Here is a 57,671-nt window from a genome sequence, read left to right on the forward strand (position 1 = left end):
TCCATCAGCTTTATTAATAAGTTCTAAATGTTTTTCAAAAATCTCATGCCCTACAGAAAAACTAAACTCTGCTGGGATTATATACTCATCTTTAAACTCTAAGTTGTGCTTTTTAAGGGCATTTTTATATCCTAGGGTTCTATTAGCAAACTCTTCATAGTCTATCGGGTAGGGTAAAATTGTTAATATCGTTTTACACCCTTGGTGTATAAGATGCTCTGTAGCTATATAACCACCCTTAGTATTATCAGCAAAAAAGTAATCAACACTCTCCCTCTCTACATATCTTGGAAGGAGATGAAGTTGAACAAAGGGTATCCCAGAGTCCTTAATATTCTCATAAACTTCTTTCTCTATATGATCGTGAACAATAATAAAGGCATCAACTTTTTGCTGCCTTAGTAGACGATCAATGTTACTATCTCCAGTTTTAGGATTTATTGCCTCTAATACAATTGCATCAAACTCTACTTCTTCTAATACTGCCCGTAATTCTACAAAGAGTTGGTTAATATATAAGGATGGACCAAGCTCATCAATATGTGTCTCATATACGACTGCAATATTCCCTGTTTTATTACTACTTAAGCTTCTAGCTGCAGCATTAAATTCAAATTTCAGCTCTTTTGCTATCTCTTTTATTTTAGCTTTCGTTTCTACTTTAATTAGTGGGCTATCATTAAGTGCTCTAGACACGGTTGATAGACTAACATTTGCAATATCAGCTATATCTTTAAGTGTTGTCTTCATTTTTTCTCTCTATAAATTTAAATATATCACATTAAGATATTTTAAAAAAGATTATTATTTATTGAGCTTCTCCCTTAAGAGATATCTCTTTATCACCCTCTAGCTCAATAATTTTAACATTCACAAACTTATTATACATTGAACTATCCCCATGGAAAATAACAGGCACATAATTTTCACCAAATCCAGAACATATACCATCTTTAACTTTTTCTACTAAAACTCTTTGGGTTAAACCAATTAAAGACTCTCTATATTGTTTTTTTAACTCTAAGGCAACATCCCTAACAATCTCAGATCTTTTAGTTTTAATCTTCTCTTCCACTTGATTTTTTATTTCAGCAGCCTTGGTTCCTTCTCTTTTAGAATATTTAAAAGTATGTATATGTCCAAAACCTATCTCTTTACATGCCAATAGGCTCTTTTCAAATAACTCCTCGCTCTCAGTAGGAAAACCTACAATTAGATCTGTAGTTACATTAAAATTAGGAATTACCCTACGTATTTTTTCAATAATGCTTTTATATTGACTAAAGGTATAGGTTCTTTTCATATCCTTTAAGATTTTCTCAGATCCACTTTGAAGGCAAAGATGTAGGTGGGGAGTCATTCTTGGATGTTTAAATAGTTCTACTATCTCATCCCCCATCATATCCGGTTCAAGGGATGAAATTCTTAATCTCCAGTCACCTTCAATATCTAATATACTCTTAATTAGTTGTATAAAATTAACCCCATTATAATCATAACAGGACATATTTATGCCTGTTAAAACAATCTCCTTAAAACCCTCATCTAAGTGATTTTTGATACTTGAGATTATATCATCATTTGGTCTGCTGATTCCTCCGCCCCTTACATAAGGTATAATACAGTAGCTACAAAAACTATCACAGCCATCCTGAATCTTTATAGTTGCCCTAGTTCTAAGTCCCCTATCAGTTGTATGAAAATCAAAAACATCATCCTTTCTATTATCATGGGTCAATTCACCATTAAAATATGCATCAACCATTTGAAAAATCTGATTTTTTCTCTTATTTTCTATTAAAAATGTTATCCCTGTATTTGCTTCTAAATCCTGCTTTGTAGAGTCAACATAACAGCCTGTAACAACAACAACTGCGTCATCCTGTTTTCTAGCCTTATTGATACTATTTCGGCTTTTTCGATCACTCTTATTTGTAACCGTGCAAGTATTTATTATGTAAACATCAGCCTTTTCATCAAAGGGTACAACAGTATACCCTGCTTTAATAAAATCCGAAGCAAGACTATCTGACTCGTATTGATTCATTTTACAGCCAAGGGTATTTAATGCGACTCTTTTACTCAACAGGAACCCCTTCAATAGACATATTACTAATATCCGTAACTCTAATATTTACAAACTTACCAACAAGGTCTTTATCCTCTATTTTAACCCTGGTGACAACACGTCCCTGGGTAAAACCTTGGAAATACTCATCCTTTCTATCCCGTCCAGTTAAAAGTACCCTTACCTCTTTATTTAATAGTGTTTTATTATACTCTAAGGAGGTCTCCATCATTACATCTGATAGGATATGAAGCCTATTTTTTTTCTCTTCAAGGGGGATGTCATCCTCCCATCTATGACTTTTAGCACCAGGTCTAGGGGAGTAACACGCTATATAGGCCATGTTATACTTAAACATCTCCATTGCTAATTTTGTTTTATTAAATGCCTCTTCACTCTCTCCAGAAAAGCCAACAATTATATCTGTAAATAGAGTTGCCTCTGGTAGTATAGTTCTGATTTGTTCTACTGTTTTACCATAGGACTCTAGGGTATATCCCCTATTCATACGGTTAAGAATTTCATCATCTCCACTTTGAATTGGAAAATGAACCCATTTAGCTAGACACTTATATCTCTTCATAATAAACAGTAACTCTATGGAAAAATCCTTTGGATGTGGTGCTGTGAAATAGACTAAAAACTCATTTTCACTATCCTCTCCATATTTCCCAATCTCCTCTAATAACATTGGGAATGTTATCTCATCGCCATTTTTATCAGAACCATAGGAGTTTACATTTTGACCTAGTAGTGTAATCTGCTTAAATCCCCTATCTGCAAGCTCCTTAACCTCCCTGATTATCTCTTTAGAGGGTCTAGAGAGCTCTCTACCCCTAGTATAAGGGACGGCACAATAGGTACAGTAGTTATTACAACCATTCTGTATTGGAACGTAGGCATCAAAATTATTATCCTGGTGGGGATCTATCTGCCAAAAATCAGTTAAATTGTTTTTTTTAAGGTTACCAGGTGTTGTAATTCCATAATTGTTTATCATCTCTGGTAATTTATCTAGATCACCCATTTTAAAAACGAAATCGAAGGTTTTAAGGAATTTTTTCTCATCACTCTCTAAAACACATCCTGAAAGAAAAGTTAAAATATTTCTCTTCTGCTTTCTTTTCATCTTATTCCATCTATGAATCCTAGAATATACTCGATCTATTGCCTTTTGTCTTACTGAACAAGCAATAACACCAAGTACATCAGCCTCTTCTTCATTTTCTGTATGTTTATACCCAAGATTGTCAAAAACTGTTTTAACACGTTGTGAATCTGATATATTCATCTGACAACCAAGGACTACTATATGATATTTCATTATATAACCAGCCTTATTTATTTAAGCAAAATTATCATTTTTTTTATTAAATTCTATAGTATAACTACTTTATGGAACTAACTTTTTTAGGAACAGGTACATCCCATGGGATTCCTGTTATTACATGTAACTGTAGAGTGTGTAGATCTTTATCATTTAAAAATAGACGATTAAGATCATCTATATATATAAAAAGCGGGAATAGTTCAATTTTAATTGATACCTCTCCAGAGTTTAGAATTCAAGCTAATAGATGTAAAATTAATAGTTTAGATGCTGTCTTTTATACCCACACCCATGCTGATCACCTCCACGGAATAGATGACCTACGCCCTTTAAGTATGGATAAAACAATTCCTCTATATGGGAAATGGGATGATATTGATGATATTGAAAAAAGATTTCCCTATATTTTTAATAGTGTAAAACAGTTAGGTGGAGGTAAGCCGAACCTAGAGACAAGGGTATTAAATGACAGTGTAATTATTGGTGATTTAAAAGTTACACCTATTCCGATTAAACATGGAGTATTGGATATTTACGGTTATAGGATAAATAACACAGCTTATTTAACAGATTGTAGCACTATTCCAAAAAATAGCTACAAACTACTTAAAGGGGTAGATACTTTAATAATAGGGGCACTAAGATATAGATCCCACTCAACCCATTTTAATATAGATGAGGCTGTAGAGGAGATAAGATTGATAAAACCTGAATATGCTTATTTGACCCATATATGTCACGATGTTGAACACTATAAACTGACTAAGGAGCTAAAGAAAATAAGTAAAAATATAGACTTTATAAAAAAAATAAAGCCCGCACATGACGGACTTTGTTTAAAATCTGTTTAACTCTAAGTTAATAATAACTTATTATTAAAGAGCTTCTACTTTTCCTGCTTTTAAGCATCTTGTACAAACTTTTACAGATTTTGTTGAACCAGCAACAGTTGCTTGAACCTTTACAATGTTAGGTTTGAAAGTTCTTTTTGATTTAACACCTATGTGTTGTCCAGCTCCACCCTTTTTTTTAGGTAAACCTTTTCTTGGTACGCTATTTCCAGCAATAGTACCTTTACCACATAATTCACATTTTCTAGCCATATATATCCTACCTTAAGAAAAATTACTCACTAAGTGGGTCTTAAAATAACAAATAAATAAAAATATGTAAAGCCTTAGTTCTCTCTTTGTATAATTAAATTTCAAAATATCACGAATACTAGGAAATTTCTTTCTATAAGAGATACTGACTTGTTATGCCTATTTATGCTAAAATAATTAAAATATAAAAATAATGAGGATCTCCTATGAATAAGAAAGTTAAGCTATCACCAAGCCTAGAAGATTATTTAGAGACAATTCTACAACTTGAAAGGAAAAATAGAGTTGCAAGGGTAAAGGATATAGCGTCTTGGCTAGGGGTTCAGATGCCATCTGTTTCTGGTGCCCTTAAAAACTTAAAGGCCAAGGGAATGATAAATTATGAAAAGAACTCATATATTAGTTTAACAGAAGAGGGAATGAGTATTGCTGTTAAAGTTTATGAAAAGCATAAACTCCTTGTTTCATTTTTTAAGGATGTTCTATTATTAGATGAAAAGAAGGCAACAGAAATTGGCTGTAGAGTTGAACATGTTATAGATATAGATTGTGTTTTAAAGTTATCAAATATTCAAAACTATTTAAAACCTAAGTTAGAAGATAGAGAGACTTGGGAAAATATAATATCAAATAAATAAGGATTTTTATGATTCAGGAAAAGTGTAGAGTAATTAGTAACAACTTAATTGCCAAGGATTATTTTGAACTCGTTTTTACATGGACAAACAGTTTTAAACCTAATGCAGGGCAATTTCTAACCATTAAGCCAGAGGGAAAATCTCTACTAAGAAGACCCTTTGCCTTCTCCTCCTACTCTAACGGGACAGGTGGTATTATATATAAGAAGATAGGTGCAGCTACAACCAACTTCTCAGAGCTAAAACAAGACGATATTATTGATATCCTTGGCCCATTAGGTAAAAGTTTTGAAAAACCTAAAAATAGAGCTCTTCTAATAGCTGGAGGCATAGGTCTTGGTCCAATGATATTTACAGCTAATGAGCTTGCAAAAGAGGGATTAAAACCTATACTAATTATTGGGGCTCGGGATAAGGGTTTTATACCTGAAATCGATGTAGACCCATGTGTTAAAGTACTCTACTGTACAGATGATGGTTCCCTTGGATTTAAGGGTAATGTAACCCAATACTTAGAAAGTGAGGGCAAGAAATATCTTGAGAATAGCGAGATACTAGCTTGTGGACCCCATGTTATGTTAAAAGCATGCCATAATTTATCATTAAAATATAACCTGCAGTGCCAGGTATCCCTAGAGGAGATGATGGCCTGTGGAATAGGTGCTTGTTACGGCTGTGTTGTGGAGACAACATTTGAAGAGAAGTATAAAAGGGTTTGTAAAGATGGCCCTGTATTTAATAGCAGGGAGATAATATGGACTTAAAAGTAAAAATTGGTAATCAGATTTTACCTAACCCAGTTGGAGTAGCATCAGGGACATTTGGTTATGGAGAAGAGTACGGAGAGTTAATAGATCTATCTAAATTAGGAGCTATATATACAAAGGCTGTTACAGTACTTCCTAGGGAAGGAAACAGACTGCCTAGATTAACAGAGACACCTAATGGAATGATTAACTCCATTGGTCTAGCAAATAGTGGTGTAGAGGGTTTTCTTAAAAATAAGGTCCCATTTCTAAATACTATTAAGAGTTGTAAAAACATAGTTAACGTTGCAGGATCAACTGAAGATGAGTATGTAAAAGTAGTAGAGATGATCGACCATGTAGAGTCTGTATGGGGTTATGAGATTAACATATCCTGCCCTAATGTAAAATGTGGAGGCCTAGCCTTTGGTACAGATCCAATTCAAGTAGAAAGGTTAACTAGGGTTATAAAGAGTAAAACTAAAAAGCCTGTTATTATGAAGTTAACTCCTAATGTTACCGATATAACAACTGTTGCTACAGCCTGTGAAATAGGTGGAGCAGATGCTGTTTCCTGTATAAATACTGTAATGGGAATGAAAATTGATATCCATAAAAAACAACCGGCTATTTATCAAAAAACAGGGGGATTATCAGGTCCTGCAATAAAACCTGTAGGAGTAGCAGCTGTATATAGGGTATCTAAAAAAATTACAATTCCAGTTGTTGGGTTAGGAGGAATTATGAATGCAGAGGATGCTATAGAGTATTTTCTTGCAGGGGCTAGTGCTATCCAAGTTGGAACTGCAAACTTTATTAACCCCAATGCACCTTTAGATATTTTAGATGGAATAAAGGATTATATGAAAGAAAATAACCTTAATAAAATCTCAGACTTCCATGGTTTTATAGATTAGTTTAAAAAGCTCCCTTTAATTAGGGAGCCAATAGTATTACTGAATAATAAAGGTAAAGAGCTCTTTCTCCCCAGAATAGAGAGAAAGTGTATCACCTTCAATTCGAAAAGTGTCTATACTCTCTAGTAGAGGAAAGACTAACTCTCCCATATCATTTTCAACATACATTTTAGTAGAAGCAGATAGACCAAAACTTATAGAACTACCTTCAGTTGAAAACTCTCCAAAGAAAGTATTTCCACCTCCATTTCCACTATAACGATTCTCATCGAATGTTAATTCGACTCCTGGTTCAACTTCTACACCATCAATTTTTTGTAAAAACCATTGGTTCTCTATACTTACCTCTTCCCTGGACTCAACCCTATTACTTACACAACTAAAAAGAAATATAGGCAGTAAAAATATTAATAATAACTTCTTCATTTAATCTCCTATAAAAAGTCAATATATACCCTTCCGTAAAAAAGCATATATCGTGCTGTTCTACACAGCAAGTGCGGCACCTAATGCTGTCGCCTGCATTTCTCTATATTTACTATTGTGAGCCATTTTCTGAGGATCAAATGGTTCTCTAGTTTTTAGTATTGTATAAACTATGGTACTCATTTTTCTGGCTGTAGCTATAATACTTTTCCCAGAACCTTTATGTTTTTTCATATCTGTATACCTACTCATTAATCTGTATCCCATAGTATGTTTTTTACTTCTAATCATTCCCATTACAGTTTGTACAAATGCAGTTCTAAGCTCTACTGGTCCTCTTTTCGTTATATGACCATGATGTATTGTCATATTTGAGTTTTGAACCCATGGAACAAGTCCTGCATGTGCTGCATATTTTTTTGCACTACTGTATCTTTCAATATCATCAGTAAATGCTCTTATTGTTGATGCTGTTATTATTCCAACACCAGGTATTGTTTGAAGAAGTGCAACATCTTCATCTTCTTCAACCATTTTAGCTAAGACTTTTTCTAAAATCTTGACTTCTGATGATACCTGATCTATCGTATTAAGTAGCGGTCTTACCGCATTGGCGGCGTTTCCGTTAAACCTATGGTCTTCGAGACCCACAAGGATTCGCTGCCTCTCTTTTTTACTTTGCAACTGTCCTCTTTTGGATTCAATACCATATCCAAGTAATAGACCATGAACTTGATTTTTTAAAGAAACAACAGTTTTTACTAAAATAGATCGTGACTTTAATATTCTTCTGATATCTTCACTTTCCTGAGAACATAAAATCGACTCTGGAAGCATATCTTTTTCCAAAAACTCTGCTAATGTTCTTGCATCATGCTTATCTGTTTTCTTCACAGACTCATTTATAACTTTGAACTTCAGTGTATTCACAACTTTTACTTCAATTCCTGCACTAATCATTTTGTTTCTAAAAAATCTTGCATTTCCAGTTGATTCAACAGCAATAGATATTTCGTATCCTTGCTCTATCCATTCTTTAACCTGTTTTAAGAATTCTCCATACCCCGTTTTATTTGTTGGATACATTCCTGATTCTTCAATTTTACGATCTTCACTAAGTGAAAGTGTTGTAAATTGTGTTTTGTGTAGGTCTGAACCTATACTAAGTTTCATATATTGCCCCCTATATTAGACAGCTCCTGTACGGTTGATTAACTCCAATCTCCTATTCGGTCTCGCAGACCATTGAATGTTACGGCTACAGCTCTTCAATCTCCTTTGCGGTCTCGCAGACCAATAAATATGACGAACAGTAGCTTTGCTGTCTTACTAATTATAAAACAGTCTATCAACCAAAGGGGTTATATTTACTTTTTATCATTCCTCCTTTAAAATAGTTTATTGGGGTAGGCACCACTCTCCACAAGGGCTCTTACACTTTTAACAACCATATCCTTATCCTCTGGATAGGTAACACCAAACCAAGAGTCCTTAGATGTTAAAACTTCAGCACTAGCTCTACCCTCTTTTATTAAATCTGCAACAACAGATGGGATATAAAACTCAGACTTTAACTCATTACCTCTATCCTTTAAGAAAGCTGTAAACATTCTCTCTAAATGGTCAAAAAGTGTTGGAGTAAAGCCCCAAAAGTTCATAGAAACAACCTCATCCCCTGTTAAAGAGAGTTTGCTCCCATCCTCTAATGTAGCCTCGGCACCACTAGCTGTTTTTACTATATTAGTTCGTTCAACAACTGTATCTAAAATATTGTTATCCCCTAATTCACATACACCCCTGGATACAAAACCATTTTCAGATAGGGTATTACTTAGAACAAAACCTACCATAGAGTATTGATCAATAGTACTAGTACTTACTTCTTTTAACTTCTGTCCAAGTAGGGTATATGCACTCTTCCCATAAAAGTCATCTGCATTTATTACTGCAAATGGCTCTTTTACAATATTCCTAGCAGCATAAATTGCATGGCCTGTTCCCCATGGCTTCTCTCTACCCTCTGGAACTTGAAACCCATTAGGTAGATCGTTAAGTTGTTGGTAGGCGTACTCAACAGGAATTATATCCTGGAATCTACGACCTATATGCTCTTTGAACATATCTTCAATATCTTTTCTTATAACAAATACAACTTTTCCAAAACCTGCTTTTACTGCATCATATATTGAGTAATCAATTATTATCTCGCCATTTGGTCCAATTGGATCTATCTGCTTTAAGCCTCCATATCGACTTCCCATTCCTGCAGCTAATACTAAAAGTGTTGGTTTCATTACCTATCCGTCCTTATAATTATCTATGTTTAATTTAATCTATAGCTTATAACTTATTCTTTTATTAATCACTACAGAGTTATTTATATATTCCTCATAACCTTGAAAGCTTTTATGTATATCTTCCTTTGATTTAAAGTAGAAACCATCCCCCTCAAGCTCCCGATTATTATATTTGATTCTTAGGATATTACAAGCTCTAGCATCAGTTCTGTTTATATAAAAACTTCCACCTGTTACTACACAGGGTATAGCCATACTTTTTGATACTTTTATAATTTCTGGTATAATTAAACGGTTTAACTCTAAGCCGTTGTTTTGTAGTTCGAAATATATGTCATTATTAAAAATATCCTTTAAATCCCTTATATTTTCTATAGCAGCGTTACAATTCCCTGCTATATATGGCTTATCAAAAACACCACCTAAACCACCTGTTAAACAGATTATACCGTTGTTATACTGCCGAACTAAAGAGATATCAATCCTTGGTTTATTACCAATTATATTACTATTAGATAATTGAACTAGTTTTTCTATATTTTTTATTCCATCTATGTTTTTAGCTATTAAAACCAGGTGTTGAGTCTCCTTTAAAGAGAACCCAAATGGTGCAAAATAGAAGCCACAGCCATATATAGGTTTAATATCAAACTCTTTACAACACTGCCCAAACTCTCTAAATCCATCTATATTTCCACTGTCAGTAATAGCTAAAGAGTTCATTTTATACTCCTTAGCCTTTTTTATAAGTTCAGGGATCCTACTTAATCCGTTTCCTTTGGTATACTCTGTATGTACATGAAGATCTATATATTCCATGGTTAATTATGATATAAACATCCTACTATCAATGCAAGCTTCTTCAGTTTGATGGCTACTCTTTTAAACCTATTTTTTGTATAATAAGGAATGAATAAGTTATTATTTATATTTCTAGATGGTGTAGGCCTAGGTCTTAATTCAGAAATTAACCCAATAAAGAACCTCTTTAAGAACTTAACAGGTGTGGATTTTGTTTTAAATAATTACCCTATAATAAATGACGATTTTTTATTAAAGCCTATTGATGCCGTTCTTGGAATTAATGGTATCCCCCAGTCTGCCACTGGTCAAACCTCTATTATGACAGGGGTTAATAGTCAACGAAGGCTTGGATTTCACCATACAGCCTTTCCAAATAGAGAGCTTATTAACATAATAAAAGAGAAGAATATCCTTCTTGAACTTAAAAATAGGGGTCTTAGTGTTACTTGTGCAAATATGTATTCCAAGGAGTATTTTGAAAAAAGAGAGTCTAGAAGTAAAAATATGCTTCCTGTTTCAGCCCTATCTGTTAAAACCTCTAATCTACCATTTAGATTTATGGATGATTATAATAAAAATGAGGCAGTATTTGCGGATATAACAAATGAAATTATTAGAAGTCGAGGATATAATATCGATATAATCACTCCCCAGATAGCCGGAAGTAACATGTTAAATATTTGCAATAAAAATGACTTTACCTTTTTTGAATACTTTATTACCGATACATATGGTCATAAAAAAGAGGAATTAAAGTTAATATCTGAAACCCAAAAACTCAATAGTTTTATAGAGTATATTTGGAATAGTGGGCAAAATGGGGTAGATATTATATTAACTAGCGACCATGGGAATTGTGAAGATATAAGTACAGGAAATCATACAAAAAATCCTGTACCTTTTTTATATCTTTCTAAGGATAGCTCCTTAAAGGGCAAATTCTTTAGGGAAGTAGAAAATATTACCCACTTTAAAGGGGCAATATTAAATCGCTTTGGATTCTAGGCTACCAACCACCAGAGGCTCCACCACCTCCAAAGCCACCACCTCCACCGGAGAAACCTCCACCGGAGAAACCTCCACCAGAGAATCCGCCCCCGGAACTACCAAATCCCCTAGAAGATCTTGATGATCCACCAAGTAGTGAGTTAAGAATTAAAATTGATGCTAAATTCCCACCCCTTCTATGTCTACCTGATCTACCCAATATTGAGAATAGAACAAACATTATAAAGAATAGCAGTGAGAATATGGATGACCCATCTCCAGATCCACTAGATGATGACTTTCTAGATTCACTTAAGTCAGACCTAGTTATCTGATACTCTCCAGAAATAACTCCACTAATACCTGTAACACCCTGGCTTAACCCCTTATAGATATCACCACTTCTAAAATTAGGAGAGATAATCGTTCTTATAATATAATCTGATTTAGCATCGGTTAATACACCTTCAAGACCGTAGCCAACCTCTAACCTTATACTCTTCTCAGCTAAAGATATTAAAAGTAGAACACCATTATCATTTTCAGCTGTCCCTAATTTCCATTTATCTACGACTCTAATAGAGAAGTCCTCTAAGTTATCTCCCTCTAGGGATTTAATTGTTAGTATGGCTATTTGAGAGGAGGATGTGGCCTCTAACTCTCTTATTTCACTCTCTAACCTACTTGATTCACTACTACTTAAAATACCTGCATAATCATTAACTCTACCAGATAACCTAGGAACTTCCAGTGCATTTAGAGTCAAAAAAGAGTGTAATATAATAGCTACTATTAGACTGATTTTTTTCATATACTACTCCTTTAGAACCTGTATATCATCACTTAATTCATTTATGTCATCCGACTTAATTGGAAACTCTTTAGATAAAATATCACCAATATCTTTAACAGCACCTGTAATTGAGGATGTATAACTTTTTACTTTGATCCCAGATATCAGAGAGTCTACAATTCCTGACCACCTACTCTGATCAATTTTTTCATTTATTCCCTTATCCGCAAGAAGTATAACCCTTCTCTCCATTATAGAAATAAAAATTAGAACTCCTGTTCTATCCTTTGTATAACAGGTTTCAGACTCTATAAAGTGTCTAAGAGCCCTATTATAAACGGATTTAGTTATAACAGACTTAGGAATTATTAACCTATCAACAGCTGGGATATTAGATATGATATAGGTTATACCAATTACAAAAAATATGGAGAACCCTGTAAAAATTGTAAAATATATGTTTTTATAGTCCCAAAAAAATCTACTAAACCAGGCTTCAACTCTACTTGAAAAGAGTAGAAACATAACAAAATAAATAGCCCCTACAACTATGGAAAATGCTAACTCATAAAATGCGTAGTCAGAACTCTCCTCTATTATTGCAGTTGAGATCTCCCCACTTGTACCCTTTTCAGCCTGGGTAACAGAGTTTTTTATAGACTTAAGATCATCTTCACTTAATTTCATACTAATTACCAAAATCCACAGTAGGTGCAACATCTGCCCCTTCTACTGCTGTAAAATATGGTCTCTCTTTAAAACCAAACATATTAGCAAAGATATTATTAGGAAATGCTCTTATATAGAAGTTGTACTCCTTAGCTGTCTCGTTAAACCTTTTTCGCTCTACTGTTATTCTATTCTCAGTCCCTTCTAATTGACTTTGAAGGGATAAGAAGGAATCATTGGCCTTAAGTTCAGGATAACTCTCTGTAACCATCATCAATCTTTGTAAGGCACCACTTAGGGAGGACTGAGCTTCTTGAAACCTCTTAAATAGGGCGGGATCATTTAATACCTCTTCAGAGATAGATATAGTACCTCCTGCCTTACTTCTAGCCTCGGCTAACTTTGTAAATGTATCCTCTTCATGGGATGCATACCCTTTTACTGTTGCAACTAAATTAGGTATTAAGTCAGACCTTCTTTGATATACATTTTCAACCTGACTCCACTTCTCTTTAACGCCCTCATCTAAATATACCATATTGTTATATCTAGACTTAAAAGCTCCATAAAGTGATCCAGCCCCTAAAAGCAAAACTCCCACAACAACTAATAAAATGATAATTCCTTTTTTCACAACTATTTCCTTTTTAATATTTTATTATAATCTACTTATATTTAATTAAAAAAACAAGTTAGGTTAATTTCTTAATAATACTATTAACTAAACTCTTTATCTCTAATAATTTGTCACCACCTAAGTGGATATTTGAGAAAAAGCCTATATTAAAATAGTTTCTAAGGGTTTCTAACTCTGTTTTATCCAGACTATCTACTTGGCTTAATCTATAAAAAGCCTCATTTATTGTGCTCTTTTCTCTTTTAAAACTACTCCATTGACCACTTTTTTTTAATAACTTTAAATAGTATTTAAGAAGTTTGTTAATTTCTAACCGTTTTTTCTCATCAATATTCTGACTCTGTTTAACTCTTTTCCTAACATCCCTAGTGATATATTTATCCATTTTTTGATTCTTGATAAAAAGGGATTTAAAAAAATCTAATATACTTTTAATTAGGTTTAAATAGTACAGCCTAAGGTTAATTTTCTTTTTATTTTTTTTAAACAGTGGAGAGAATATGGGGTATAAAAATATATATATTAAAACTACACCACAAACTATGTAGATAGCTCTAACTAGATATTTAAAAATGACCCTTAATAAAAGAGGGAGTTCTATTTTACTGCCGCTATCCCCTGCTAGTCCATTTAGAATACTATAAAGATCCCCTTGCTGCCCTTCTTCTTCTACTACTGGAATAAGGTCTAAGTTTGTAGTGGATATTGAGAAGGATTTTAAAAAATTAATAATGTCATAATAGGGTATTATTGCACTATTAGAAGCAAAAATAGAGGAGATGATAAGGGATATAGAAAATATAACTATTACGTATCTTCTATAGTTCACCCTACTATGAACTTTTGCCATTCCACCTACTAAAAGCCTTTGATCGTACAGTTTTCTCCTTCCATATGTCAAAACAGCAAAATCAAAAACAAACCCCAATAACCATAACAAAGTATAGATTCTACTATAATTAAAAATAGATAGAGTAACTAAAGTTATTAATTTTAGAATAATAAATATCCTTGAAAAATTAAGAGTATAGGTTATATGGCTATCTAAAACCTTATCAACTACATCACTAAACTTATCCCCTAATATATCGTATACACAGGACATATAAAATATTAATATTATTAAAAATATAGGAATAGACAGAAGTAAAAAAAATGGATTAAACCCTAATATCCCTAGGGATATAATTAGACTTAAAATTATAAAAAAAGATGATAATAGGGTTGGGATAGTACCCTCTCTATCTTCAAAATTATATATATTACTTTTAATGTAGGACCTAAAAACAGGTGTAAGAAGAATTAGAGTTATAGGTATTAAGAGACTTCTGAAATTTATACTAAATATAAAAACTACTGGTAAGAGGGTTAATAAAGAGTATATAAAACCTAAAAATGTACTCATCATAGGAAGAGTTCCTTTCCATAGGATGTTAGAGTTAAAAACTCATAGGAGGAGCTTTTCATTGTAGAAGATACTCCCCCTGTATTTACAACTTTAATATTATATCTTTGTCGATTAAAGTAGAACAAAGAATCAACAACTAAGCTGTCTATCTTAGGAAGAAGAATGTAGATAAAAGATCCCTGGGGGATATTAATTTTTTTACTAAAAAAAGTATTTATTATACTTATTGATTCACTCTTTTGATTTAGAAAGTTAATCTTTGCTAAGTTATCTAGAATAGCAACAGTATGATCCCACCCTTTAGCCATAGGGATGTAATTAACTCCCTTAGAATCCCTTGTTAAGAGACCACATCTGTTGGAGTTTTTACTATAACTGGTAACAAGGGATGCAGCTACCTCAATTGTTCTCTCTAAATAGTTATAACGCTGTTTAATAGGGTATTTTAACGGATCAATATCCATTAAAATAAATAGTGGTGAGTTTAGAGTATTTGAAAACTCCATAGTTTGTAGACTTCCAACCTTAGCAGAAGCCTTCCAATTTATTCTTTTTAATGAGTCTCCCGCTCTATACTCTCTTATAGACTTAAGATCTGCCTGGTCTTCATACATTTTATTCTTAACCCTATGGTGGCCACCTTTCTCCCCAATGTTAAAAATAAGATTTATATCCTGATATTTTGGATATATAACAACCTCACTAGATATATCTATCTCCTTTTTCCATGGGAAGAAGTTAAGAGGATCACTCCCATTTAAAAATACTGGTCCTATTTTATGGGCACCTCTAACATTTGTTATAATATGGCTATCGAGACTACAGATACCCCTAGGTGGTAGAGATGTTAAAAAAGTTCCATCGATATTAGTAAAACACCCATTACCCCTTATATGAATAAGTGCACCATCTATTGGAAGATAACCTCGGTTTCTAAAAGTAATAGTAACAACTTCATCCTCTCTATTATTACAGTAATAAATTGGTTTAGAAAAACTTATATCTAAATTAAAATATAGATATTTAGAATATAAAAAGGATAAGAGATGAATTATTATTATAAATAGTGAGAGCATTTGTATTAAAAAAAATGGGAAAATCAATAGTGTTATAATTGAAAAAACTAATAAGCTAAGTTTTGTCCTATCCACTTAGTTACTCTTTGGGGAATAGGAATAGAGTATAAGATATCTTCTAAAGCATCAGAGACTGTTACTCCCTTAATTAGGAATTCCGGTTTTAATATAACCCTTTGTAGCATAATAGAGTTAAATATTTCTTTGATATCATCAGGTATTACAAAATTTCGACCCTTTAGGGCCGCATATGCCTGAGACCCCTTATATAGGGCTAAAGATCCTCTAGGGGAGACTCCAAGGGAGAAGAATTTACTCCTCCTTGTGGCCTCTATTAGGTCTAAGATATATAACTTAATAGTATCATCTACAAAAATATTGACAACTTCTTTTTTAAACTCTATTAACTCCTCCAGGTTTGATACAGGTTTTAAATCTGTAATAGGATGGGTTATTCTCCTATGGCTTTCTAGGAGTTTAGCCTCAGCTTCCCTTGAGGGATAACCAATATTAATTGTCATAAAAAATCGGTCTTTTTGCGCCTCAGGAAGGGGGAACGTCCCCTCAAACTCTGTGGGATTTTCAGTTGCAATTAGAAAGAATGGATTAGGCAGAGGGCGAACGACTCCATCTATTGATATTTGGGATTCAGCCATTGCTTCTAAAAATGCGGACTGAGTTCTAGGTGTCGCCCTATTTATCTCATCTACCAATACAATGTTACTATTTATAGGACCAGGGGTAAATTTAAAAACCTCTTCCTTTGGACTATATATAGATAGCCCTAAAACATCGTTTGGAAGTAGATCTGGAGTTGCCTGAATTCTATTAAAGACACCTCCTAAGCTTATAGATACTGCCCGGGCTAAAATTGTTTTACCAAGGCCTGGAACGTCTTCTAATAATACGTGGCCCCCACATAGAAGACCTGTTAGAATTTTATCTACCACATCATCTTTTCCAAAAAAGACAATACCAATATTGTCCCTTACCCTTTTAGCCCACTCTTCTATGTTACTCATTTAAACTCTCTCTAATAAATTCAGACATTTTCTTTATATTATCCATGGTTTTTTTTGCCCTAAGAACAATTGAGGACATATGTACTGTTCCCTTTGTATCGTTAAGTACAACATGGATACCACTCTCTTTTAACTTATTTGCGTATAATAATCCCTCATCATGTAGGGGGTCAAACTGGGAAAGTTCCACATAGGCTGGAGGAAGATTCTTAAAATCAGGTGCGTTTAAGGGGGATGCGTAATATGGGACATCCCCTGTTATATCCCTTAAGTAAAGTTCCCACATATGTCTGTTCCTCTTACTAGTCCAGTTAGGAGTATCTACAAAATTTTTAACAGAGTCTGTTACTTGCCTGTGGTCAGTTACAGGGCATATTAATATCTGGGCTTTTATTATATCTAGATTATTGTCCCTAGCCCTTAGGGTTACACCGGCAGCAAGGGCTCCCCCAGCACTAAAACCCATAACAAATATTTTATCTTGTTTAATATTTAGAAATTCATAATTATTGTAAACCCAATTAAGACCAGCATAACAGTCATTTACTGGTGTTGGGTATGGAAAATCAATAGAGAGTCTATAGTCTACATAGACAATAACCATACTGTTCTCCTTAATATATTCAGATAAAATTTTAGGAGAGAGAGCATCACCCTTTAGAAAAAATCCACCACCGTGATAGTAGACCATACAGGGTAGCTCCCTATCAATATTTTTAGGTCTATATATATATAGGTCGATTAAAAAATCATCAGTGGAGGGAATTGTTACCTTATTGGCACTTATAGTGTTGTCTACATTTAAGAAGTTAACCCTATTTAAAAGTGCATTACTAATACGAATGGCCTTTTCATCGTATAAGTTTATATTCATTAGTGATACAAGGTTATACTCCTTGTCTATATCATATTTTTTAAAAATCTTTAACCTTCCTTAATAAAAACGGCGACTGTTCTTTCCAATAGGATGGAAATAACTCTCTCGCCCTATGCCGATACCTATATTATATGCACCATTAACACCATAATCTGAATTAATGTATATATAGTAATTTCCACTTCCAGATAACTCTCCAATTTTAATTTGAAATAGTTTTTCATCAATATTAGTTATAGATACATCATCTGGTTGAAATGAGAAGTACTCGCTCTCGTTCCAGACTTGAACCTCTAAGTTAGTTATAAAATCTCTAAACAACTCATTATCATAGGTTACTTGATTGTACTTCTTCTCAAAAATAATTTTAATATCCGACTTTTTTGTAATAGTAACACTCTCCCGTAGAAGAGTTCTATTCTCACTTAAATCAGGGGAAAGATAGCTAAGCTCTGCCTCAAACCCCTGATAATAAGGAGAATTTATTAAAATGGCTGCAATTAGAAATAGCCCTAAAATAGCTAAGATTATTGATATAGTTAGAATTATTTTATTTCTATCAATCATTAAACACCATTGTAAATTACTTCTCTATTTTTTTACACAATAAATACTTAATTATTTAAATATTTATTTATAGACTCAGCTATTGTACTATATATCATATTCCGTCTAACATAATCATTTTCTAATAGAGTAAACCTAAACCCTTTTAAATCTGAATAAAACCCGGAAAGTGGAACAACACATATTCCAGTAGAAGCTAAAAGATAGTATACAAACCGCTTATCAGAAGGTACATTTTTAACCTGAGAAGAAATATACTCTTCAACCTCTTTATTATCTATATCCAGAACTCCATTATCGCAAAGATCCTCAAATATTACTGAGAAGTATAGGGCCCCTCGAGGTTTTATACATGTTACGCCCTTAACCTTAGAGAGTATAGAGTGTGCTTCCTCTGCCCTATCTGAAAATATTTTTGAACGACTATCAATATGTCTCTTATATCTTTTATCCCCTAAAATCTTAGGTAGAACTAATTGGGGTAGTGTTGTAGAACATACCTCTAACCTTTTGGCACTAATAATAGACTCTATATATTTATTAAACTCTTCATCCCTATGTCTATTATATACCTCTATCCAACCACACCTGGATCCTGGCCATGGAACCTCTTTAGATAGGCTTCGCATTGAAATACCAGGAACTTGATTAATAACAGAACTTAAAAAGGTCCAGTTAGTATCTGGAAAAGTAACATTTGCATAGGTCTCATCGCATATTATAAAAAGATCATACCTTTTAGCTATATCTACAATTTCCATTAATATCTCTTTTGTATAGACCGCACCTGTAGGATTATCTGGATTAATTAACAATATTCCAGCAATTGAGTCATTATATTTAACCTTACTCTCTAAATCATCTATATCTGGAAACCATTTGTTATGGGGATCAAGATTATAGGTTAGATGGGAATACCCTGAGTGAGCTGCCTCTGCAGATGAGTGGGTTGAGTATGCTGGAGATGGGCCTAATATTCTAGACTCCCTTTTTAGATAACTATAGACCTTACTAATAGCATCACCTAAACCATTAAAAAATATAATATCATCCATGGTGATATCTATACCTTGTCTACTATTAACTTCATCTGCTAAGAAACTTCTAGCCTCTAAGTCTCCTTGGCTATCAGTATATCCATAACTAATACTCTCCCCTGCAGCCTCTTTTACAATATCCCTTATCCAGGGAGAGATCTCTTCACCCTTTAATATTGGGTCACCAATATTTTCCCAATAAATCTCCTGCCCCTTAGACTGAATAAATCTAGCTATCTTAACAATCTCCCTAATTTCATAGGTTAATTGTCCCGCTCCTTCATGTAGAATCTCTCTTCTCATATCTTTCTCCTATTAACAGGTCAGAGGAATATGTAAAAAAAAAGCCACAGTCCTCTGACTGTGGCTTTATTATATAAACATAACAACTCACCACAGAGAATTTATTACTGAGGCTTTGGCTGAGTTGTTTAATTGTAATGCTTTATAAGTATTCATTGTTAAAACTATATATCCAGATAAGATATATGGTCAACTAATTAGTTGAAAAAAATTAATATCTCGAATTAGATTGTAATTTATAATATAATATATTTATGGATAAAAGAATTCTTCTATTAGAAAAAAATGATCTCTTTGGTAGAGCAATAAAATACAAGATTGAATCCCAGGATGAGTACCAAGTAATTTGGTATAAAACATATGATAAATTTATAGAAGCTGGCCATGATTATAGAAAGATTCAACTAGGGATTATCGATTACAATATACCAGATTCTAATGATGGAAAAATATTAGAGTACTTTCATGAAATTAAAATTCCCCTAGTTTTATTATCAGAAAAGATAACCCATGATATACAGGAGAAAATATGGTCTTTAAAGGTTATTGATTATATTCTAACTGGGAATAATAACTCTTTAGACTCTATTGTTGATGTTACAAATAGATTTTTTAATAACCCTAATATTGGAATATTAGCAGTGGATAACTCTAAGGAGTCTAGACGTCACTTAAAAAAACTACTAAAACTACATCGATATACAATTTATGAAGCCTCTACAGGAGGTGAAGCTTTAGAAATTCTAAACGATAATTTTGATAAAATTCAGATGGTTATTACAGACTATATGGTTGATGATATAGATGGTTTACAATTAACCGAAATTATTAGGGAGCGCTACCCTATGGATAGGTTAGCTATTATAGGTATTTCCGATAGGGGAAATCACACTTTAAAAATCCAATTTATAAAAAATGGAGCCAACGACTTTCTATCAAAACCATTTATTAGCGAACTATTATACTGTAGAATAACCCAAAACCTTAAAGTTATAGAGTATTTTAAACAGATAAAAGAGTTAGCTGTAATAGATCAGTTAACAAAACTTAATAATAGACATTTTTTAAAAGAGACAGGTTCATACCTATTTGAAAATGCAAGACGACACGATCTATCCCTTGTAACAGCTATGATAGATATTGATGATTTTAAGTATATTAATGATACCTATGGCCATGATGCAGGAGATATTGTTTTAAAAGAGGTCTCTTTAGAGTTAAAGTCATCTGTAAGGAAATCGGATCTTGTGATAAGGTTTGGGGGAGAAGAGTTTCTTATTATTGGTAACAACCTTGATCCTAATAGGGCAAAGGAGTTCTTTGAACACATTCTAAAAAAGATATCAGAGAGAAAAATTTACATTGGAAAACAGAGAATAACAGTAACTGTAAGTATTGGTGTATGTACAAAGATGAAGGATAGTCTAGAAGAGATTATAGTAAGCGCAGATAAAAAGTTGTATATAGCTAAGTCCAAGGGTAAAGAAAGGGTTTGTTTATAATGAGAAAAGTATTTTATAGTAACTTTGATTTAGAGAATATTGAAAATATTGTAAATTCACTAAAAGGGAAAAAGGAATATATATGTACAATCCCATTTTATGATTCAGTATCTGAAATTTTAATTTCCAAGGTTGTCTACGAATTATTAAATGAGTCCGGTTTTGAGGATTTTAATCAAGCTATATCAATTATTATTAATGAGTTACTTAAAAACTCAAATAAGATAAATATAAAAAACATTTTTTTTAAGGAGAGTAATACAAATTTAGAGGATATAGCCAAATCTAAGGAAGCGGACCAGATGTTCTCCTTTAAAGATTATTACAATAAGTTTATGCTTAATGTATCAGATAGGGATAAGAGTGAGTATATTAAAATTATAATTAATATCGATAAGGACTATTTTAATCTATCAATACTTAATAGTGGAACTCTTTTAGATTGGCAACTAGAGGAGATAAATACATCTATTAAATATGCAAATCGATTTAATAATCTTAATGAGATTTTCCAAGATGATAAGGATATTTCTCAAAATGATAACTTTGGAATAATATTCTCTACCCTTATGTTAAAAAATATTAATATAGACTCTAGAGCTTTAGATATAAAAAGACATGATGGATATACAGATACCACATTAACACTGCCTTTAAAAAGGTTAAAGGATGTCCACGGAGATAGGGTAACCGAGGAGATAATAAAGGAGATATCCGTTTTACCCCAATTCCCAGATAGTATAATGAAACTACAAAAGGAGATAATGGATCCTGAGTGGAACTATGATAGAATAACTGACTATATACTATCAGACTCAGCATTGACTGCAGAGATATTAAGGCTGGTTAACTCTCCTGTATATAGACCAAGTAGTAGAATAGATAAGGTCTCAATAGCTGTTAAAAAAATTGGAATTAATGGGTTAAAAGCTATCTTATACAATTTTGGTTCTTTTAAAGTTTTAAGCTCAAAATATGATATTGATAAAATAAACCAGTATAAGGAACATCTGTTCCAGGTAGCCCTTATATCAAGCTACTTAGCAAATATGGTAGGTTTAGACGAGTTTTCCGAGGATATCTATGTTGCTGCTCTAATGCACGACATAGGTAAAATAATAGTTAATGCTCTAAACCCTGAATTAGAAGATGGAATTATGAAGCTATCAAAGGATAGAATGATCCCTACAGATGTAATAGACAACCTTTCCGATGGTTATAACCACTCAATAATTGGATCAAAATTAATTGAGAAATGGAATTTTCCCAAAAAATATATTGAGGCAATTAAACATCACCATACTCCCCTTAAAGTTGATGATGAGTATAAGATTATTACCTTTTGCGTATACCTGGGGAATCAAATACCCCAAGTACACGGGGAAAAAAGAAAGTTCTCTTCCATTGAAAATAAGGTTCTTAAGTTCTTTAAAATAAATACTATTCAAGATTTTAATAACCTTTTAACAAAATTAGAAAATAGTGGAATATTTTTTACTTAAAACTAATAGACCGCCTCTCCTTATTGTAGTTAACATATATATCTATAGTATTATCACTTTTTAACTGAAAACGCTTCTCTATTTTATTACCTTTATAACTAAAGTTTATGGAGTAGGAACCTGGGTTTAAAATCAACTCTCTTTTATCTACTCCTAACTTATCAAACTTTACTATTTCACCAGACCTATCACCAATAGTATAACTATCCTTATCATTTAATTTTATTTTTATTCCAGAGACATTACTCTGAAGAGTTAAAACTCCAGGTTTTGGATATAGTCCAGCTTCTAATTTTAAGTCAGTTTGGTCATGGCTTATTTTTAAAATATAATCCTTAGCATAATATCCCTTTTGTGAAAATTGAAAATAGTGGACTTGACCGGTTTTAAGACTATTATCTCCTTTTTTAAATTTTTCAAACTTATTATTAACCCTACGTAAAATAGTAACAGTAGAAGTTATATCCTCTCCTGATATTTGGTCATAAATTTTAAACTGGGGGTGAAACGGCAAAGGTTGGGACTCTGTATGAATTAGGGTTATCTTTTTTACCTCTTCTTCCTCGTTAATGGAGTGGACCGTAAAGTTTTTCCAAAATAAATTCCCATCTACCATGAGTTTTAACCTATAAAAACCTACAGGAAGATAGATCTTTTCTGTTTCATAAATATTATATACTTCATCAAGACTCTCTTTTGATGGTAAAAAACTATAATTAGAATTATCTATTAATATTAGCCTACTACCACTCTCTACAAAGAGCTTACTCTTAATAAATATTTCATCTATCTCTTTATAATAATCTTTTTTTACCTTAAGATCGATATTTACAGCTCCATAACTATTTCTCTGAAACAGTAGATGGTGTACTCCTTTATCCTTAATATAAAATCCTAAAAGTATAACAATGCCAGTTAAGATTAAAATAAGTAGAGGCTTTTTACTCTTTTTATTTTCCACTAACTCAACAACTCTACCTATTAAAAGGTTAGAAACAATGTTTTTAAACTGATCAAGATCACTATTCCTAAAATACTTTTTAATGATACTTATAGGTTTATCTAAGTCTTGATACCTCTTTCCCTGCTTATGATGCATTAAGCCCTTAATAAGTTTTAATGTAATATTTTTAACACCCTTATTTATCTTATTGACTCTTTTATATTTGCCCTTTTGTATCCTGGCAATACAACTTGGAGATAGCCCAGAGGGGAAGGGTTTAGTTTTAGTCATCATCTCGTAGAGAATAACACCTAAAGAGTAGATATCCGCTCTTTTATCCACATTTTTAGTATTTTCAAACTGCTCAGGAGCCATATATGATGGAGTTCCTAGTGTCATTCCTACAGTAGTTAAATCTTCATCAAGGATATCATCAGAAACTGCAATACCAAAATCTACTAACTTAATATCTCCACTTTTTGAAATTAAAATATTAGCTGGTTTTATATCCCTATGTACAACACCCTTTAGATGGGCGTATCTAAGAGCTTTTGCAACCTCTAAAACAATATACAACGCGATATCATCGTTAATATACTCTCCACTTTTTATTAAATCTTCAAGAGTTCCCCCATCAACATACTCTTGAACTATATAGTAGGAATCTCTCTCTTTAAAATGGTCATAAACATCTACAATATTATCACTTTTAAAGTCCATCATAATTTTAGCTTCCCGAGTGAACCTCTGAATAATTTGATCATCATCCTTCAATGTTAATTTTTTAAGTATAACATTTCTATTTAAAGTAGGATGCATTGCCTTATACACAGCACCCATACCACCTGAGGCAATTAACTCTTCAATCTCATACTTTCCAATTTTAGAAGGGATCTTAGCCATCTATATCTCCTATATCATTATTTAAATCTATATCTTTATCAAAGCTAATATGTGCTATTATGCATCTATTGGGATTATGGATTTGAACAAGTTTCCCATAGGCTCTAAGCTCATATAACCCATCAATGGTTTGATGTCCTGTAAAATATAGTGCATTATCTAACATATCCTTATCAATATACTCTTTTAACATATTAAAGACACTACCATCTTCGGATTGATTATCCCGTGTCCAAGTAAGGCCAAATACCACATCAGAGTTATTATAACAGTTAATTAATTGGTCTAAGGAGTAGAACTTTTTAGGTTCTGCATGGGAAACTATAAAGTTTTTACCAATAGCTATTAAGGGCAGTGATTTTTCAAAACTGGAGTACTTCCATAAAAAATCCTCCCCTAGAAACTTAGATACCCATTTTTTTACAATCTCACCCTCTAAGGTAAACTTTCCAAAGGGGAAATTCCCACCACCATTTTCATTTAATATATTCTCATGGTTTCCCTTTAAAAAGTGTATTTGATCTGGAAATAGTATTTTTAGATTAATTACATACTTCATAACACCTAAACTCTCAGCCATCTCTAAATCACTGTTTTCATGGTTTATAAAGTTATTTACCGCCTCACTCTCAATTTTAAACCAACGCTCTTTATGTCTTTTCTCAGAATGAAACCCGTCCCCAACAAAGACAATTTGTAGTTTAGAGAGTTGCAGTAACTCTAAAACTGATTTATTGTTTATTTTAAAATTTAGTAGTTTTTGTATAAAGTAGGTTCTTGCATGAAGGTCTGGAACTATTATTGTATCTAGATCTCTATTTAGTTTAATAACCCCTCCTGGCTGGAAATTTGTATCCCTAGCCCTTATAGAAGGGTCTTCAAAATTGAGAATTTCAATAACTCTGTTTAAACAAAAGATATAATCATCTTTATCTATAACAAAGGAGTCAGAAAAGATCTCATCTATATAAAAGTTATTTCTGTACATATATTTAGTATACAGTATTAATGTAAAAAAGTTATAGTTTTATATAAGACAACAAACTATAACTATAAAAAAAGACTGCCTATTAAGGCAGTCCCTATTATATAGATAAGTTATTATTAATAACTCTTATCATGAACTGTTTTAACAGATCTACCTGATGGATCAGCCATCTCTTTTAAAGTCTGGTCCCACTCAAATACAATAGCTGTACTACATGCAATGGACTCTTCAAAAGGTACACAATTAACAGCATCATCCTCTGGAAAAAGTTCAGCAAATATGGAACGATACATATACTCTTCTTTAGTTCGAGGAGTATTTATAGGGAACTTATACTTTGCTGATGCAAACTGTTCGTCAGTAATTTCACTCTCTGCTTTATCTTTTAATCCATCAATCCAAGAGTAACCAACACCATCTGAAAATTGCTCTTTTTGTCTCCAAGCAACCTCATTAGGAAGATAATCTTCAAAGGCCTCTCTTAAAATATACTTCTCCATTCTCTCTTTAGAAGGCATTTTATCCTTAGGATTTTGTCTCATAGCAACATCTAAAAACTCTAAATCTAAAAATGGAACCCGACTCTCAATACCCCAAGAAGCCATAGACTTATTACTTCTTAAACAGTCATATTTATATAGTTTCTCTAGTTTTCTTACTGTCTCTTTATGTAACTCTTCTGGATTTGGCGCTTTATGGAAGTAGAGATACCCACCAAAGATCTCATCTGCACCCTCACCACTTATTACCATTTTAATACCCATAGATTTAATAACTCTAGCCATTAAAAACATTGGAGTACTAGAACGGATAGTTGTTACATCAAAAGTCTCTAAATGATAGATAACATCACGAAGAGCGTCAAACCCTTCCTGTACTGTAAAGTTTATCTCATGGTGAATTGTCCCAATTTGCTCTGCAACTTTTTTTGCAGCAACTAAGTCTGGAGAGTCATGTAACCCTACTGCAAAACTGTGAAGTTGTGGCCACCACGCATCACTTTTATCATCACTCTCTATTCTCTTTGCTGCAAATCTTTTAGCAATAGCAGAAGTAATCGAGGAGTCTAAACCACCTGATAAAAGAACTCCATAGGGTACATCACACATTAGTTGTCTATGAACTGCAGCTTCTAATGCACTTTTAATATCTGGAACCGAAGTTAAATTATCTTTTACATTTTCATAATCAAACCAATCTTTATTGTAATACTTTACAAACTCCCCATCTTTACTTGAGTAGTAGTGTCCAGGAGGGAAATCATTAATTTGTTTGCAATAACCGGTTAAAGCCTTCATCTCAGAAGCAACAAAGAGAATACCATCCTCATCCCTACCATAGTATAATGGGATAACACCTATAGGATCCCTAGCTATTAAATAACTATCATCTGTTTGATCGTATAGAGCAAAAGCAAAAATACCATTTAAATCATTTAAAAAGTTTACTCCCTTCTCTCTATATAGGGGAAGAATAACCTCGCAGTCTGAGTTTGTAGCAAAATTGTAATTAAGGCTATTTTTTATCTCTCTATGATTATAGATCTCACCATTTACGGCTAAAACCTGATTATTATCCGATGAATATAGTGGTTGCGCACCATTTTCTACACCAACAATGGATAATCTTTCATGGACTAAAATAGCTTTCTCGTTAGAGAAAATTCCAGACCAATCCGGCCCTCTATGTCTAAGTTTTCTAGACATTTCTAATGCTTGCGCTCTAAGCAAACTTGCATCTTCTCGAGTATTAAATACTCCTACAATTGAACACATACTCTTTAACTACCTTTTTCATATTTAGTTTATTAATGTTGTAAAAAGATAGGATTAATGTCAACGGTTAAAACAAAAAAAGCCACCTATAATAGGTAGCTAGTATTGTTAAAATTGGGTTAATTAGGCAAAGTTTCCATTTTTAAAAACTGGCACTTTATCACCATTCTCCTTAATTCCAATAATTTCTAGATCATCTGTCCCAACCATAAAGTCTACATGGACTAATGAGTCATTACCTCCGGCACTCTGTAGCTCACTTGGACTCATTGTAGTACCCCCTTTAATATTAATTGGGTAGGCCTTACCTAGGGCAAAGTGACAGGATGCATTTTCATCAAACAGTGTATTAAAAAATAGTATCTTTTGGTTTGAAATGGGGGAGTCATAGGGAACAAGAGCAACCTCTCCTAGGCGTTTTGCACCATTATCAGTATCAAGTAACTCTTTTAAAACATCATATCCCTTTTTTGCATCAAAATCCACAACTGTACCATCTTTAAAAGTAAAGGAGAAATCTTCAATTAAGTTACCATTATAATTTAAGGGGATAGAGCTGACAATTTTACCATTAACACCATCTAACTTAGGCATTGTAAAGATCTCCTCTGTTGGCATATTTGCAATAAAATACTGCCCCTTAGATGACTCCTCACCACCTCCTGCCCATATATGGTTCTGAACTAGCTCAACTGTAACATCGGTTCCTATGCTATTTTTATACTTTAAATACTTAAAGCTGTTACTATTCATAAAGTTAAGTTTCTCTCTTAACCTATGCTGATGCTCTTCCCATGCTTTAATAGGATCATCTAAATCGACCCTAACAGCTTTAAAAATTGCGTCCCATAACTTATTTACAGCTTCTTGGTTATTTTTACAACCAGGAAAGACCTTTTTAGCCCAAGGGATAGTTGGAATAGAGGCTACACACCAAACATTCTGATTAGACATTAGTTTTGATCTATAGTATTTTAATGCATTAGTTTTCACCTTATTTTGCCTAGATATTTTTTTAGGATCCACATCCTTCATAATCTGAGGGTCGGATGCTGAAATCCTTAAATATGCAGCATCCATATCCGCTGTAGTATTAAAAAAATTAGTCTCCCAATCATATACTTCATCAAAAACTTCATCATTAGCCATATTATATCTAATTTTAGTTAGTTTCTCATCGTTCCAGTTAACTAGTACTTCCCTAGCCCCAGCTTCGTAGGCTTTAATTGTTACTACTCTAGCAAAGTGGGCACACTCTACAGGGCAGTTAATAACTAAGGTCTGATTCTTCTGAATATTTACCCCTATATTAACTAACAGTTCTGCATATTTTTCTTCATTACTTCTCATAAAATTGTCCTACATTATAATTAATTACATCTATTAAACTCTTAGTTCCGTTAGTTCCTGGGAAGTTAACAAAACTTAGATATATACTATTTGGTAAAATTTCTATTAAACTTTTTCCAATTGGACTGTGAATATTATCTATAATATAATCAGCACCTAACTCTTTAAAATCCTTTAATTCCGATGGTTTAATTGGACCTGGACCATAAATACCAACAATATTGAGACCTAACTCCTTAGCCATTGTCTGCTGATGGAAATGTACTATAACCTTTTTATCTAGTAATCCATCCTTTTTCAACTCACTTATAGAAGTTTTATAGAGTGTAGAAATCTCTTCTAGTGATATTTTAGCCTTTTTTTCTGTGCCTAAACTTTTAGCCACTGTTAATATTGAATCTGATATTATTTTAAAACTATAACCGGTACCAATTTTAATCATCCTACTCTCATCAATTCCTAGGGAACCTTTTAGCTCTTTAACCATCCCTTCGTACCCTGCAAAAACAACATATTTTGCGTTATTAAGCTTTAAAATATCCGATGGTTTTAAAACATACTCAGGGGGGTGGGACATATCAGCTGGAGCAAAGTTATAAACATCCTCCCCACCTGCAGCTGTAACATAGGCTTTAACCCAACTTGTTGTTGTTACAATATTTTGTGCCCATAAGTTAAGACTACAAAATATAAATGATATTACTAAAAATTTCTTCATTTTTTCTCCTATAAAAAGTCAATATATACCCTTCCGTAAAAAAGCATATATCGTGCTGTTCTACACAGCAAGTGCGGCACCTAATGCTGTCGCCTGCATTTCTTTATATTTACTATTGTGAGCCATTTTCTGAGGATCAAATGGTTCTCTAGTTTTTAGTATTGTATAAACTATGGTACTCATTTTTCTGGCTGTAGCTATAATACTTTTCCCAGAACCTTTATGTTTTTTCATATCTGTATACCTACTCATTAATCTGTATCCCATAGTATGTTTTTTACTTCTAATCATTCCCATTACAGTTTGTACAAATGCAGTTCTAAGCTCTACTGGTCCTCTTTTCGTTATATGACCATGATGTATTGTCATATTTGAGTTTTGAACCCATGGAACAAGTCCTGCATGTGCTGCATATTTTTTTGCACTACTGTATCTTTCAATATCATCAGTAAATGCTCTTATTGTTGATGCTGTTATTATTCCAACACCAGGTATTGTTTGAAGAAGTGCAACATCTTCATCTTCTTCAACCATTTTAGCTAAGACTTTTTCTAAAATCTTGACTTCTGATGATACCTGATCTATCGTATTAAGTAGCGGTCTTACCGCATTGGCGGCGTTTCCGTTAAACCTATGGTCTTCGAGACCCACAAGGATTCGCTGCCTCTCTTTTTTACTTTGCAACTGTCCTCTTTTGGATTCAATACCATATCCAAGTAATAGACCATGAACTTGATTTTTTAAAGAAACAACAGTTTTTACTAAAATAGATCGTGACTTTAATATTCTTCTGATATCTTCACTTTCCTGAGAACATAAAATCGACTCTGGAAGCATATCTTTTTCCAAAAACTCTGCTAATGTTCTTGCATCATGCTTATCTGTTTTCTTCACAGACTCATTTATAACTTTGAACTTCAGTGTATTCACAACTTTTACTTCAATTCCTGCACTAATCATTTTGTTTCTAAAAAATCTTGCATTTCCAGTTGATTCAACAGCAATAGATATTTCGTATCCTTGCTCTATCCATTCTTTAACCTGTTTTAAGAATTCTTCATATCCCGTTTTATTTGTTGGATACATTCCTGATTCTTCAATTTTACGATCTTCACTAAGTGAAAGTGTTGTAAATTGTGTTTTGTGTAGGTCTGAACCTATACTAAGTTTCATATATTGCCCCCTATATTAGACAGCTCCTGTACGGTTGATTAACTCCAATCTCCTATTCGGTCTCGCAGACCATTGAATGTTACGGCTACAGCTCTTCAATCTCCTTTGCGGTCTCGCAGACCAATAAATATGACGAACAGTAGCTTTGCTGTCTTACTAATTATAAAACAGTCTATCAACCAAAAGGGTTATATTTACTTTTTATCATTCCTCCTTTAAAATAAGTAAAATTAAAAATATAAAACTCCCTAAAACAGCCATTAAACCACTAGCAGGGAGATCGAATACAAGGGATGAAACTGTTCCACTTAAACTTAGAAAAAGACCAAAGGATATACTTAATAGAGTATAAAACTTCTGTCCTCTTTTCCAAAAACTAGATAGTACTACAGGAAGAATAAGTAGAACATCCACAAGCAGAGCCCCTAATAACTTCATAGCCAAGGCTACTGATATACCGATAAAAAGGTTAATCATATAGCTAAATAGTTTAGTATTAACACCTAAGCTCCTAGCCATTATAGGATCAAAGAGATAGGCAATAAATTGATTTCTAAATGCAACAAACATAAAAATAATAATTAAAGCCCAGATAATAAATACAATAAGATCACTACGACTTAAGGCGTAGGGGCTACCCCACAATAAGGATAAAATAGTTTGACCCGGGACTGACTTAACCTGGGTTACTATGGCTGCACCACCAAGGGAGGCGACCATAAAAAATGAACTTAATCTTCCTAGGTCCATAAACTTGTTTATATTAACATAGGAGATAATAATAACAAATATTATATTTATCCCCACCATAAACAGCAGTGGAGATTGATTTAATACAACAGCAAGAGATCCACCAAAAAGCGCACCATGCATTAACATAAACCTCATAGGAAGTAGGTTTAATTCAATTAATGGCATACCACAAAGAGGAAGAACTAATCCAGCAATAATAAGAGCAATTATACCCCTCTGAATTGGGGCTAAAGATAATAACTCAAGCACCTATGTTTCCCCCTTTAACATATAGTTTTTCCCAACCAAGGTCATCAATAAACTCTTTATTATGACTAGAAACTATAATTGTAGGCATCTCTCTATCGTGAATATCTTTTAATAAGGAGACTAGGATATCCCGACCTTTTTTATCAAGGTTTGCAGCAGGTTCATCTAAAATAAAAATACCTGCTCTTTGGCAAATAAGCCGGGCTAAATTAACCCTTTGCTTCTCTCCCCCAGATAACTCATAGTAGTGCTTATCTAAAAACTTCAAGGCTCCTGTTCTTCTTAAAGAGATCTCTATCTGATACTTCTTCTCCTCCCCCTTAAGGCCAAGAAGAGAGGCTGTAACATCCATTATCTCCCTAACTAAAATTGGCATTTTCCTAGTATCAGGATTTTGATTCAAGAATCCTATATCACCTTTTTTAACCTTAATTTGTTCACCTTTTTTATAAAAAACTACTTCCCCGGATATTTTATCTTGTAGGTTGGCTATTGTCCGTAAAAAAGTACTCTTGCCCTCACCGTTCTCACCTAGAAAAAGTAGGGTTCCACCCTCTTTAATATTTAGATCTATTTTATCTAAGACAACATCCCTTTGATATCCACAGGTAAGGGATTTGCAACTTATCTCTATACCTGAAAAAAGGCCAGCCCGCTGTTTTAGTATTTTATAAGCCTCTTTTGAGTTTTCCACGCCCTCTAATAGGGTTTCTGTTCTACACTTAATTCTATCAACTAAAGTATCATAGGTTATATTTACAGAATTTTTTTTAAAAACCTCTAAACCTACCCTGCTTATTAGACCTATATGTACTTTTTTTATTCCTATATAGACCATTAAGTGGGCTGCAGCCCTTCCTGCAATTTTATCCTTTAAAAATAGAGTATCAACTGATAAATCATTTTTAATAATATAATTCTCGAGATCAAAAAGAGGATATACCCATCTACCATTATTATAATAAATTAGTTCATCTTCCCTATATAGTTCTAAATGGTTATCCATTATCTACTCGTTTCAATTTAGCAACCTTCATAATACAAACTAAAATAATGATAACTTATAATAAAGTAAATAAGTAATAGATATTTCTATTTTTCTTGTTGACAGTAAAACAGAAACAACTATAATAGTAATTATTACTAATAAGGAGTTTTTATGAAAACGATAATTATATATGGAACAACAACAGGAAATACAGAGGATGTAGCAAAGCTAATTGGTCAAGAGATTGAAGATTCAGAAGTAGTAGATGTAAGCAGTTTTGAATTTGATACAATAACAGATTACGATTTAATACTTCTAGGTTCTGCAACTTTTGGTTTTGGTGAACTACAGGATGAATGGGAGGAAAAAGCTGACGCCCTTGACCTATATGATATCTCAAAAAAGAGAGTAGGTATTTTTGGAACAGGAGATCAGGTAAGTTATCCCGACTCATTTGCTGGAAGCTTAAGCCATCTTTACAATAAAGTTGTTGAAAGTGAAGCTAAAATTGTTGGAAAAACATCCACTGAAGGATATGATTTTGAAGAGTCTGAATCAGTTGTTGATGGGAAGTTTGTAGGTCTTGTTATTGATGAAGATAATCAGGCTCAACTTACTAATAAAAGAGTAAGTGACTGGGTTAAGCAGATTAAAGAAGAAATCGCTTAAATTTAATTTCTTAGATAGTGCCCCTATTGGTTATAGGGGTTATTTCTACTATAGTTACCTTATGAAAAAAATAAAAATATTATTGTTAATAATTTTTACCATTTCTATATACTCATGTTCATCAGCACCTGTTTTTGATGAGAAAAAACTTCCAACCGATGTAATAATAAATACAATTAATGGTGGTTTTTCAGTTATCCCCCAATGCTACACTATGGAGAAGGGTTTAATATTTTATCCTGGAGGTCTTGTAGAACCTGAAGCCTATATCCCATTAATGGCCAGAATAGCAAAGGAGGTTAATATAGCGGTTTTTATTAAGTCTATGCCATTTAACCTTGCTGTTTTAAACTCAAATGGTGCTAATAAAATTTTAGATGAGTATAACTATATTAAAGAGTGGTATATAGCGGGACACTCCCTAGGTGGGGCTATGGCTGCATCCTATGTATATGATAATCCAGAAGTTTTTAAAGGTTTAATACTTTTAGCAGCCTACCCAATGGATAAAAAACCTTTAACAGATGTAGATGTTAAAGTATTATCCATTAAAGGTTCACAGGATGGATTAGTTGATAATAGTGAGTTTGAATTAAGTAAACAAAACCTACCTAAAACAGCACAGTTTGTTATAATTAATGGGGGGAATCATGCCCAGTTTGGTTCCTATGGAGAACAAAAAGGGGATAATCCAGCTACAATTTCTAGGGAAGAACAACAGATGATTTCAGTAAAAAAAATTAAAGAACTAATTTTTTCATCATCAATTTAACTGTTAAGATTATTAAAAATAGGGCAATTATAAAATAGACAACAGTCTGGGGTAATTTTGAATAGAATATTTTTTCAATCCAAAATGTAGGAAATACTCCTAATATATAATTAAATTTTGATGGTATAAAATATGGAACCACAGCTCCAATTATTATTAAAGATGAAAGTTTACCCTTAGTTAATGCTTCAACCTTATTTTTAGAGAATATAAAGATAAAGATAGAAAAATATGGAACTAAGCCTGAACATAATATAATTGTTAATATTAAATTAAGGTCAACCTTATATCTTAATAGTAGAATAAATACAAAATTATATACAATAGTAATAAGTAGAGAATACTTCTTTTTATGATGATATGGATTTTAAAAAAGTAACCCAGGAAAGTTCTAACAAACTTTGGGATATATATTCATCGAACAACGACTCAAAATCTAAGGAGTTTGTTAACAGATTATATGATGAGTCTCTTGTTATATTAAAAAGCAGAATACTACATCAGCAGAAAGTATTAAAAGGTTGTTGTATTCCAGGTTATGACAAAATATACTTATCAGTAGATGGAAAGTACCATATGTGTGAAAAAGGAAACCAGAACCACCCTATAGGATCTATACATTGTGGTCTAAATGAAGAGGTAATAGAAAAACATCTGGACTTTATGACAGAACTCCATACAGAAAAGTGTCACTACTGTCCTATAAGTAACTTATGTGATGTATGTTTCAAGCATTTTGAAACAGAACAGATCCAGATGTCAAAACATACTGGATTATTAGGATTATATTACTCAAAGAAAGAGTTTGATAGAGATACAAGGATCTAAAATGTATATTAAGTTAAAGAAAGAGGTAATAATTAACTCTGATAATAATAGTGGGTTTTTATTTGATACTCTACGAAAAAGATCAAAAGAGATAAGTTTACAACTATATGAAGAGATTAAAAACTTCTCTACTAATAGTGTTGTAAATTTTAGAGAAGAGATTATATCACTTGTTAGTGATGGATTCCTGGAATTGACCAGTAATATGTCTGTTGAAGATACATTTAATACTATTAACACTGCTTTATTAAAAGCTCCACATCTAAGTGGAATAAATATTGAGACACTAACTATACAATTAAGTAGTGATTGTAAACTTGACTGCTCTTTCTGTAACGATAGTATAAATAGAAGGTGTGGTTGTAATAGATGGTTCAATAATCAAAACAACCTTGATAATATAACAATAGTGAGCCTTGTAAAACAACTCATCCCTATGGGATTAAAGTCTGTTTATCTTATTGGGGGAGATGTTTTTAAGAACTCTTCCAACCTCTACTTTTTAATTACGGAACTTTCCCGTTTTGGTTTACATATATCTATTTTTTCAAACATTTACTCAATAAATAAGTTCGTAATTGATTTTATAAAACACTATAACATAGGACTAATAATTCCAGTCTTCCATTATAAGGAAGAGATCGTTAATGATATTTGTAATAACAACTACTTTGAAATTCAGCAAAAGTACCTAAAGATTATGTTGGACAAAGAAATAAATATAAAAATGAAAGTTATCATAGATAATACCCACAAAAGGGATTTAAATGAGATTATTACTTACTACAAACTTCCTGTTTACGATGTCGATATTATTAACGATAACAAAAATATTGAGTTCGATCATCTTTTACAACAATCTATCAGCAGTTCTAATTACATGAATATACAAGCTAGAAGTGAGTTTAATACTTGCCTTATTGGGGGACTTCACCTAACTATGGATGGAAATATATATCCATGTTCAGGTATACATAAATCCATAGGGAATATCCATAAAAATAGAATTATAGATATCCTTAAAGATTACAACTACTTAGATTATATAACAAAACAGAAACTCTGCGTGGATAACTGTAGGTATAACAATATATGCGACTGTTGCTTACCTATGCACTCTAAAGTTTGCGAAGGAGTTACACTATGAGATTAAATATAACTAACATAGAGAAGAAATATAAATATTTTACATTAGGACCTTTAAACATCAATATAAACAGAAGTTGTATTGTTGGCTTAGTAGGTAGAAATGGAGCTGGTAAAACAACACTGTTTAAATCCATATTTGGTCTCTATCCTAATAAGAAAACTAAACTCTATTTAAATGAAAAATTCCATAAGTACACAAGTAGTGAGGATAAAGAAAACATTGTGATGTTAACTGAAGTCTCAAGTTTTCCAAACTATATGAATGCTCATGAGATATCATCCATCTATTCTAAATTCTATAAAAACTGGGATAATCAGATGTTTCTTAGGATCGTTAACAAACTGGAACTCTCACAATATAAAAGAGTTAAAGAACTATCCCTTGGTAATAAGAAAAAACTAGCTTTTGCAGCTGTATTAGCAACAAAAGCTCCTGTTATGTTATTAGATGAACCCACTTCGAATATAGATCCTGTAACAAGACAGTTAATCTTAGATGAGTTAGCAGAATATATAAAAGAGAATGACTCGATTATCTTTTTTTCGTCACATATTTTATCTGACATAAATAAGGTAGCTACTGAATTAATTTTAATTAATAAGGGGCAAATAGTTTATGATGGACCATTTGACCAGGTAGAACACACTGAGAGTAATGAGAAGATATTGGAGTTAATCAGATGATACATAATATTATTTACCTCGATATAAAAAACAGAGTGCCTTATTACACTTTTTTTACTCTAGGTTGTCTAATACTATCTATATTTATACCCATGTCATTTTTAATATTTGTTATGTTTATACTGCTAATGCGTATAAATCATATATGCTGTAATAAAGAGTTTCATAATGGACTCTTTCAGTTCTATTTTATGTTACCCATTTCTAGAAAAGATGTGGTCTTAGGTAAAAATATAAGCCTTATGTTGGTATTAATAATAACAATGATTGGTGTATTTATAGGATCTACCATTAGTAACGAGTTAGGATTTTCTAAAGTAACTGAAGGATTAACTAGTGAGTATGAACTGTTATTTCCGTATCTTGGTATATTATTAGGTTCGATACTACTAACGAATATTCAATATTTCTATTTCATTCTCCCATATGATGAGATTATAAGTAAAAACCGTATAATGATTTTTGTTGTTTTTGTTTTAATGATTGTATTCATACAGATATTAAATGATTCAACAATAGCTAAAGAGTTCATTAACCTATTAGAAAAAAATAGAATTAGCATAATAATGTTCTCTATCCTATATTTTTTGACAGGTACATATATAACATCAAACAAAGTTGAATCTATGGACTGCCACAATGAATAATACTTTAATTCAACTCCTAAGTATTCAGTTTCATAAAAACAGAAATATTATTATTGGATTGTTAGTAACATCGTTAATAACTACTCCAATTAGTTCTATAAATATCTCATTGAACAATATATTATTGTTAGTTATTACAGAGAGATATATCTATTATGAAGAAAATGAGAAGTTAATAAAGTTTAAATCATTACTACCTATAAGTAGGTTTTATCTGCTTATAAGTGACTATCTCTTCTTTATTTTATTAACACTAGGTTCAACTGGATTATCTCAGGTTATCCAAATAATTATTTTAGGGCATAACGTTAATCCTTTAAGTTTTTATGCTCTGTTAATAATATTAAATATACTATCTATTTACAGGCTTTTATCAGCAGAATTTGCCCAGATAATTATTTTCACGGGTCTTATCTATAATCTTTTTAAGAGATATATCCCAGCAGAATTAACTATTTTTGATATTACAGAGAGTTTTTTTATAGTTTTAATATCTACTATTTTTATTTCAATTACAACAATATTGTTATTTTCCAAAAAGGATCTTTAAAATGTCAAATTACTCAGAAGTAAAACATAATAAACTATATAGACACACTAGTGGAGCTGAGATATATTTTGAAAAACAAGAAAGGGAGAGTGAATATTTTGTATCTCTTGGTTTTAAGACCAGTAAGCGGTTATTAATTCCACCTATACAGGTTTCAAAATTTCAGGTGTTTAGTTGAACGGTAATAGTTTTTGATAATCTTCCTGTTTTTCACAATATGGTATTTTTCTTAAGATGTAATTAAAGTAATCACTAGCTTGGATATTATTCATCTTCGCAGATTCAACAAGACTATATAATATTGCTGATGATTCGGCTCCTTTAGGACTGCCACTAAATATCCAGTTTTTACGTTTATGCGCTATAGCACATAATAGACGTAACTTCTTATTTTCTGAAAGTCCTGAAGGAGCAAAATCTCTATGTTTTTTCTACTCTTTAATTGAAACTGCTAAGCTTAATGGATTAAATCCATATGCATATTTAAAGTGGCTTTTTGAAAATGTAGTTTTACTTTCAGAAGGTGAATCAATGGAACATCTCACTCCTTGGAATTGTGATTCGGTTGAAGTTAATAAGATTATGCATTAACTGCCCAAGAAAATGACGGATACTTTTAAGCTTACAAATTATTACGTATCAAACTTAAAGTTAATCCTAAATTCAAAAAGGCTACCCAAACCGGATAGCCTTTAGTATTAATTATTACCTGAAATATCCATAAGGGCTAGTTGAGCTGACCTACAAAGTAGGTTCTGCTCCAACTTTATCTTATGGAAATTATTATTCTACTACTTTTTGTTTATTACTAATTACTTCATCTATATATAAATTATGAATATTTAATTCATTAGCTTTAAGCTTTATATTTTCAAATAAAAAATATTTCCCATAAAATTCTGTATGCTTATTAATGGGGTAAAAGTCATGACTATTATTAAAAAATAAATATGAACCAAAATAAAATTGTAAAAAAGCTCTATTTGATTTTACAAATCCAAACTTAGATTCAACTTCCTGCTTAAATGTGAACTTTTGATTTGGTAGCAGCTCAATAAACATATCCTTTTTTATTCTATAATCTATTTCTGAATCGAAAATGGTTCTATGCCTCTCAGAATTTGTCGAATTAAGAATTTTAGCTGATTTAAATCTTCCAATATAAAATGAATGACTAATATTATCTTGATTTATTATGCTGTGGGTAAAAACATTATCTTCTTTATCATACTTTAATGTATAATAGACAGGAGAATCTAAAACAGGAGATCTGTCATCAATTTCTGATACTAGGAAAATTAAACCATTGCTCTTAAAAACATTTTCTTGTGAGTATAATGGAAATATAATAATTACTAATTGGAGTAAAATTAATCTTTTCATTCGCACTCACCATTATCTTCTGTATCATTAAAATCTTTTTCAAAGGAAGCTGCGGGTCTTGGAGGAATAGAATATTTCCATGGATCTAGCAATACACCAACAACTGTTCCTAAATCAGGTTTTAGATCAAAATGTTGTGGATAATCCTCTTTTAATTGCTCCATTGTAGGAGTGTTTGGAGTTATTCCTAATTCAATATCTACTTGTGCTGCATTATCAAATGCTTGCACTTCTTTATCAATACCATAAACAAAGCCTTGTGTAGCTTGAACATTATGAGTTCCTTCATGAGTTAATCTACCAGGTAATTCGTCTAATGTAATACTTAATGATGGATTATTATTTATATTTATAACCTCATCTTTAAAACCAAAATAATTTATATGCTGAGCTCTAGTTGTTGTTCCTAGATCTTTATATTTTATCTGTCCCTTATCATTTAAATCTTTTAAATTTGATACAACTTTCTGGCCATAGTCAGTTTCACCAAAGTTTGTCCCACCTATAACATCAATTGCAATAGTGATATCATCATCTCCTGGATTAGCTCTAAATTCAGCTAACCCCAACGGATCTATATAGTTAATCGGATCATTCCCAACATAAGCATACCAGTTTGTGCCATCACGGATTGGATCAACAGTCGTCCATCTCATGTTAACCGGTGAATAGTCTCTAAATCCGTAATTATATAATCCTGTTTCCATATCTTCTATTTTACCATTATATCCGAAAAAGTTTTCCTTGTCAGGCCAATTCCACATATTAACAGTATTACCAAATACAGTATATTTTACAGGTCTAATTGAATTATTTTCTTCATAAGCTACAACTGAACCTAAATTATCATGTCTATAAAAAGTTTCATGTGTATAATGCCATCTAGTTTCATCTGTTGTTAATACTTGCGAATACAAATAATCATGTTCTAAAACTTGAATATCATGCCAATTATTTGGATAAACTCTTTCTTCAAGCAATGTATTAAAACTAAATCCATCATAAGTATAATTAGATACAGTCTCTTCTACACTTTTAAAACTTGCATTGGCTTTGCCTTTGTTCTTAAAATCTATATTGTTCTCGCTATAATAACCAACAGATCGAGAGTTTCTTCTTCCAATACATCGTATGTATAAGTTATTTTTTGTACATCTTCTATATAAGTAGATAGTCTGTTTTCAAAATTGTAGGACATATCAATTTCATTTCCATTAACAATCTCTTTAATCATATTTCCATTATAGTCAAACTCAAAGCTTTTTTTACCAGCTACTAACAATTGATTTTCTTCATTGTAACTATAATCAACTGTACCAAAAGGAGTTGTTTTAGAATTTATATTACCATTCACATCATAGTTAAACTCTTCACTCCATATATTTTTATTAAAATCAAGATATTTCCATGATGGATTAATAAGATCTGAAGCGTCTCGAACTAATTGTTGCTCTTCAAATGACATGTCCCAACGATCTAAACTATTTTTATTACTTCTTTTTCCATTATTTATCTTTAATTGTGAATTATAATTCCATATATCATGCTTATCTTTAAAATACCCTAAATCTTTTAATTCAGCAAAAGATTGTTTTAAATAGCCAGAGTCATAAGAATACTCTGCCTTTGCAAGCTGTCCTAAGGCATTGTAATCATATGAGCTCATTGCTCCTGTTTCATCTACAGAAAGTATTTTCTGTCCTAATTCATTATATACAAAACTTTCAGCTCGAACTATTTGTCGGCGGTTTTTATGTAAGTATGAAGTCATTCTTCCAACAGCATCATAAGACATAATGGAAGTATCATTATCACTTTCTCTTAAAACTTCTTGACCAAGTTCATTGTAACTGATGTTAAACTCTCTAGTCATGGCACTATGGGAATAATGTGTGTTTTCGTTTTTCTTAACTTTAGTTAAACAGTTTTTACAGCAGATGCTTTCTGATGAAAAGAACTCTGTACTATCAAGAGCCACCAGGATGGCTCCATTAAGTCCACTGTACTTTTTGAGATAACCATTTTTTTAATCCATTCGAAAGATTTTAAATATGCTGGATATAAAAGGGAGGCTTCACATTCATCAAGTAGGTTTCTTATATGATTATCTGTTGGAATCATCTCAATTCCAAATAATGATCTGGCATTATTTTTCCCTTTTGAGTTCTCCATGGCTTTCTGGTGTGAAAGGAACGATTGATTCTGCATATGAAAACATGAATAAGCGGCCTATGCGACATCTGACATTTTATATTGCGTGTTTCTCACTGATCTATTATCAGGGAAATGCTCAATGCTATCGTAGAGAAAAGATAAAAATGTATTAAATGCTGATTTTCCGGCTCCCATTGAAAATTTTATAACAGAAAAGCAAAAATTATAAAACCCTTTTCAAGAGAATATTTTATAAAAAGTATTTTATGTTTATATTTGAACATTGCTATGCGATGGTTTTAATAAGGAGAATTGCTGACTGTAAACACTTAATATTGATTTTATCACGACATTAAAATATAATGTTTTGCGATAGAAGTATGTAATTCTCTATGTTAAAAGGAATTATACGTGTTTATAGAAAAATATAAAAAGGATGTAATATATATGTCATTTATGGAACAAGTTAAAAAGAGATGGGTAGAGAACAACACCCTTGTATGTGTTGGATTAGATCCTGATGTAGAGAAGATACCAGCAAAATATAGGGAGTTAGAAAACCCTTTATTTGCATTTAATAAGGATATTATTGATGCTACAGCCCAGTACGTATGCTGCTACAAACCACAAATTGCATATTATAACGGTGTTGGCCTTGAGAGGGACTTAGAGCTTACAATTAATTATATTCATGAGTCTTATCCAGGAATACCTGTAATATTAGATGCTAAACGTGGAGATATTGGTTCAACAGCTCAAATGTATGTAAAAGAGGCTTTTACTCGATATAAAGCGGACTCTGTTACTGTAAACCCGTATATGGGTGGAGATACCTTGGAGCCATTTTTAGAACAAAAAGATAAGGCTACAATTATACTTTGTAGAACTTCTAACCCAGGAGCTGTTGATCTTCAGGACCTAGAAATTGATGGGAAACCACTCTATATGCATGTTGCTAGTAAGGCGACTAATAGTTGGAATAGGAATAAAAACATTCTTCTAGTAGTAGGTGCAACTTATCCTGAGGAGCTTAAAAAAATTAGAGAAGTTATTGGGGATATCCCATTTTTAACACCCGGTATTGGTGCTCAAGGTGGCGATGTGGAGAAGGCTGTTAAAGCTGGAACTACACCAGATGGTACTGGAATGATAATTAACTCATCCCGTGGTATTATCTACGCAGAAGACCCTTCTATTGCAGCTAAAAGTTTAAGGGATGAAATAAACCTATATAGATAGTAATATAAAGGGGCTTTATTTAAAGTTGTATTTTTTAATAGCCCCTTTTTTTATTTAGTATGTTTTAAAACCTTATTTAGGAACTTTCTAACCCTAGGATCTTCACTATTGTTTAATACATCACTTGCCGAACCACACTGAACAATCCCCTCATCCTCTATAAACATAACCTTATCAGCTGCTTCCTTGGCAAAACCCATTTCATGGGTAACTAGTACCAACTGCATTCCCTCATTTCTTAACTCATATATAAGGTCTAAAACTTCTGATGTATATTCAGGGTCTAAAGCTGATGTAGGTTCATCTAATAAAAGATACTCCGGTTTTATTGCAACAGCCCTACATATTGCTATCCTCTGTTGTTGACCTCCTGATAGTGCTATAGGTTTTTTATTCCCCTGATTCCCTAGATTAAACCTATCTAAAAGATCAAATGCCATCTCCTTTGCAATCTTAGGTTTTACATTATGAACCTTAATTAGGGGTAAGGTTATATTTTCAACTGCAGTTAAGTGGGGAAATAGGTTGTATGCTTGATATACCATACCTATTCTTTTTCTATATTGGGATAGATATTTCTCGTCGTATATAATTTGTTTATTATTAATTATTACATCTCCACCCTGGGGTTTTTCGAGGCCTGCTAATAACCTTAATAGGGTAGTTTTTCCCCCACCTGAGGGGCCTATTAAAACTAGAGAGTCAAAATCCTCTAGTTTTATTGAAACATCGGTTAAAACCCTATGATTTCCAAAACTCTTTGAGAGATTTTTAAGCTCAAGTTTCATATTTAAATTTCCTTTCTAAGTAGCCTGTTAATATAGATATAGGTATAGTTAATAGTAGATACCCAACTGCTAAAGGTACATAACTCTCAATTGTAGAGAATGTATTTGCATTTATCTCCCTAGCTGCCATTGTAAACTCTTTAATAGCAATAATAGATAGAAGGGATGAGTCCTTAATTAAAGATGCAAACTGCCCTGCAAGGGGTGGTAAAACCCTGGTTAAAACCTGGGGAAAGAGAATATACCTATAGGTTTGTGTCTTACTTAACCCTATGGCCTTAGCAGTCTCCCTTTGTGTCTCTCCAATACTATCAACACCAGCTCTAATTATTTCTGCAATATAAGCACCGGAGAAGAAAGACATTATTATTACACCTGCTACATACCTATTATCTATACCAATAAAATTAGCCACAACATAGAAAAATATTAATATCTGTACTATTAGGGGGGTACCTCTAATAATTTCTATATATATTTTTGAAACGACTCTTAGCGGTAGGAATCGACTTCTGCCAAAAACTCCAAAAAATAAACCTATAATAACACTAAATAGCAGACTTATTAGGGATAGAACTATTGTAGTGTAAAAACCAGTTAATAGGTTATCCTTATATTTATATACATTGTCCCACCTGAGATCATAATCAAGAATTGAGAAACCCTTAATTATAAATATTGCCAGAAAAATAAATATAATAGTAAAATTTAAGAGTATAGCCCCCCTCGGAGGTCTATCCGAGGGATTTTTTAATAAAAAATATCTTTTTAAACTAAACATTAAATATCAAAGAAAAATGGAATTCCGGAATCATCGAAGATAGTCTTTATATATCCTAGATATTTATCACCTAACTTATTAAAGCCTCCATTATCCTGGTACTCTTTAATAAACTTATTAACATCCCTTAAAAGCTCATCATTACCTTTTTTAACAGCCATTCCCCAATACCCCTCTGACCCTGGTAGAGGTTCTAGATTCATTCTTGTAGTTTCAATATTTCTTTGGTAATTTTCGTATACTGTTAAAACATCGTATATAAAAATATCTGCCTTCCCCTGGGAAACTTCTAAAACACAGGCTGCTACCTCATCAAAAAGTCTAACTTCCGCTTTTTTAAAAATATTTTTGGCTAAATTAGCTCCAGTAGTTCCAGATTTAACAGCAACAACTACACCCTCTTTATCAGCATCTGCAAAACCTGTTACTTTTGATTCATTATTAATTAGTAGGCTTAACCCAGACTTAATATACGGGTTAGAAAAGTCAACTACCTGAGCTCTTTCATCAGTAATTGTCATTGAGGATATAATGATATCCGCCTTATTTGTCTGTAAAGAAGGGATAAGGCCTGTCCATGCGATATTCTCAATAACCACTTCTCTACCTAAGTATTTACCAAGATCCTTAGCAATATCTACACTTATTCCAGAAGGGTTTCCACTCTCATCACTCATTTCAAATGGTGGATATTGTAGTTCCATTGCAACTGTTAATTTATTATTATTATCATCCTTACAACCAAGAAATGATAATAGAATTATTGATATTATTAATAACTTTTTCATCTATTAACTCCTTTTTAAATAGTATACTAAGGATTTAAATAAATAAAAAGTATTTTATTAGGAATAATTATTAACTAGGTTTTTTAATCATCATATCCTGAACTTCAGCCGCTTTTTTAGCATCCATAAACAGAATCCATGTTGATGAGTTTGATACCCGACCATCCCTTAAAGCTATTTCATCCTCTTTTCTTAGAGTATCAACAACCTTAAGAACAGGGTAGTTATTTAAAATATCCACTACTGATTGTGGTGGAAGAGCAGCAAGATAGCTTACAGTTGTTTCTAGGTTTTTCTGTTCATCATTATACCTATTTAGAGCCTCTTCTAGGGATTTCTCCTTATCTATGATTGCAGCTTCTTTCTCCTTTAACTCTTCTAAGACCTGTCTATTTTTAGCCTCTTCTAAAGTGATACCCTCTTCCCTGGATTTTAAAGCGATCTCCCTTCTCTCAATTGCTTCCCTCTCTTTTACTAAACGTACCGCATCAAGGAGGTAGATATTAGACTCTTCATCGACAACTGGAGTCTCCTCATCAATTCCTACTAAATTTGTTATAAAATTAAGAGAGTCTCCCCTATCTATAACACCTAAAAAGTCAAACCATAAAATTCCACCAATTATTAAAATAACTATAAGAAGTAGTAGCAGTATGGATTTCCCTATCATTCCTGCGATTGAATTATTAGCCATTATACAGTACCCCCAAGTAATCTTTCTCTAATTTTTGATGAGTTATTTATCTCATTTATAAACATTGTCTCTTCTTTAAGACTCTCTTTTTTATACTTTTTAAGGGAGTTATCCTTTAGTTTATCTATAACTTTTCTCTCCATGGATTTTTGAAGATAAACCTCTTTAACCCTATCCCTATCTAACTCTTTCTCTTTTAAAAGGGACTCTTCCCTCTTCTTTTGGTATAACAATCTATCTTCATATATACATTTAACCTGCATCTGGCTTATATCCACACTACTTAATCTAGAGGAGTTTAACTTACTCTCTATTTCTGAGATTCTGTTTTTTACCAGTTGAACTTCTTTATTAGCTAGTCCAAGTTTAGCTTCCCACTCTTTTTCAATATTTTCTCTAATTGATAAAACAGTCTCTAGGTTAAATTTAAACTTTTTCATTAAGCTTCACCATCAAAATTATGCCCCGAAATAAAGCCTTGTCTAGAAAGGGTCTCATCTATTGATACCCCCTCATCAATATCCTGTCTTAAAAAGTTATTTATATCCTGCATCTTATCTATAGCTTCATCAATATCAGGGTTAGAACCCTTTGCATAGGCTCCAATATTTATTAAATCTTCCTTATCCCTATATAGGGCTAACATCTTTCTTATGTAACCTATATTCTGCTGTACAGGCTTACTTGTAATTTTATTAGTAAGTCTGGATACAGATTGTAAAACATCAATAGCGGGATAGTGAAATTTATGGGCTAGATCCCTACTTAGTACTATGTGACCATCTAAAATTCCCCGTACTGCATCTGCAATTGGTTCATCCATATCATCACCTTCTACTAGTATTGTATAAAAGCCTGTAATAGAACCTCTCTCATTGGTTCCAGCCCTTTCTAAGAGTTTAGGTAACATAGTAAAAACCGATGGAGTGTATCCCCTTGTGGCTGGAGGTTCCCCAGTAGAGAGACCGATCTCCCTCTGAGCCATTGCAAAACGTGTTACAGAGTCAAAAAGAAGCATAACGTCCTTTCCTTGATCTCTAAAATATTCTGCTACAGCTGTAGCGACAAATGCCCCTTTTAACCTGGCAAGTGGGGGAGAATCCCCAGTAGCAACTATAATAACAGATCTTTTAAGACCCTCTTCTCCTAGGTCATTTTCAAGAAACTCACGAACCTCTCGACCCCTCTCTCCAATTAATGCAATTACATTTATATCCGCATCTGTATTTCTTGCAACCATTCCCATTAGTGTTGATTTACCAACACCAGATCCTGCAAAAATACCTACACGTTGCCCCTTCCCTATAGGGATTAGACCGTCTATGGATTTAACACCTGTTACAACCCTATCTTCTATTTTTTTCCTTGTCATTGCATCAGGAGGAGTATTCATAGCAGGGTATCTCTTTCCATCGACAATTGCTCCCTTACCATCTGTAGGCCTACCAAGGCCATCAAAAACCCGGCCTAACATAGAATCGGATACATTGACATGAAGAGTCTCTCCACTTGCTGTTACAAGGGATCCAATTTTAACACCATCCATCTCGCCGTAGGCCATAAGTTGAACCTTAGTTCCCTTAAGTGCAACAACTTCACACCAAAGACGTCCGGGGTTCTTTTTATCCTTATCAGGATCAATAGTTATATAACATAACTCTCCAATAACAGCTTGAGGTCCAGTGCTCTCGATAACCATACCATGAATACCAGTTACGCTTCCTGTAAACTTAACAGGTTCGAGCTCTTTTAAAGTTGAAATGTATTTATCAAAGATCTCCAAATTCCTCTAACCTCTTCTTCTCCATATCCGCTTTAATAGGCATTAAGTCCCGAATTCTATCTTCTATCTCTCTTAACTGACTGGATATTCTTGCATCTATTCGACCAAGGTTAGTCTCAATTATACAACCACCCTTCTCTATAGTTGAATCTTCTAATACCGTAATTGCAGAGACACTCTCTATCATCTCCATAAAATCTTTTATGTGTTCTGTTGTTAAAGCAACATCTGCTAAGTTTACCTTAATCTCAACTTCACCCCGGCTTTTCATTTTTCTTAAGGCCTGAATAACATTACTTAAAACAACATTTTTTTGCTCTTCCGAGATTACTTTAACTACTTTCTGAGATATTAATAAAACAAGCTCAACCATTTGGTTTTCAGCCTCCATTATTATATCCCGTCTCTTATCAATGGCTGCATTTAAAACTTTATGAACCCTATCAACTAATCTTTGGACCTCATCTCTACCAGAGTTATACCCCTCTTCCTTTCCAAGGTTAACTCCCTCGTTATAAGCTTCAGCCTTTATTTTCTCAGTCTCAGCCTTTGCTTCGTTGATTATTTTTTCTGCTTCATCTTTAGCTCTGTTTAAGGTTAAAGTAGCTTCGTCTATTAGTTTATTTGACTCAATTTGTGCATCATCAACCTTATCTTGAGCCATTTTCGCACTAGATTCCTGGGCTCTCTCTTTAATCTGGTTAGCTTCATTTTCAGCTTGAGATACAAGAAAACTCTTCTCCTGCTCCCACCTTTGCTTAAACTCTTCAGCTTCCCTTCTTAGATCGTCTGCTGTAGGCCCTGTATACTCTTCCATCTCAGTAAGTTCATCTAACTCTTCAACTTCTTCTATACTTTCAAAAACAGGAGCTTGGATTTCTACTTTTTGTACGAGATTCATTATTTCCATTGGTCTAAATACATTTTTTGCCATCTAACTGCTCCTTAAACCAGTACGTCCTCTTCACCACTTCTGGCAATGATAACTTCACCTTGTTCCTCAAGTTTTCTAATAATTGAAACTATTTTCTGCTGGGCATCCTCTACATCCTTCCGTCTTGTAGGTCCCATATACTCCATATCCTCTTTTAATAGGGCTGCAGCCCTCTTACTCATATTTCTATATATTTTATCTTGAACATCCGCATCTACACCCTTAAGAGCTTTTGATAACTCGGAAGTATCAACTTCACGCATAATTTTCTGAATTGATTTATCATCAAGCATAACAATATCCTCGAATACAAACATTCTCTTCTTAATCTCTTCTGCTAACTCTGGATCATCCTCTTCTAGAACCTCAATAATACTCTTCTCTGTTGTTCTATCTACAAGGTTTAAAATCTCAACAATACTCTCAACACCACCAGCTGACGTATAATCTTCCTGGGATACTGATGATAGTTTTTTCTCTAGAACCCTCTCAACTTCCCTTAAAATCTCAGGGGATGTTCTCTGCATTGTTGCAATTCTCCTAGCAACATCAGACTGCTTCTCTGCCGGAAGTTGCCCTAGAATAATTGATGCTTTTGCCGGTTCTAAGTAGGCTAGAATAAGTGCAATAGTTTGTGGATGCTCCTGCTGAATAAAGTTTAAAAGATGGGCAGGGTCAGTTCTTCTAATAAAATCAAATGGTCTAGTTTGTAGGGAAGAAGTTAATCTATTTATTATATCAACAGCTTTTTGATTCCCAAGGGATTTCTCTAGTAACTCTCTAGCGTAGTCAATACCACCATTAGATATAAAATCCTGTGCTATCATTAACTCTTGAAACTCTGCTAAAACCTTATCTCTCTGCTCAGAATCGATATTCTCTAATCTGGCAATTTCAAAGGTTAATATTTCAATTTCATCTTCCCTTAGGTGTTTAAAAATTTCCGAGGATATTTCAGATCCAAGGGTTACAAGGAAAATTGCGGCCTTTTGCCGTCCTGTAAGTTCCTCTTTGTGGGTCTGCTTCTTCTTAGCCATCTATTTCCTACTCCTCTGATAACCAGGTTCTAATTAACTGTGCAACATCTTCAGGGTGTTCCCGTGCCACATTTATAGCCTGTTCTTGCATCTCTAATCTTGCTCTATCTTCAACCGACATCTCTACTTCCATGCCATCTTCTTCTGCACTTCTAAGAGCAGCTTCCCTCATAGCCTGGTGCTGTCTAGCCATCTCTTCTTCTTTTAATCTTCGACGTCTTTCAAGCTCTTTTGAAACCATTCTCATAATAACAAAGATGATAACTATTAATACAAACCCTAAAACAGAGAAAAGTAAAATCTTTTTTCTATTTTGTGCATCTCTTTCTAATTTATTCTCTAACTCAAACTCACTAGTTCTATCAAACTGTATTGCTTGAACAGTAACTGAATCACCATTTTGAATATCATAATTTATTGCATGTTTAATTAACTCTTCAGCTGCTAATATGTCTTCTTTTGTTAGTGGTATAAACTTTCTTACAATCTGACCATTCTCAATTAGAACATTACCATCTTTATCATACTGTTTCTCCCACTTACCATCAATATTTACAGCTACAGAAGTTCTCTCTTTTTTCCACTGACTCTTAACCTGTTTAGTATTAACAGTATTTACAACTTTATTTACAATCTCGCTACTTTGATTATAAGTCCCAGCCATTGTATCTAACTCTTGATATTGGGGAGGTGTTTGTCCCTCGGCTCCCGCCGGTCCTTCTGGAGTAAATCCTGAACCTTGAAATTCTGTTTTATTTATCTGTCTAGATATCTCAATAGACTCTTGGTTAACCTCTTCAGAGTAACCTGTAGCAGGATTATCCTTAGTTGTAATTATTGGGGTATGTTCCTCCTTATCAACTTCAACAACATCGGTATTCAGTGTTATATCTAAGTTAACTAGGGCTACCCTATCCTCTGTAAATATTTCAAAAAGAGCATTCTCAATTGACTCTTTATATTTTAATTCAAATTTAGTTTTTTGGTCCATCTCCTTGTTACCAAGGGCTAACCTATCAAACTCTGCCATATCCTCATCAGATACATTTAGGATCTTACCAGTCGATCTATCAACAATTGTAATATTATCCTTATTAAGGTTTACAACAGAGGTCATTATTAACCTCTCAACCCCTTGGATTTGGGATCTATCACTTGCAAAGTTTGAACCGTGTTTTATACGAAGGGATACTGATACAGTGTTTGGTTTTTGATTCTCTTTAAACAACTCTTTCTCAGGAATTACAATTGTAACAGATGCATCATCTATACTATCTAAGGTTTCAATGTGATACTCTAATTGGGTTTTAACCCGCATCTGAAGTTTTTGGTCTTTGTCCCACTGGGTTTCAGTAAAACTAGGAGTACCTAACATATCAAAACCGGATACTGAACCTGGAACACTATTTGTTGCAACAAGTTGAGTTCTAATTTTTTTTGCTAAATATTCACTCTCTACCATAATCGTTCCATCGGAGGATATTGTATATGGCTGATTCATATCATTAAGTGTAAACAGAAGCTCCTGATTAGCCTCTTCAGACAGACCTAGATATAAAGGTTTAGCAGATGTTCCTGCATTTACACCTACAACAGCCGATAAAGCTCCTATAACAACTACAACAATTACAATCAATATAATTTTTTGTACTAATGACCACTTACTCCATAAGCTAGTGATTTTAGAAATTATTTTTTTAATAAAATCCACTGTTACTCCCCTCCCAAAAAAGAAACTATTTTAAATACTGTTTATATTAACGTAGAGATGTTATCTCTTTATATGCTGATACTGCCTTATCTATAACCGCCTTAGTTACATTTAATGACATCTCGGCCTTTGCCATGGCTATTGTTAAATCATGGGTATCAACAGAGTCTGGATTTGTAATCATCTGCTGCATTAAATCTGCAGACTCCATCTGATCACTATTAACACCATTAACAGCCTCTAACATAAGCTCTTCAAAAGTTGCTCCATCACTATTTGTTAACGGAGTTTTTTCTCCATCAATATTTAGATGAAGAGGATTAGTTCTTTTAATATCTACCAAGTCGCCTGAAACCTGATTATTACTTAAAACGTCTAAAATACTCATACTCTATTATCTCCCAATTTCTAAAGCTTTATTAAACATTGCCTTTGTACCTTCAATTACAGAGACATTGGCTTCGTAGGCCCTTGAGGCAGAAATCATATCTACCATCTCTGTAACTGGGTTTACATTTGGATATAAAACGTAACCCTTTTGTGGCCCTACCTGAATTGCATCAGGATGGGTTGGATCCCAAACTTGTCGTAATTCAGCATCCATATCCTCTTCTATCTTCTCAACTTTAACACCCTTACCAACACCGTTGTCCAAGTCCTTTGGTTGAAAAGGGCTATTCCAATATGGTTGCTCTACATTGCTTTTTAATACAACCCGGCTTCTTCTATATGGTCCACCATCAGATGTTCTAGTAGTCTCTGCATTTGCAATATTATCAGATATTACATCTAATCTTAATCTCTGTGCTGTTAACCCTGATGCAGCTGTATTTATTGAACTAAACATACCCATAATCTATAACCCCTTATTTTACTACCATATTAATTTTCTGAAACTGCTCACTAACAGCCTGAGTAAGTAGTTGATACCTCATCTGGTTTTTAACGACATCCATCATCTCAACTTCAATATCAACATTATTCCCATTACTATCAGACTGGGTAGTATAATCTAAAACCCTTCTTGGTTTTATAGTTTTGTAATCCACAGTTCTATCAGCAGGAATATGTCTTTCATCTGTCATTGTCATTTTAAAAGTGTTTTTACCTTCACTAGCTAATGCTTTTGATAAAGACTCCTCAAATGTTACATCAGTTCTTTTAAAATTTGGTGTCTCCGCATTTGCTATGTTATTAGAGATAACCTCTCGCCTTAAAAGAGATACATCCATAGTTCTTTGCAAAACATCTAAACTTTTTCCAAACGTTGTATTATCAAACATATTATACTCCCTGCTAAACTCTTAATCTTAATTTCGGTATTTAAATAAAATTATTAACTTTTTTATAATATATACCGACTAAGGTCCCTATCCTGGGATAGATCCTTTAATCTCTCATCAACAAACTCTTTAGTTATCTCAATCTTTTCACCCTTAGTATCAGGTGCATTAAATGAGATATCTTCCAATAGATGTTCTAAAATTGTATGAAGCCGTCTAGCCCCAATATTTTCAGTTTTATTATTAACATCAGCGGCAATCTGGGCAATTCTTTTAATTGCTTCATCTTTAAATATTAGTTCCACATCTTCTGTTTTTAATAGCTCAATATACTGCTTAGTTAAGGATGCTTTAGGTTTAGTTAATATTGCCTCAAAGGCTTTTGCATCTAAGTCCTGCAGTTCAACCCTTAGTGGAAAACGCCCCTGTAACTCTGGTATTAAATCAGATGGCTTGCTCATACTAAATGCACCAGCAGCAATAAAAAGGATGTGGGAAGTATCTACAATACCGTGCTTAGTATTTACTTTTGATCCCTCAACAATTGGTAAGATATCCCTTTGAACGCCCTGTCTTGAAACATCCTGTCCCCCGGATCTACCACCTTTTGCTGCAATTTTATCAATCTCATCAATAAAAATAATACCCATATTTTGAACTCGATCCCTAGCTATATCAACAGCATTATCAGTATCTATTAACTTATCCCTCTGTTCAGCAAGTGTAATTTCCCTAGCCTGTTTAACAGTAACAATTCTCTTTTTTTTGTTTCCACCTGGGGATAACATACCAGTTATAGCTCCGATATTCATCTCCATATTCTGGAACTCACCACCACCTAAAATTTCAAATGATGAAGGTTTAGATACAGAGATCTCAATCTCTTTATCCTCAAGTTTTCCCTCTTTGAGCATTACTCGAAACTTCTCTCTAGTACTATTCTCTTCTATAGGTTCTATAGATTTATCTGGGTTACCAAATCCAACATCCTTCTTTTTATCCTTGCTAAGACCAGGAAGCAGATAGTCTAGTAAAATCTCCTCAGTACGTTGTTTTGCATCCTCTTCTATACCGTCTTGCATCTCTGTTTTAACCATAGATACAGCTGATGCCATTAGATCTCTAACCATTGATTCAACATCTCGACCTACATAACCTACTTCTGTAAACTTAGTTGCTTCAACCTTAATAAATGGAGCCTTAGCCAGCTTAGACAACCTTCTTGCTATCTCTGTTTTACCTACACCTGTAGGACCTATCATTATTATATTTTTAGGAGATACTTCATTTATCATATCTTCATCTAAAAGTGCCCGTCTCATTCTATTTCTAAGGGCTATAGCTACGATTTTTTTTGCAGAATCTTGGCCAATTATATATTTATCTAGTTCATTTACTATAGATTTAGGAGTACTCTCTTCCATGTTAAGTTTCATTTATACCACCTCTAAAATTATATTATTATTTGTATATATACATATGTTCCCTGCTATATGTAGGGATCTTTTTGCAATCTCACCAGCATCTAAGTCTGAACTATCTAAAAAAGCAAGTGCTGCAGCATAGGCAAAATTACCACCACTACCAATTGCAATTGCTCCATGTTCAGGCTCAATAACATCACCATTTCCACTTAGAAGATATATTTTATCTTTATCAGCTACTAGTAACATAGCCTCTAGTTTTCTTAAGGCTCTATCAGTTCTCCACTCTTTTGCAAGTTCAACTGCAGCCCGAGTTATATCACCATTAAATTGATTAAGTCTATCTTCAAAAAGTTCTTCTAATGTAAATGCATCTGCTGTTGACCCAGCAAAACCTACAACAACTTTTCCACCATATATTCTTCGAACCTTTCTTGCATTACCCTTCATAGTCGCATTACCTAGGGTTACTTGCCCATCACCAGCTAATGCTATTACACCATCTTTTTTAACTGCTAAAATTGTAGTTCCTCTAATATCCATAATAACTCCTATTCTCTCTAACTTTTTTTGCCATGGGGATGTGCTCCCCTATATACCTGCCGAAGTTTTTCTATTCCAGTATGGGTATATATTTGAGTTGTTGAAATACTCTTGTGCCCTAATAACTCTTGGACCACTCGAATATCCGCTCCCTCATTTAAAAGATGGGTTGCAAAAGTATGCCTAAATGTGTGGGGGCTTACCTTTTTATCCATTCCGACTTCACGTACTCTCTTCTCAATTAGGTAATAAACACCACGGGTAGTTAGTTTATCCCCCATAAAATCAAGAAAGAGAGAGTTTATCTTTCCCCTATCCTTTAACATCTCCTCCCTTAAAGGAAGATACTTTTTAATTAAGTTTTTAACATCCGGGGTTAGATAGACGAATCTATCCTTATCACCCTTTCCGATAACCTTAACTCGGCTCTCACCATTTTTAACCTGATTAACAGTTATTCCAACTAACTCGGAAACCCTGCAACCAGTACTGTAAAGGGTTTTAAAGATTAACTGATCCCTAATATGGAAAAAGTCATCCCCCCCATTACTAAATATTTTCTCCAAATCCTTAAAAAAAAGGTAGTTTGGTAATTTACTCTCTTGTTTTAGGGATTTTATCTGGTTAAATGGGTTATCCTCCCTTACTCCAGTTAAAATCTCAAATTTATAATAATTTCTTATAGCACTTAAATGTCTATTAACAGTTGAGGCTTTTAACCCTCTTTTTTGTAGAAGAACAAGATAACGTCTGATTATACTACGTGTAATATTATTATTACCATCTAAAAATGTGAACCATGATTTTAAATCTCTTTTATAACTAATTAAAGTATTATTACTTACGTCTCTAACATTTTTAAGGTAGCTAATAAAATCATCTAAGTTCATAACCTAAAATAACACCCCTTATACTTAATAATAGCTCCATCAAGTTCAAGTTTTATAATCTCTTGACTACTAAACTGACTACTATCAAATTCAGGAATATACAACTCCCTATTAAAATCCATTAAAAGAGGCAGAGCGGAATCAATTTTTTTTGCTCCATCTTTATAATACTTATCACTTCCTAAAAATTTTTTATCATTAACACCTACAGAGTGAACATATACACTTCTTCCATTGTTAAGAGCAAAATCCCCAGTTATTAAGGAACCTGATTTTGTTGGTGCTTGAACAATTATTAGGGAGTTTGAAAGACCAGCTATAACTCTATTTCTTTTTGGAAAGTTAAACTTTAAAGGAGACTCTCCTAGGGGAAACTCACTAATAATAGCCCCGTTACTCTGTAAAAGATCACCTGCAAGGGCTTTATTACTCTTAGGATATATTGTATCTACCCCTGAACCTAATACTGCAACACTCTCTCCACCTGTTACTAAATTTCCCTTATGGGAAGCACTATCAATACCTAAGGCTAGTCCTGAAACGACTCCAATATTACCACGACCTAGATCCATTCCCAGTTTAAAAGACTCATGAAGACCTCTAAGGGATGGCTTTCTTGTACCAACAACAGATACTAAATCTTTTTTTAAAGAGTCTAAATTACCCCTAACATAGAGTAAAAATGGAGGATCATAAATATTTTTAAGATTATCAGGATAACTGCTATCTACTAGGGAAGTAATTTTAATATTCCCCTTTGTTATCCCTTTTTCAATTAATGAAAACCTGCTAAAGGCGTGCCCCTTTTCAAGGTTAAACTCTTTTTTAAGTTCATCTGTTTCACAAAGATGTGATAATTCCCTTAAAGAATAACCCCAATTTAGAAGTGCTATTTTACTATTATTACTCCCTTTTAATAGGGATATTAGAACTCTAGTCACTAGTTAACCTACTTAAAACTTCATCCCTATGGGTTGTTGCCCTAACAATGTGGTCATCCTTTTTTGATTGACTTAAAACACTATCATATAGGTCTAAGGCCTCATTATACTCTCCATCTTTTTCATATAACAGGGCTCTTAATAACATGGCATCAAACTCCCTAGTAGAGATACTTATTAGACGATCTAAAAGATCCTTAGCATCATCTGGTCTATCAAATTCATATATATATAAAATTGATAGGGCATATAAACCTTTAACAAAGCCGGGGTTAAGTTGAATTGAGTACTCATGGCTATTTAGTGCTCTTTGTAAATAATCTCTTTTAACACTTTCCACATCCTGACTAAGTGCAAACTGACTAGCGGCAATACCCCTATAGTAGTGTAACATCTCACTATTAGGATAAAACTCAATCGCCTTGCTAAAGTGCTCATAGGCTTTATAATACATTTTATAATGCATCATCTTAACACCTAAAGCCCTATGGAAGTTCCCAATTTTTTGATACTTCTCAAGGGTAGCATCTAGATCTTTCTCAAGTTTTTTAATATTAGCTGTTAACTCTTGAACCCTCTCATCCCTATTAGACTCATTATTATTCTCAGTTTCATACACCTGGTTAGATAACTCTTTAACTTTTTTACTAGAACAGGAAAATGTTACTAATACAATAGTTAATAAAATTGCATATTTTTTCATACTCCCTCCGGATGGTAGGTATTAAAGGCTTTTTCAAGCTCATTACTACTTAAATGGGTATATATTTGGGTTGTTCCAATATCACTATGACCTAAAAGTTCCTGTACAGATCTTAAATCAGCACCACCAATTAGGAGGTGAGTTGCAAAGGAGTGTCTTAAAGAGTGAAGCTTTCCTTCTACACCAGACTTTGCGCAGATTGTTTTAAAGTTTTTCCACATACCCTTTCTAGTTAAACGCTCACCTCTACTGTTAAGAAATAGAGCCTCGTTTCTATGACTATTTGAAAGGTGAGGTCTAGACTCATCTAAGTATTTTCTAATCCAGTAGATAGCCACATCCCCAAGGGGTACTAACCTCTCCTTATCTCCTTTACCCTTAACAAGCAGCACACCTTCAGCTAAGAATAGATTACTTTTATTAAGATCTACAGCCTCACTTACCCGTAACCCACAGGAGTAAATTAATTCATAGAGTGCCCTATCCCTTAATCCTGCACTGCTGCTTATATCAATAACACCTAAAAGTCGATCAACCTCTTCTACTGCTAAAACATGGGGGAAATGCCTTTTAAACCTGGGAGTATCAATCTTATCTAGGGGATTATCCCCTCGTACACCCTCAATTATAAGGAAGTTATAATAAGACTTTATAGCTGTATGGCATTTTGCAAGTGTTCTAGCTGTTAAAAGAGTCTCTCTCCTTGTTATTAAAAAATCAATAATTTGATCAACCTGTAGTTTTTCT

Annotated in this window: 65 protein-coding genes (2 of these 65 running past the window's edge); 17 read left to right on the top strand and 48 right to left on the bottom strand. The window is 33.1% G+C overall.

Annotated elements, in window-relative coordinates; translation table 11 throughout:
• The 3 genes in view from EW093_RS02865 to miaB are tightly spaced (at most 58 nt apart) and all read right to left on the bottom strand, a layout consistent with a single transcriptional unit that may run on beyond the window.
• A protein-coding gene (locus EW093_RS02865; protein WP_149566942.1) for a LacI family DNA-binding transcriptional regulator crosses the window boundary here: on the bottom strand, window positions 1-750 show its 5' portion. 273 nt of this gene lie to the left of the window's left edge; the window shows 750 of its 1,023 coding nt (coding positions 1-750); its start codon is at window positions 748-750; the stop codon falls past the left edge of the window.
• Between the two features lie 58 nt (window positions 751-808).
• Complete coding sequence (gene mtaB / locus EW093_RS02870) at window positions 809-2,086, bottom strand: tRNA (N(6)-L-threonylcarbamoyladenosine(37)-C(2))-methylthiotransferase MtaB (RefSeq protein ID WP_223111643.1); 1,278 nt, start codon at window positions 2,084-2,086, stop codon at window positions 809-811.
• Window positions 2,079-3,392, bottom strand: a complete 1,314-nt coding sequence (miaB, locus tag EW093_RS02875) for a tRNA (N6-isopentenyl adenosine(37)-C2)-methylthiotransferase MiaB (RefSeq protein WP_149566943.1) — start codon at window positions 3,390-3,392, stop codon at window positions 2,079-2,081. The genes mtaB and miaB overlap by 8 nt, the downstream gene beginning before the upstream one ends.
• A gap of 71 nt (window positions 3,393-3,463) precedes the next feature.
• Between miaB and EW093_RS02880 the strand changes: the two genes are divergently transcribed.
• The gene (locus EW093_RS02880) at window positions 3,464-4,249 is read left to right on the top strand and encodes an MBL fold metallo-hydrolase (protein ID WP_149566944.1); all 786 of its coding nucleotides are present in this window, start codon (window positions 3,464-3,466) and stop codon (window positions 4,247-4,249) included.
• Window positions 4,250-4,273: 24 nt separating this feature from the next.
• On the opposite strand, the gene rpmB is transcribed toward EW093_RS02880, so the two are convergent.
• Window positions 4,274-4,501: a 50S ribosomal protein L28 gene (gene rpmB, locus EW093_RS02885; protein ID WP_149566945.1), complete on the bottom strand. Its 228-nt coding sequence runs from the start codon at window positions 4,499-4,501 to the stop codon at window positions 4,274-4,276.
• Window positions 4,502-4,707: 206 nt separating this feature from the next.
• Here rpmB and EW093_RS02890 point away from each other — a divergent pair, with 206 nt between their 5' ends.
• Genes EW093_RS02890 through EW093_RS02900 form a run of 3 tightly spaced genes read left to right on the top strand, consistent with a single transcriptional unit; the run spans window position 4,708 to window position 6,802 of the window.
• Window positions 4,708-5,139, top strand: coding sequence for a metal-dependent transcriptional regulator (locus EW093_RS02890; RefSeq protein ID WP_149566946.1), 432 nt, complete (start codon window positions 4,708-4,710; stop codon window positions 5,137-5,139).
• A gap of 8 nt (window positions 5,140-5,147) precedes the next feature.
• On the top strand, window positions 5,148-5,903 hold the full coding sequence (locus tag EW093_RS02895; protein ID WP_149566947.1) for a dihydroorotate dehydrogenase electron transfer subunit: 756 nt from the start codon (window positions 5,148-5,150) through the stop codon (window positions 5,901-5,903).
• The gene (locus tag EW093_RS02900; RefSeq protein WP_149566948.1) at window positions 5,894-6,802 is read left to right on the top strand and encodes a dihydroorotate dehydrogenase; all 909 of its coding nucleotides are present in this window, start codon (window positions 5,894-5,896) and stop codon (window positions 6,800-6,802) included. Before EW093_RS02895 ends, EW093_RS02900 begins: the two co-directional genes overlap by 10 nt.
• A 36-nt stretch (window positions 6,803-6,838) precedes the next feature.
• On the opposite strand, the gene EW093_RS02905 is transcribed toward EW093_RS02900, so the two are convergent.
• The 4 genes from EW093_RS02905 to EW093_RS02920 form a co-directional block, all read right to left on the bottom strand.
• On the bottom strand, window positions 6,839-7,228 hold the full coding sequence (locus EW093_RS02905; RefSeq protein ID WP_149566949.1) for an META domain-containing protein: 390 nt from the start codon (window positions 7,226-7,228) through the stop codon (window positions 6,839-6,841).
• A 60-nt stretch (window positions 7,229-7,288) separates the two neighbouring features.
• Entirely contained in the window at window positions 7,289-8,401 is a 1,113-nt protein-coding gene (locus tag EW093_RS02910; RefSeq protein ID WP_149566950.1) for an IS110 family RNA-guided transposase, read from the bottom strand.
• A 215-nt stretch (window positions 8,402-8,616) separates the two neighbouring features.
• Window positions 8,617-9,522 (bottom strand): nucleotidyltransferase family protein, encoded by a 906-nt coding sequence (locus EW093_RS02915; protein ID WP_149566951.1) that lies wholly within the window; start codon window positions 9,520-9,522, stop codon window positions 8,617-8,619.
• Between the two features lie 39 nt (window positions 9,523-9,561).
• Window positions 9,562-10,344 (bottom strand): PHP domain-containing protein, encoded by a 783-nt coding sequence (locus tag EW093_RS02920; RefSeq protein WP_149566952.1) that lies wholly within the window; start codon window positions 10,342-10,344, stop codon window positions 9,562-9,564.
• 90 nt (window positions 10,345-10,434) lie between these two features.
• Between EW093_RS02920 and EW093_RS02925 the strand changes: the two genes are divergently transcribed.
• The gene (locus EW093_RS02925) at window positions 10,435-11,334 is read left to right on the top strand and encodes an alkaline phosphatase family protein (protein ID WP_149566953.1); all 900 of its coding nucleotides are present in this window, start codon (window positions 10,435-10,437) and stop codon (window positions 11,332-11,334) included.
• A gap of 1 nt (window position 11,335) precedes the next feature.
• On the opposite strand, the gene EW093_RS02930 is transcribed toward EW093_RS02925, so the two are convergent.
• From EW093_RS02930 to EW093_RS02970, 9 genes are read right to left on the bottom strand one after another with little or no spacing between them, the layout of a single operon-like run.
• Complete coding sequence (locus EW093_RS02930; RefSeq protein ID WP_149566954.1) at window positions 11,336-12,127, bottom strand: TPM domain-containing protein; 792 nt, start codon at window positions 12,125-12,127, stop codon at window positions 11,336-11,338.
• Window positions 12,128-12,130: 3 nt separating this feature from the next.
• Window positions 12,131-12,796, bottom strand: coding sequence for a TPM domain-containing protein (locus tag EW093_RS02935; protein WP_149566955.1), 666 nt, complete (start codon window positions 12,794-12,796; stop codon window positions 12,131-12,133).
• Between the two features lies 1 nt (window position 12,797).
• Window positions 12,798-13,412 carry a LemA family protein gene (locus EW093_RS02940; protein WP_149566956.1) on the bottom strand — a complete coding sequence of 205 codons (615 nt, stop codon included), beginning with the start codon at window positions 13,410-13,412 and terminating at the stop codon, window positions 12,798-12,800.
• 58 nt (window positions 13,413-13,470) lie between these two features.
• Window positions 13,471-14,823, bottom strand: coding sequence for a hypothetical protein (locus tag EW093_RS02945; protein WP_149566957.1), 1,353 nt, complete (start codon window positions 14,821-14,823; stop codon window positions 13,471-13,473).
• Entirely contained in the window at window positions 14,820-15,974 is a 1,155-nt protein-coding gene (locus tag EW093_RS02950; protein ID WP_149566958.1) for a DUF58 domain-containing protein, read from the bottom strand. Before EW093_RS02950 ends, EW093_RS02945 begins: the two co-directional genes overlap by 4 nt.
• Window positions 15,947-16,921 (bottom strand): AAA family ATPase, encoded by a 975-nt coding sequence (locus EW093_RS02955; protein WP_149566959.1) that lies wholly within the window; start codon window positions 16,919-16,921, stop codon window positions 15,947-15,949. The genes EW093_RS02950 and EW093_RS02955 overlap by 28 nt, the downstream gene beginning before the upstream one ends.
• Entirely contained in the window at window positions 16,914-17,795 is an 882-nt protein-coding gene (locus tag EW093_RS02960; protein WP_149566960.1) for an alpha/beta hydrolase, read from the bottom strand. Before EW093_RS02960 ends, EW093_RS02955 begins: the two co-directional genes overlap by 8 nt.
• Before the next feature lie 60 nt (window positions 17,796-17,855).
• A complete protein-coding gene (locus tag EW093_RS02965) occupies window positions 17,856-18,365 on the bottom strand; it encodes a hypothetical protein (protein ID WP_149566961.1) in 510 nt (169 codons plus the stop codon).
• A 47-nt stretch (window positions 18,366-18,412) separates the two neighbouring features.
• Window positions 18,413-19,705 (bottom strand): pyridoxal phosphate-dependent aminotransferase, encoded by a 1,293-nt coding sequence (locus tag EW093_RS02970; RefSeq protein ID WP_149566962.1) that lies wholly within the window; start codon window positions 19,703-19,705, stop codon window positions 18,413-18,415.
• 254 nt (window positions 19,706-19,959) lie between these two features.
• Here EW093_RS02970 and EW093_RS02975 point away from each other — a divergent pair, with 254 nt between their 5' ends.
• Window positions 19,960-21,207: a GGDEF domain-containing response regulator gene (locus EW093_RS02975; RefSeq protein ID WP_149566963.1), complete on the top strand. Its 1,248-nt coding sequence runs from the start codon at window positions 19,960-19,962 to the stop codon at window positions 21,205-21,207.
• Window positions 21,207-22,709: an HDOD domain-containing protein gene (locus EW093_RS02980; protein ID WP_149566964.1), complete on the top strand. Its 1,503-nt coding sequence runs from the start codon at window positions 21,207-21,209 to the stop codon at window positions 22,707-22,709. Before EW093_RS02975 ends, EW093_RS02980 begins: the two co-directional genes overlap by 1 nt.
• On the opposite strand, the gene EW093_RS02985 is transcribed toward EW093_RS02980, so the two are convergent.
• From EW093_RS02985 to EW093_RS03020, 8 genes are all read right to left on the bottom strand, one after another.
• Window positions 22,702-24,555 carry a serine/threonine-protein kinase gene (locus EW093_RS02985; RefSeq protein ID WP_149566965.1) on the bottom strand — a complete coding sequence of 618 codons (1,854 nt, stop codon included), beginning with the start codon at window positions 24,553-24,555 and terminating at the stop codon, window positions 22,702-22,704. The two genes, EW093_RS02980 and EW093_RS02985, sit on opposite strands and share 8 nt — an antisense overlap.
• Entirely contained in the window at window positions 24,548-25,543 is a 996-nt protein-coding gene (locus EW093_RS02990; RefSeq protein WP_149566966.1) for a metallophosphoesterase, read from the bottom strand. Before EW093_RS02990 ends, EW093_RS02985 begins: the two co-directional genes overlap by 8 nt.
• Window positions 25,544-25,659: 116 nt before the next feature.
• Complete coding sequence (gene asnB / locus EW093_RS02995) at window positions 25,660-27,318, bottom strand: asparagine synthase B (RefSeq protein ID WP_149566967.1); 1,659 nt, start codon at window positions 27,316-27,318, stop codon at window positions 25,660-25,662.
• 123 nt (window positions 27,319-27,441) lie between these two features.
• Window positions 27,442-28,668, bottom strand: coding sequence for an aminopeptidase (locus EW093_RS03000; protein WP_149566968.1), 1,227 nt, complete (start codon window positions 28,666-28,668; stop codon window positions 27,442-27,444).
• Window positions 28,658-29,386, bottom strand: a complete 729-nt coding sequence (locus EW093_RS03005) for a metal ABC transporter substrate-binding protein (protein WP_149566969.1) — start codon at window positions 29,384-29,386, stop codon at window positions 28,658-28,660. The genes EW093_RS03000 and EW093_RS03005 overlap by 11 nt, the downstream gene beginning before the upstream one ends.
• A 60-nt stretch (window positions 29,387-29,446) precedes the next feature.
• A complete protein-coding gene (locus tag EW093_RS03010) occupies window positions 29,447-30,559 on the bottom strand; it encodes an IS110 family RNA-guided transposase (protein WP_149566970.1) in 1,113 nt (370 codons plus the stop codon).
• 204 nt (window positions 30,560-30,763) lie between these two features.
• Window positions 30,764-31,561: a metal ABC transporter permease gene (locus EW093_RS03015; protein WP_149566971.1), complete on the bottom strand. Its 798-nt coding sequence runs from the start codon at window positions 31,559-31,561 to the stop codon at window positions 30,764-30,766.
• Window positions 31,554-32,567 carry a DUF1893 domain-containing protein gene (locus EW093_RS03020; protein ID WP_149566972.1) on the bottom strand — a complete coding sequence of 338 codons (1,014 nt, stop codon included), beginning with the start codon at window positions 32,565-32,567 and terminating at the stop codon, window positions 31,554-31,556. The genes EW093_RS03015 and EW093_RS03020 overlap by 8 nt, the downstream gene beginning before the upstream one ends.
• Before the next feature lie 153 nt (window positions 32,568-32,720).
• On the opposite strand from EW093_RS03020, the gene EW093_RS03025 reads away from it, so the two are divergent.
• The 8 genes from EW093_RS03025 to EW093_RS17250 all read left to right on the top strand — a co-directional run bounded on the left by EW093_RS03025 (window position 32,721) and on the right by EW093_RS17250 (window position 38,026).
• A complete protein-coding gene (locus EW093_RS03025; RefSeq protein ID WP_149566973.1) occupies window positions 32,721-33,218 on the top strand; it encodes a flavodoxin in 498 nt (165 codons plus the stop codon).
• Window positions 33,219-33,279: 61 nt separating this feature from the next.
• Window positions 33,280-33,990, top strand: coding sequence for an alpha/beta family hydrolase (locus EW093_RS03030; RefSeq protein WP_149566974.1), 711 nt, complete (start codon window positions 33,280-33,282; stop codon window positions 33,988-33,990).
• 360 nt (window positions 33,991-34,350) lie between these two features.
• The gene (locus tag EW093_RS03035) at window positions 34,351-34,818 is read left to right on the top strand and encodes a hypothetical protein (RefSeq protein WP_149566975.1); all 468 of its coding nucleotides are present in this window, start codon (window positions 34,351-34,353) and stop codon (window positions 34,816-34,818) included.
• 1 nt (window position 34,819) lies between these two features.
• Window positions 34,820-35,965, top strand: coding sequence for a radical SAM/SPASM domain-containing protein (locus EW093_RS03040; RefSeq protein WP_149566976.1), 1,146 nt, complete (start codon window positions 34,820-34,822; stop codon window positions 35,963-35,965).
• Window positions 35,962-36,651 carry an ATP-binding cassette domain-containing protein gene (locus EW093_RS03045; protein WP_149566977.1) on the top strand — a complete coding sequence of 230 codons (690 nt, stop codon included), beginning with the start codon at window positions 35,962-35,964 and terminating at the stop codon, window positions 36,649-36,651. Before EW093_RS03040 ends, EW093_RS03045 begins: the two co-directional genes overlap by 4 nt.
• Entirely contained in the window at window positions 36,648-37,298 is a 651-nt protein-coding gene (locus tag EW093_RS03050; protein ID WP_149566978.1) for an ABC-2 transporter permease, read from the top strand. The genes EW093_RS03045 and EW093_RS03050 overlap by 4 nt, the downstream gene beginning before the upstream one ends.
• Window positions 37,291-37,848, top strand: coding sequence for a hypothetical protein (locus EW093_RS03055; RefSeq protein ID WP_149566979.1), 558 nt, complete (start codon window positions 37,291-37,293; stop codon window positions 37,846-37,848). Before EW093_RS03050 ends, EW093_RS03055 begins: the two co-directional genes overlap by 8 nt.
• 1 nt (window position 37,849) lies before the next feature.
• Complete coding sequence (locus EW093_RS17250; protein WP_187759807.1) at window positions 37,850-38,026, top strand: hypothetical protein; 177 nt, start codon at window positions 37,850-37,852, stop codon at window positions 38,024-38,026.
• On the opposite strand, the gene EW093_RS18040 is transcribed toward EW093_RS17250, so the two are convergent.
• Window positions 38,019-38,120, bottom strand: a complete 102-nt coding sequence (locus EW093_RS18040; protein WP_425473378.1) for a hypothetical protein — start codon at window positions 38,118-38,120, stop codon at window positions 38,019-38,021. The two genes, EW093_RS17250 and EW093_RS18040, sit on opposite strands and share 8 nt — an antisense overlap.
• A 169-nt stretch (window positions 38,121-38,289) precedes the next feature.
• Between EW093_RS18040 and EW093_RS17930 the strand changes: the two genes are divergently transcribed.
• On the top strand, window positions 38,290-38,439 hold the full coding sequence (locus EW093_RS17930) for a transposase domain-containing protein (protein ID WP_342781929.1): 150 nt from the start codon (window positions 38,290-38,292) through the stop codon (window positions 38,437-38,439).
• 192 nt (window positions 38,440-38,631) lie between these two features.
• Here the strand turns inward: EW093_RS17930 and EW093_RS03070 are convergent, their stop codons facing one another.
• The 4 genes from EW093_RS03070 to EW093_RS03085 all read right to left on the bottom strand — a co-directional run bounded on the left by EW093_RS03070 (window position 38,632) and on the right by EW093_RS03085 (window position 41,403).
• The gene (locus EW093_RS03070) at window positions 38,632-39,231 is read right to left on the bottom strand and encodes a hypothetical protein (RefSeq protein ID WP_149566980.1); all 600 of its coding nucleotides are present in this window, start codon (window positions 39,229-39,231) and stop codon (window positions 38,632-38,634) included.
• Window positions 39,228-40,148 carry an RHS repeat-associated core domain-containing protein gene (locus EW093_RS03075; RefSeq protein WP_149566981.1) on the bottom strand — a complete coding sequence of 307 codons (921 nt, stop codon included), beginning with the start codon at window positions 40,146-40,148 and terminating at the stop codon, window positions 39,228-39,230. Before EW093_RS03075 ends, EW093_RS03070 begins: the two co-directional genes overlap by 4 nt.
• 155 nt (window positions 40,149-40,303) lie before the next feature.
• Complete coding sequence (locus tag EW093_RS03080) at window positions 40,304-41,209, bottom strand: RHS repeat domain-containing protein (protein ID WP_187759808.1); 906 nt, start codon at window positions 41,207-41,209, stop codon at window positions 40,304-40,306.
• Window positions 41,149-41,403: a hypothetical protein gene (locus tag EW093_RS03085; RefSeq protein WP_149566983.1), complete on the bottom strand. Its 255-nt coding sequence runs from the start codon at window positions 41,401-41,403 to the stop codon at window positions 41,149-41,151. The genes EW093_RS03080 and EW093_RS03085 overlap by 61 nt, the downstream gene beginning before the upstream one ends.
• A 393-nt stretch (window positions 41,404-41,796) precedes the next feature.
• Here EW093_RS03085 and pyrF point away from each other — a divergent pair, with 393 nt between their 5' ends.
• Window positions 41,797-42,624 (top strand): orotidine-5'-phosphate decarboxylase, encoded by an 828-nt coding sequence (pyrF, locus tag EW093_RS03090; RefSeq protein WP_223111644.1) that lies wholly within the window; start codon window positions 41,797-41,799, stop codon window positions 42,622-42,624.
• A 50-nt stretch (window positions 42,625-42,674) separates the two neighbouring features.
• Here pyrF and EW093_RS03095 read toward each other — a convergent pair whose 3' ends face one another.
• The 18 genes from EW093_RS03095 to EW093_RS03180 form a co-directional block, all read right to left on the bottom strand.
• Entirely contained in the window at window positions 42,675-43,412 is a 738-nt protein-coding gene (locus tag EW093_RS03095; protein WP_149566984.1) for an amino acid ABC transporter ATP-binding protein, read from the bottom strand.
• Window positions 43,402-44,193: an amino acid ABC transporter permease gene (locus EW093_RS03100; RefSeq protein ID WP_149566985.1), complete on the bottom strand. Its 792-nt coding sequence runs from the start codon at window positions 44,191-44,193 to the stop codon at window positions 43,402-43,404. The genes EW093_RS03095 and EW093_RS03100 overlap by 11 nt, the downstream gene beginning before the upstream one ends.
• Window positions 44,193-44,981 carry a transporter substrate-binding domain-containing protein gene (locus tag EW093_RS03105; protein ID WP_149566986.1) on the bottom strand — a complete coding sequence of 263 codons (789 nt, stop codon included), beginning with the start codon at window positions 44,979-44,981 and terminating at the stop codon, window positions 44,193-44,195. The genes EW093_RS03100 and EW093_RS03105 overlap by 1 nt, the downstream gene beginning before the upstream one ends.
• Window positions 44,982-45,051: 70 nt before the next feature.
• Window positions 45,052-45,675, bottom strand: a complete 624-nt coding sequence (locus tag EW093_RS03110) for a periplasmic-type flagellar collar protein FlbB (protein WP_149566987.1) — start codon at window positions 45,673-45,675, stop codon at window positions 45,052-45,054.
• A complete protein-coding gene (locus EW093_RS03115; protein ID WP_149566988.1) occupies window positions 45,675-46,115 on the bottom strand; it encodes a flagellar export protein FliJ in 441 nt (146 codons plus the stop codon). Before EW093_RS03115 ends, EW093_RS03110 begins: the two co-directional genes overlap by 1 nt.
• The gene (locus tag EW093_RS03120) at window positions 46,115-47,458 is read right to left on the bottom strand and encodes a FliI/YscN family ATPase (protein ID WP_149566989.1); all 1,344 of its coding nucleotides are present in this window, start codon (window positions 47,456-47,458) and stop codon (window positions 46,115-46,117) included. Before EW093_RS03120 ends, EW093_RS03115 begins: the two co-directional genes overlap by 1 nt.
• Entirely contained in the window at window positions 47,445-48,392 is a 948-nt protein-coding gene (gene fliH / locus EW093_RS03125) for a flagellar assembly protein FliH (RefSeq protein ID WP_149566990.1), read from the bottom strand. The genes EW093_RS03120 and fliH overlap by 14 nt, the downstream gene beginning before the upstream one ends.
• 11 nt (window positions 48,393-48,403) lie before the next feature.
• On the bottom strand, window positions 48,404-49,429 hold the full coding sequence (fliG, locus tag EW093_RS03130) for a flagellar motor switch protein FliG (RefSeq protein ID WP_149566991.1): 1,026 nt from the start codon (window positions 49,427-49,429) through the stop codon (window positions 48,404-48,406).
• A 7-nt stretch (window positions 49,430-49,436) separates the two neighbouring features.
• The gene (fliF, locus tag EW093_RS03135) at window positions 49,437-51,140 is read right to left on the bottom strand and encodes a flagellar basal-body MS-ring/collar protein FliF (protein ID WP_149566992.1); all 1,704 of its coding nucleotides are present in this window, start codon (window positions 51,138-51,140) and stop codon (window positions 49,437-49,439) included.
• A gap of 46 nt (window positions 51,141-51,186) precedes the next feature.
• Window positions 51,187-51,528 (bottom strand): flagellar hook-basal body complex protein FliE, encoded by a 342-nt coding sequence (gene fliE / locus EW093_RS03140; protein WP_149566993.1) that lies wholly within the window; start codon window positions 51,526-51,528, stop codon window positions 51,187-51,189.
• Window positions 51,529-51,534: 6 nt separating this feature from the next.
• Complete coding sequence (flgC, locus tag EW093_RS03145) at window positions 51,535-51,993, bottom strand: flagellar basal body rod protein FlgC (RefSeq protein WP_149566994.1); 459 nt, start codon at window positions 51,991-51,993, stop codon at window positions 51,535-51,537.
• A 13-nt stretch (window positions 51,994-52,006) separates the two neighbouring features.
• On the bottom strand, window positions 52,007-52,423 hold the full coding sequence (gene flgB / locus EW093_RS03150) for a flagellar basal body rod protein FlgB (RefSeq protein ID WP_149566995.1): 417 nt from the start codon (window positions 52,421-52,423) through the stop codon (window positions 52,007-52,009).
• 62 nt (window positions 52,424-52,485) lie between these two features.
• On the bottom strand, window positions 52,486-53,859 hold the full coding sequence (gene hslU / locus EW093_RS03155) for an ATP-dependent protease ATPase subunit HslU (RefSeq protein WP_149566996.1): 1,374 nt from the start codon (window positions 53,857-53,859) through the stop codon (window positions 52,486-52,488).
• Complete coding sequence (gene hslV, locus EW093_RS03160) at window positions 53,860-54,390, bottom strand: ATP-dependent protease subunit HslV (protein ID WP_149566997.1); 531 nt, start codon at window positions 54,388-54,390, stop codon at window positions 53,860-53,862.
• A 17-nt stretch (window positions 54,391-54,407) separates the two neighbouring features.
• A complete protein-coding gene (gene xerA / locus EW093_RS03165; protein WP_246745068.1) occupies window positions 54,408-55,280 on the bottom strand; it encodes a site-specific tyrosine recombinase/integron integrase in 873 nt (290 codons plus the stop codon).
• Complete coding sequence (gene dprA, locus EW093_RS03170; RefSeq protein WP_149566998.1) at window positions 55,277-56,221, bottom strand: DNA-processing protein DprA; 945 nt, start codon at window positions 56,219-56,221, stop codon at window positions 55,277-55,279. The genes xerA and dprA overlap by 4 nt, the downstream gene beginning before the upstream one ends.
• Window positions 56,214-56,924: a tetratricopeptide repeat protein gene (locus EW093_RS03175; protein WP_149566999.1), complete on the bottom strand. Its 711-nt coding sequence runs from the start codon at window positions 56,922-56,924 to the stop codon at window positions 56,214-56,216. Before EW093_RS03175 ends, dprA begins: the two co-directional genes overlap by 8 nt.
• On the bottom strand, window positions 56,921-57,671 hold the 3' portion of the coding sequence (locus tag EW093_RS03180; protein ID WP_149567000.1) for a tyrosine recombinase. It continues 119 nt past the right edge of the window; only the last 751 of its 870 coding nucleotides appear in the window; its start codon lies off the right edge, out of view; the stop codon is at window positions 56,921-56,923. The genes EW093_RS03175 and EW093_RS03180 overlap by 4 nt, the downstream gene beginning before the upstream one ends.

The sequence above is a fragment of the Thiospirochaeta perfilievii genome (assembly GCF_008329945.1).
In the GTDB taxonomy this organism is placed as follows: domain Bacteria; phylum Spirochaetota; class Spirochaetia; order DSM-2461; family DSM-2461; genus Thiospirochaeta; species Thiospirochaeta perfilievii.

What these genes read in the sequence shown, in the direction of transcription:
- EW093_RS03005 (WP_149566969.1), bottom strand. Translation starts at nt 29,386, where the DNA reads ATGAAGAAATTTTTAGTAATATCATTTATATTTTGTAGTCTTAACTTA.
- fliH (WP_149566990.1), bottom strand. Translation starts at nt 48,392, where the DNA reads ATGGCAAAAAATGTATTTAGACCAATGGAAATAATGAATCTCGTACAA.
- xerA (WP_246745068.1), bottom strand. Translation starts at nt 55,280, where the DNA reads ATGAACTTAGATGATTTTATTAGCTACCTTAAAAATGTTAGAGACGTA.
- EW093_RS03050 (WP_149566978.1), top strand. Translation starts at nt 36,648, where the DNA reads ATGATACATAATATTATTTACCTCGATATAAAAAACAGAGTGCCTTAT.
- EW093_RS02880 (WP_149566944.1), top strand. Translation starts at nt 3,464, where the DNA reads ATGGAACTAACTTTTTTAGGAACAGGTACATCCCATGGGATTCCTGTT.
- EW093_RS02990 (WP_149566966.1), bottom strand. Translation starts at nt 25,543, where the DNA reads ATGTACAGAAATAACTTTTATATAGATGAGATCTTTTCTGACTCCTTT.
- EW093_RS02945 (WP_149566957.1), bottom strand. Translation starts at nt 14,823, where the DNA reads ATGATGAGTACATTTTTAGGTTTTATATACTCTTTATTAACCCTCTTA.
- rpmB (WP_149566945.1), bottom strand. Translation starts at nt 4,501, where the DNA reads ATGGCTAGAAAATGTGAATTATGTGGTAAAGGTACTATTGCTGGAAAT.
- EW093_RS03025 (WP_149566973.1), top strand. Translation starts at nt 32,721, where the DNA reads ATGAAAACGATAATTATATATGGAACAACAACAGGAAATACAGAGGAT.
- EW093_RS03070 (WP_149566980.1), bottom strand. Translation starts at nt 39,231, where the DNA reads ATGAAAAGATTAATTTTACTCCAATTAGTAATTATTATATTTCCATTA.
- EW093_RS03085 (WP_149566983.1), bottom strand. Translation starts at nt 41,403, where the DNA reads ATGGAGAACTCAAAAGGGAAAAATAATGCCAGATCATTATTTGGAATT.
- EW093_RS02930 (WP_149566954.1), bottom strand. Translation starts at nt 12,127, where the DNA reads ATGAAAAAAATCAGTCTAATAGTAGCTATTATATTACACTCTTTTTTG.
- EW093_RS02905 (WP_149566949.1), bottom strand. Translation starts at nt 7,228, where the DNA reads ATGAAGAAGTTATTATTAATATTTTTACTGCCTATATTTCTTTTTAGT.
- EW093_RS02970 (WP_149566962.1), bottom strand. Translation starts at nt 19,705, where the DNA reads ATGAGAAGAGAGATTCTACATGAAGGAGCGGGACAATTAACCTATGAA.
- EW093_RS03055 (WP_149566979.1), top strand. Translation starts at nt 37,291, where the DNA reads ATGAATAATACTTTAATTCAACTCCTAAGTATTCAGTTTCATAAAAAC.
- hslU (WP_149566996.1), bottom strand. Translation starts at nt 53,859, where the DNA reads ATGAAACTTAACATGGAAGAGAGTACTCCTAAATCTATAGTAAATGAA.
- EW093_RS02935 (WP_149566955.1), bottom strand. Translation starts at nt 12,796, where the DNA reads ATGAAATTAAGTGAAGATGATCTTAAGTCTATAAAAAACTCTGTTACC.
- EW093_RS02960 (WP_149566960.1), bottom strand. Translation starts at nt 17,795, where the DNA reads ATGAATATAAACTTATACGATGAAAAGGCCATTCGTATTAGTAATGCA.
- EW093_RS03100 (WP_149566985.1), bottom strand. Translation starts at nt 44,193, where the DNA reads ATGTTTAGTTTAAAAAGATATTTTTTATTAAAAAATCCCTCGGATAGA.
- EW093_RS02895 (WP_149566947.1), top strand. Translation starts at nt 5,148, where the DNA reads ATGATTCAGGAAAAGTGTAGAGTAATTAGTAACAACTTAATTGCCAAG.
- EW093_RS03095 (WP_149566984.1), bottom strand. Translation starts at nt 43,412, where the DNA reads ATGAAACTTGAGCTTAAAAATCTCTCAAAGAGTTTTGGAAATCATAGG.
- EW093_RS03045 (WP_149566977.1), top strand. Translation starts at nt 35,962, where the DNA reads ATGAGATTAAATATAACTAACATAGAGAAGAAATATAAATATTTTACA.
- EW093_RS03110 (WP_149566987.1), bottom strand. Translation starts at nt 45,675, where the DNA reads ATGGCTAATAATTCAATCGCAGGAATGATAGGGAAATCCATACTGCTA.
- EW093_RS18040 (WP_425473378.1), bottom strand. Translation starts at nt 38,120, where the DNA reads ATGAATAATATCCAAGCTAGTGATTACTTTAATTACATCTTAAGAAAA.
- EW093_RS03040 (WP_149566976.1), top strand. Translation starts at nt 34,820, where the DNA reads ATGTATATTAAGTTAAAGAAAGAGGTAATAATTAACTCTGATAATAAT.
- EW093_RS02900 (WP_149566948.1), top strand. Translation starts at nt 5,894, where the DNA reads ATGGACTTAAAAGTAAAAATTGGTAATCAGATTTTACCTAACCCAGTT.
- fliG (WP_149566991.1), bottom strand. Translation starts at nt 49,429, where the DNA reads ATGGCTAAGAAGAAGCAGACCCACAAAGAGGAACTTACAGGACGGCAA.
- flgB (WP_149566995.1), bottom strand. Translation starts at nt 52,423, where the DNA reads ATGTTTGATAATACAACGTTTGGAAAAAGTTTAGATGTTTTGCAAAGA.
- EW093_RS02910 (WP_149566950.1), bottom strand. Translation starts at nt 8,401, where the DNA reads ATGAAACTTAGTATAGGTTCAGACCTACACAAAACACAATTTACAACA.
- hslV (WP_149566997.1), bottom strand. Translation starts at nt 54,390, where the DNA reads ATGGATATTAGAGGAACTACAATTTTAGCAGTTAAAAAAGATGGTGTA.
- flgC (WP_149566994.1), bottom strand. Translation starts at nt 51,993, where the DNA reads ATGGGTATGTTTAGTTCAATAAATACAGCTGCATCAGGGTTAACAGCA.
- EW093_RS02890 (WP_149566946.1), top strand. Translation starts at nt 4,708, where the DNA reads ATGAATAAGAAAGTTAAGCTATCACCAAGCCTAGAAGATTATTTAGAG.
- EW093_RS02920 (WP_149566952.1), bottom strand. Translation starts at nt 10,344, where the DNA reads ATGGAATATATAGATCTTCATGTACATACAGAGTATACCAAAGGAAAC.
- EW093_RS17250 (WP_187759807.1), top strand. Translation starts at nt 37,850, where the DNA reads ATGTCAAATTACTCAGAAGTAAAACATAATAAACTATATAGACACACT.
- EW093_RS03030 (WP_149566974.1), top strand. Translation starts at nt 33,280, where the DNA reads ATGAAAAAAATAAAAATATTATTGTTAATAATTTTTACCATTTCTATA.
- EW093_RS02955 (WP_149566959.1), bottom strand. Translation starts at nt 16,921, where the DNA reads ATGAGTAACATAGAAGAGTGGGCTAAAAGGGTAAGGGACAATATTGGT.
- EW093_RS02975 (WP_149566963.1), top strand. Translation starts at nt 19,960, where the DNA reads ATGGATAAAAGAATTCTTCTATTAGAAAAAAATGATCTCTTTGGTAGA.
- EW093_RS03115 (WP_149566988.1), bottom strand. Translation starts at nt 46,115, where the DNA reads ATGAAAAAGTTTAAATTTAACCTAGAGACTGTTTTATCAATTAGAGAA.
- EW093_RS03105 (WP_149566986.1), bottom strand. Translation starts at nt 44,981, where the DNA reads ATGAAAAAGTTATTAATAATATCAATAATTCTATTATCATTTCTTGGT.
- EW093_RS02965 (WP_149566961.1), bottom strand. Translation starts at nt 18,365, where the DNA reads ATGATTGATAGAAATAAAATAATTCTAACTATATCAATAATCTTAGCT.
- EW093_RS03035 (WP_149566975.1), top strand. Translation starts at nt 34,351, where the DNA reads ATGGATTTTAAAAAAGTAACCCAGGAAAGTTCTAACAAACTTTGGGAT.
- EW093_RS02915 (WP_149566951.1), bottom strand. Translation starts at nt 9,522, where the DNA reads ATGAAACCAACACTTTTAGTATTAGCTGCAGGAATGGGAAGTCGATAT.
- EW093_RS03175 (WP_149566999.1), bottom strand. Translation starts at nt 56,924, where the DNA reads ATGAAAAAATATGCAATTTTATTAACTATTGTATTAGTAACATTTTCC.
- EW093_RS02980 (WP_149566964.1), top strand. Translation starts at nt 21,207, where the DNA reads ATGAGAAAAGTATTTTATAGTAACTTTGATTTAGAGAATATTGAAAAT.
- asnB (WP_149566967.1), bottom strand. Translation starts at nt 27,318, where the DNA reads ATGTGTTCAATTGTAGGAGTATTTAATACTCGAGAAGATGCAAGTTTG.
- EW093_RS02985 (WP_149566965.1), bottom strand. Translation starts at nt 24,555, where the DNA reads ATGGCTAAGATCCCTTCTAAAATTGGAAAGTATGAGATTGAAGAGTTA.
- fliE (WP_149566993.1), bottom strand. Translation starts at nt 51,528, where the DNA reads ATGAGTATTTTAGACGTTTTAAGTAATAATCAGGTTTCAGGCGACTTG.
- EW093_RS03000 (WP_149566968.1), bottom strand. Translation starts at nt 28,668, where the DNA reads ATGAGAAGTAATGAAGAAAAATATGCAGAACTGTTAGTTAATATAGGG.
- EW093_RS02925 (WP_149566953.1), top strand. Translation starts at nt 10,435, where the DNA reads ATGAATAAGTTATTATTTATATTTCTAGATGGTGTAGGCCTAGGTCTT.
- EW093_RS03010 (WP_149566970.1), bottom strand. Translation starts at nt 30,559, where the DNA reads ATGAAACTTAGTATAGGTTCAGACCTACACAAAACACAATTTACAACA.
- EW093_RS03020 (WP_149566972.1), bottom strand. Translation starts at nt 32,567, where the DNA reads ATGGATAACCATTTAGAACTATATAGGGAAGATGAACTAATTTATTAT.
- miaB (WP_149566943.1), bottom strand. Translation starts at nt 3,392, where the DNA reads ATGAAATATCATATAGTAGTCCTTGGTTGTCAGATGAATATATCAGAT.